The organism is Streptomyces sp. NBC_01433 (assembly GCF_026340105.1).
GTDB lineage: Bacteria > Actinomycetota > Actinomycetes > Streptomycetales > Streptomycetaceae > Streptomyces.
This window is the reverse complement of the sequence record NZ_JAPEPM010000004.1, coordinates 342,002-398,530: the sequence shown is the minus strand read 5'-3', so window position 1 is coordinate 398,530 and position 56,529 is coordinate 342,002. Positions and strand designations below refer to the sequence as shown.

Here is a 56,529-nt window from a genome sequence, read left to right as displayed (position 1 = left end):
CGTGGACATGGTCGGGCGGACTGAGCTGGAGGAGGAACCGGTCGATGCGCAGCAGGTGCTCGAAGAGATGTCCGCTGCGATCCGCGGGGTCCTGTTGCTCATAGTCTTGGCGCTCGGTGTTCCACAGCTCGCCGTCGTCGACGACAGCACGCATGGAGGCGATCACGTCGGCGGAGACGCCACCGGCGGATGTGGGGGGTCGGTGGGCGTGGTGCCCGGCTCGGTGGTCATACTCAGGTCCTTCTGCGTTGAGTGGTGGTGACGGGCCGGATCGTGCAGAGGCCGGGGGCTAGCACCACAAGGAGGTTCAACGCAGTGGAGAAGGGCGCGCACCAGGTACGCCCCGGTCAGGTCAACGAGCGCGGGCCCCGCCCGTGGCTGAGTGCGCACGGGACGGGGCCGATGGTTGAAGGGCGGTGGGATGTCAGCCCAGGTCGCTCACCTGGGCAAGGGCGACAGACTCGCGATTCCCGTCACTGTGCTGGAGCTCCACGACGGCCATGCCCTTGTCGTTGCGGAGGGTGCGGGTGAGGCGGCCACTTCCGCTCCGGGTGGTGACCTGGGTAGGGGAGTTGGGGCAGAACTCCCAGGGGGTGGTGGGGGTCTCGTCGAGCCATTCAGCTGCCGCCAGGGTCACGTGCTCGTAGTGTGCGGCCAAGCCTTCGACCTGCGGGCAGGAGCAGCGGACGTGGACAACGCACGTGCCGGTGGCTGCGTGGCCGAGGCGGACGGGCGGGACTGGGTCCAGACCGAGTACGTGGATGCGGTTGTACTCGACCTGCCGGGCGTGGTCGCGCCGCCGCTCGGCGAGGGTGCTGAGGGCGTTACGGATGGCGATGTCCTGGTCAGGGGCGGGGGCTCCGAGGATGTGGCGCTGGCCGTTGACGTCGCGAACGGTGAACTCATGCGCTGCGTTGTTGGGGTTGGGAGTGCTGAGGACGGCGTAGACAGCCGTGACGAAACCGATGTGGTCGGGCAGGCCGTCAGGGAAGTTGCCCGGCACCGTGAAGAACTGGCCCTCGTGGCCGAACAGGTCCCGGGCGGTGCGCTGAGAGTCAGAGCGGTGACGAGGCCGGTCGGCGGTGAGGAGTGGGAGATCTCCGGCGTTCAGGTCGGGTGTGGTCATGGTCAGCATCCCTTCTCGTGGTGACCCTGCGTCTCCGCGGGGCGAGAGAACGGTGGCGGGGCAACCGGTTAGCAGGGCAAGGAAACTGGGAGGTTCTGCCGTGGCACGTCGGCCTGAACTGTTGGAGCGGGGTGCATAGAGCCGACGGCACCGGGCCTCGGGCACACCGCGAGGGTGCGCCCGAGGCCCGGTGAGTCGTCGTGTAGATCAGGTCAGTCGGAGATCCCGTAGAGATTCCGATGGGCGGCTGCCGGGTCCAGGTGGGTGGCGATCCGGTTCAGGTGGGTGGCGATGTGCTGCGCCTTGTCCTCGGGGTCCTGCTGGTCGTAGTCGCGCTGCTCTGTAGTCCAGTTGTAAGCGAGGACGTGGCGGATGCTGTCGATGACGTCGGCCGGGACCAGTTGCGGCTCTGCCGCTGGCTTCGGGGTCGGCTCGGCGGGCGGAGGGGTGGTGTGCAGGGTCTCGGTGCCGCGTACATCGACGCTCCAGCCGGCGTCGGTGAGGGTGGCGAAGACGGCGCGGGCGGTCTCTTCGCGGTCGTCGCGGCCAGTGGTGGGCAGGCTGATCACGTCGATCTGGACCCAGTCGGGGCGCCAGGGCACCGGAGCGGGGGCGGTGTAGGAGGGGATGTAGGCCTCGCGGGGGGTGTCAGCTCGGGAGAATCCTGCCTCTTGGAGCAGACGGTCAGCCCGGTCGGAGGTGGTGGCGTTGTCCTGGAGGGCATAGACGACGGAGGCCTGCACGTGGATGGTCCAGCCGCGGGGGTCGACGTCGGACGGGGCGGCGATGTATCCCGCGCGCCGCAGGACGGCAAGGGCGGCGCGCACGCGCACGTCGGAGGCGTATGGGAAGACCACAGTGGTGGCGCTGTCCTCGCCGATGGGGTCATCGTAGAAGCTGGGCTCATCGTAGTTGGCGTAGAAGAAGCCCTCGTCACCTACGGGAAGGCTCTGGAGGGTGAAGTCGGGCAGGGCCGAGAGAATTTCGGCGATGGTGTCGGGGTCCGCGCCGGGCGAGCATACCTGCGGCTGGATGGCGTCCACCTGGTAGCTCGGCCCGTCGGGGTCGATGCCGAGGTCGGCGAACCAATTGGAGAGCCACTCGACGATGTCGCCGCCGTTCCAGCTGCCGTCACTGTCCTCGATGTTCTTGCAGCCGCGGAACAGGCTGGCAATGGCTTCGCCTTCGGTGGTGGTCGGGTCGTACTTGAGGTTGTTCTCGGGCACGGTCGTGTCCTCACATGGCGGTGGGTGTTGGGGCGTCGGCGTGCCGCGGGTTGGTCTGCGGCGGGGCGGTTGCCGGGACCGTGACCGGCAGTGTGGTAAGCCCCGCAACATGCGTCGTGGCGGGGGGATCGGCAGGCGACTGGGAATGGCACCGCCCCGCCTCCGGGGGTGCGGGGGCGGGGCGGCGATGGCGGTCGTTGGGTCAGGTGGCGCTCAGGTCGGCTTCACGGGCGTGGGTGGCAGCGCCTTCGATGTAGGCGCTGGCCAGCTCGGCAGTTGCTGTGCGTTCCTCGGCTGTGGTGTCCTCGGCGCGATCGAGGGTCTCGGCTGCCTGACGGAGGTGGTGGGCGCAGTGGCGGTACTGGGAGGCGGCGGACTTGCCTCCCTTGTCGTCCTGCATGGCGGCGCGAGCGTCGGCGATGGGGGCCAGGACGTCCAGGGGAAGGGTGAGGCCGCCCCCGACCAGGAGGTCGGCGATCTCCCATACTTGGGCGCTGGTTGGGCCCTGGCTCCTCCGGTTAGTGCCTTCCGCTGCGATCGACGCGGCGGGTCCTGGGCGGGCGGGGACGAGTCCGGCGCGCTCGGCGAGCTTCCGCTCCGCTCTGCGGTCGGCGCTGTCGAGTTCCGGTCCGTCGTCTGCCGCCTCGTGTAGCTGGCCTGTGCTCCGGGGCTGGGTGTGGCGACTGCCCTTGGTGTCGGTCACGGTGCTGGTCCTTCCTGCGGTCGATGGCGGCCCGGTCGTTCGGGCCGGGCCGACCGTGGTCGGCTGCGGGGCAACGCGCGCAACCTCGGGTCGGTTCAGGGGGTGAGCGGGGCATGCGCGCCGCCCGCGCCGGAGTCCGGCGCGGGCGGTGTGTTCGTTCGGGGATCGGGACGAGAGCTTGTACTGGGTCTGGCAGTAGGGGCTTTCTGATTGGTCAGGCTCGGGGCCTCGTCCATGGCGTGGTGCCGCGTCGGGTGCAGGTGCCTTCCGTGCGCCAGAGCACGATCAAGGCACCGGCGTCTGCGATCTTTCGGCCGTCGCGGTCCCACAGGCGGGCTTCGGGCTCCTGGATTCCGCCGAGCCAGTTGGACGGCGGGGCCTGGCAAACGCAGGTCCGCAATTCCTCGGCCCCTTCCGCGTTGCGGTACAGGGCGGGCAAGACGTTCGAGAGAATCCAGTCGGCGGCTTCGGGGGTCACGGTCAGTTGCTCCAGTCCTGGGGGTGTGTGGGCTGCGCCGTGCCAAGGCCGGTGGGTGCCCGCGGCGCGGCGTTGTTCGGACCGTGACGTGGCACTGGGCTAGCGGAGCAACGTCAGGAAACGGCGACGGGCCCGCCCAGCCGCGGGTTCGGCGGCGGGACGGGCCTGGACGAAGCCGGCTGGGCGGCCTTGTTCAGCCGCTCTGGTTGAGGCGGTGGAGCTCCGGGAAGTCGCTGCGGATCTGTTCGTGGGCCACGGGCGGAACCTGTGGGAAAACCTGTGGGTAGCGGCGGAGCAAGGCGCGTTCGGCGCGGGTGACTGCGTACAGGAGTTTCAGGGCCTCGTCCCTGCTGGTGATGGGCTCGCTGTAGTGGTCGCTGCTCGTGCCGGAAACGATCCAGCCGGTGGTCCCCTGTCCATCGCTACGGGACGGGTAAAACTGGGCTGCCGCCAGGTCGGGGCCGTCTACGCCATCGCGGTCAGAAGCTGCGACGCGGGTTTCGTAGCGGTTGCGGCCCATCTGAACCCGGACGCAGGTCCCGTCGAACAGCGGAGTGCGCTCGGTGGTGTCGGTCATGATTCCTACTTCGGTGAGGGAGGAGGTCGGGGTGGGTGCCGGGCCTCTCCCGACGCGCGGAGGGGGTGCTGTGCGGGGTGCGACCTGGCAGGACGACGTTGACCGGTCCGGACGTAAGCCGGGCAAGGGCTGGCGGGTGGGCTGCATGCAACGAGCCCGCTCCCAACCGACGCGGCAGGGAACGGGCCCGGAAGCGGTGGAGCTGCCGATCAGAGCGACGGCTCACCATTGGGGTAGTAGGGCGGCTCGCTTCTGCGGGCCTGGTCCTGGTGACTGGTGAAGGTATCGGTGCCGTCGACAGGCCACACAGGCATGATCGACCGGATCGCGCACAGACCATCAAGGTCGCTGGACGGTTCGGCGGGCAGGACCAGGATGTACCGCGTGGGAGAGGGAAGGAATCGCGCCAGGTCGGCAAGGGTGCCGATCGCGTACCACACTCCCGCTCCCCCGGCTCGCTGCAACGTGGCGCACGTGACGACGAGTTCGGAATTGGTGGTGTCGTAAAGCTCGACCACCAACTGGTCCGCCGCGCGTGCGGGCCGGATGAGGTAGCTGGTGATCACGCGCTCACGCTCCCGTGCGAAGCGGCCGTACCGGGCGAGCAGTTCACGACGCTCCCGCTCGTACGGAGTCAGCGGACGGTCTGCGGGGTAGTCGAAGCGGCTTCCGAACGGAACCTGCTCGATGACGGGCTCCTGCTGAGCCATGGTTGTCCTTCCAGGAGAGAGTCGGGGCCCGTCGACGCTCGATGCGGTCTCAAGGGGCCCGTGAAGAGGGCCGCCCGGACGGAGAGGGTGGCGCGTGGTGCGCCGACCTACCGGGCGGGGCACTCGGGGTGCCTGGACGCACCGTGCGGGGCGCGGGGCCTAGCCGGGCAAGGCGACCCGGTGACTGCTTGGCTCAGGTGGAAACGGACAGGGCCCGCCCCGGCCGAGGTACGGCTGGCGCGGGCCTGGGAAGGGGCCGTGGTCGGTGGCGGCGCGATGAGGTCAGAGCGGCGGACGGTTCCGGAGGAGGCCGTGGCAGTGATGGTCATGTCGGGCCGGTGCGAGCCGTGCAGGGTGACCGATCCGGAAGCTGAGTGGATCTCCGGGCAGCAGTTGGCACGGACTTCGCTGGCTGGCGTTCGTGCGAGGGACGAGCCTCCTGCCGAACGCGCACGCCGTGGCACGGATGAGGTTGGGGTGCTGACGCGAGCGGGCCCGCCGGGCCGGTGTCGGCGGGGCGGGCCCGGCGGGGTGGCGGCTCGATCAGACGGCGGCCTTTGAGGGAAGGGAGCCGAGTGCGGCGAGTGCGGCCTCAGTGAGCAGGTCCAGTGCGGCGGCTTCAGCGGTGGACACTTCGAGGCGGGCGCGGGCATCGGCAAGAGCCTGACTGACCTGGGCACGGGTGTAGGTCAGCTCTGCCGGGAGGGCCGGGGTGGTGTGGCCGCACTGGTCGGGTACGCCGGCGGTGTGCACCAGGCGGTCCCAGTCCTCGCCGTCGGGCCAGTGCCCGACGGTGATCGTGCCGTCGGCGTACAGGTCGGCGCCCACATACAGAAGGTCAGGCCGGTCGGCCCGTTCGATGCCGATGGTTGAGGCGTCTCCGTCCGGGATGTCCGGTACGTCGATGGCGGTCAGGATACGGCGCGAGTCATCAGTGATCAGGAACTGCATGAAGTTCTCCAGCGGTCGGGCGCGGTCTCGTGCCGCGCCGGTCTGGCCGACGCTGGTCGAGGCTGGGGCTAGCCCGGCAACCGGCTCGACACCCGATGTCGGCTGGAGGGAAACGAAGGCGGCCCGCCCCGGCCGTGGTGACGGCGCAGGGCGGGCCTGGGGGGGGCAGCAGCTCAGCGGGAGGCGCGGGCCTTCGACTGCTGGCGCTCGCGGCGGGCGGCGGCCTCGGCATCTCGTTGCCGCTGAAGCTCCCCGAATGACGCGGTCAGGTCCTTGCGGGGACGGTTAACAGTCATGCCGACGCGGGGCGGCCCATGTACGGCCAGGAGGTCGGACGCAGCCTGGGACGAGTATCCCGCTGCCTCTAGATCGTCCTGCGTGGGGAACACATCCGCGTCCCGGTCCCGCGTCGGATCGATCAGAATGTCCTCCTTCCCGCCCCGCGAGAAGACGTACTTGAAGTTGGCGGGCGGGTTCGGCTCAACCAGACGGCGAAATAGGGAGACCTCCTTGGTGTACGCGTAGAAGGTCAAGCCCTTCGGTGCGCCACGGATGATCTGGAGCCACATGAGGGTGTAGGACTCGTCGAAGAAATCTCCGGCGTCATGAATCCTGATGTGACCCAACTTGCCCTTTTCGGCGTCGGGTTGGTAGCGAGGGTGCCGGAGTTCGGTGGCCATGCGCTCCTGCCACAGGAGCGGGGTGTCCAGCACCATGCGCAGGTTGCGCAGGTGGCGGGCGCGAGCGGCCGGGAAGCGGATGTATCCGGAGTCTGAGCCCAATGCGTAGCAATGTTTCAAGCAGACCGAGGCGGAGGGGCAGACGTTGACCGGTCGCACGGTGGTGGTTCCGTCTGGGCCTTCGTCCTCAAGGCGTACGGTTCCGGCGGGCAGTGTCCAGTTGAAGATGCCCTGCTTCTTCATTCGTTCGTTCTGCGAGAGCAGCCAGTCGGTGGCCATGATGGGGCACTCCACGAGTCCAGGGATGTCGGATGGGGTGGTGTGCGGTGTAGGAGGCAGTCGGTGAGACAGACCGGCCGCGGGCTACGGTGCTGTCTCGGTGCCATGCCAGCGCCCGAGCCCGTCGCGAAGGCCGGACTCCGGATCAAGGGCCCGGTGTCGGCGGGGAGAAGGCGGTGGGGGGTGGGCTGCGCAACGATCTGTACCGGTCCCCGCTGAGATGGAAGGGACGTGCCCGCGGCGCAGTGAGCCGGTCCAGTGCGCCCACATTCGCTCTCCCGACGGCAAGCCGCGCAACCCCGCCGTCCCAGGGCGGTGAGGGTTGCGGCTTGCCGGTGGTCCGGGCATGGGGTAGGGCCCGCGTCCGGCCGGGTCGACGGCTCGGGGCGGGCCCTGGTGGCCTGTGGAGTGGCCACGTCGCAGGGGAGCGGCCCGTGCTAGTGCTCCTCGGCGCGGCTCGGTGCCTGGGTGCGGGCGAAGCGGTAGCGGTCAACGGGCCAGATCCCGACCGTGTCCGCGTGGTGCAGCAACTCGGCCAGGTCGTCGTCGGGCTCACGGGGCAGGAGCAGTGCGCGATCAGGGTGGGTGTCCATGAACCGGGTGAGGTCCTGGAGTTCGCCCAGGGCGGACCAGATGGCGGTGCGCGCCAGCGTCGGACGGACGGCGAGGAGTTCGTTGCGGGCCGTGTCGTGGTGGGTGAACAGCTCGGTGAGTGCCCCCGCCGGCCGAACGCGGTAGTGGACGTCAACCCCACGCTGCCGTCTGTTCCTGGCAGCACCGCTGTCCGGGGATCGCCTGACAGCCGTGGTTGACGGCAAAGGCCCCGGCGCCCCCGGTCAGGAGACCGGTGGCGCCGGGGCGGTGGGCGACAGCTAGGCGGCGGGGGTCAGGCTGCCCTTGGGGGCCTTCTTCGCAGCGAGCGTGTTCTTCCTGAGCTTCTTCGAGCCGGAGACGAGGTCCTTGAAGCCCTGGCCCGCGCGGAAGCGGGGCACCGAGGTTTTCTTGACACGTACGCGCTCGCCCGTCTGGGGGTTCCGGGCGTAGCGGGCCGGACGGTCGACCTTCTCGAACGAGCCGAAGCCGGTGACCGAGACCCGGTCGCCCGCGACCACCGCGCGGACGATCGCGTCGAGTACCGCATCGACCGCGTCCGCGGCCTGCTGGCGGCCGCCCACCTTGTCGGAGATGGCCTCGATCAGATGAGCCTTGTTCATGGAGAGTTCCCGTCGTGGATTGTGTCAACGTGGTTGGAGCAAGGGGGCGTTGGGGGCCCCTCTGATGAGACTGTGCGGCGCGGCATAGTTAGTTCCGCAACCCTGATCAGCGGGCGGCTCAAGCGGCGGGGCCGAAGCGTTCGGGGTGCAGGAGTCGGATAGCGGTGATCAGTGTCTTGTTCTCGTCGGGACGCAGCGGCCCCTGCGCAAGGAGGTAGTCCAGGCCTTCCGGTTCGGATCGGGCGTGCACCTGGTGGGCAGTGCCGGACTGCCATTCGTCGGATTCGGAGACGAGGTAGCTGAAGAGGGCGTCGGCTGTCACATCTTCGAGTAGAGGGCCGTCCTGTTCGTCGTAGTCGCCGTTCTCGGCGGCGACCTCGTCGGGGTCTGACGGGTCGGTCAGCAGCAGGCCGAGTGCCTCACGCAGTTCGTCGTCGAGGCGGAGGGAATAGGCACTTTCTGTGGAGTCGATGAGGTGCACGACGGTCGGGCCGGGTTGCGTTCCTGGGGCCGTGACCTGCCCCGTCCAGGACAAGGCCAAGGGCGCGGGTGCCGTCCCGTCGGTCAGGGTGGCCTCCAGTTGTTCGCGCAGGATGGCGAGGACAGCGTCGTTCCTGCCGCCCTGGTCAGACATGGCAGTGGTGCAGCGGTCGAGGAAGTCGGTGAGGAGTTCTCGGTCGTGGGCGGCCATCTTCGCGCTGCTGGCGAGGGGTGCGTTCAATGCCATGGGGGTCCCTCCAGGGACTCGTGGTGAGTGGCCCGGGACGGGATGGTGGCCCGGGAGGCGCACCGTGCCGTGGCAATCGGCTAGGAGGGCAACTCAGGGCAACTCCCCTACGGACGCGTCTGGGGAGCGCTGCTCCGGCGTGGCCGCGACGGTGACGTGACGGCGGTCGGCGGTCGCTAGGATGCGCGCGGTCTCGTCGGGGTCGGCGTGGTCAGTGGGATCGAACCAGTAGTGGTGCGCGATTCCTGCGGCCAGGGGGTAGATCTGGTCCCAGGGTGGGATGCCGCCTGTGGCTTCGGGAACGGTGTCCGGAAGGTCGAGGAGGATGTTGACCACCACCTGGAACGCTGCGGCGCGGAAGTCGCGGGCGTGCGCTCGGCGTTGGTGGGGAGCCATGCCGGCCAGATGGGGGATGGCGGTGGAGTGGCGCTCCCAGCGTCCGTACAGGCGAGCGGCTTCGGAGGCCCGGATCTCGGTCCTTTCCAGAACCCGTGGCAGCGCGGACAGGAAGCGTGCGACGTCCCGGGGCGTGCCGTGTACGTCCAGGGTCCGGGTGTCGTCGGGTCGCCCAAGGACCTGGACGCGGTAGAGGGCGGCGAAGCGGCGGGTGGCACGGGCGCGCGCGTCACTCTTGGCGGTCTCGCCGGGGAAGGTGAGGCTTCCGTGTGCTCGGGCCGGGTGCGGGATGACGAGCTGTGAATGGGTGGCGTACCGCATACGGCGGCGGGCGGCCTTCTGCTCTTCCACTTCCTTGCGTGCGTCCGCTCGGGCCTCGATCTCCTCGATGATGCTTCGGCTTCCGGCGCTTGTGCTCGCGGTCAGGCGGGCAGGGGGTTGCGGTGCGTGGAGGTGGCGGCCGGGATCGTAGATGTCGGCGAGCTTGGCGAGCTGCTCGCCGATGCCTCGCGCGCCCGCGAGTGGGTTGGTCAACTGCGGCCACACGGTGCGGCTGACCTCGATGTATGCGCGGGGGCCGAGGACGGTGACGTCGGCGTCGAGGATGCCCCGGTCTACAGCCTGCTGGCGCAGCTGCTCGCTTGTTACCGAGCCCGTGTCGCCCATGCGCAGGTTGTAAGGGGCGATGAGGTCGTACAGCGTGAGCAATCCGTGAAGAGCCGACAGGATGAGTACGTGACCGGTGCGGCCGCCTTCTGTGATGGCGTCTGCCGCGCGGCGTAGCGCTTGGTGGTAGCTCCCGGTGTACCTCTGGCCTGCAGGGACCGGCTGTTTGGAAGTGTTCTTACGTCCCCCGCACGACACGATGATCACGCGCGGGCGGTCGGTGGGCGCGCCCATGATGGTTCAGCTCCAGGGAGTCGGTTGCTTGTGCGGAGCTGGCGGTCTGGCTTCGTGCGGAGCACCGTGGAGTCGCTCACTGCTATCCGCGCAACTTCCGCGTCTTTCCGGGGGCTGTGGTGGTGGGGTCGGCTATGCCGAAAGCCCGCCCCCGGTAGGAGGGACGGGCTGACGGGCTGACGGGCGCGGGGAGGATGGATCAGGTCGTCGTGTTCAGTCAAGCGTGGGCCGCGCGGTGACACGCAGGGTGTTGTCGCTCCTTGTGTCGCGGGTCATGGGGTAGCCGAGGGGGCGCAGCGCCTGGCGCGTTCGGTGGCAGATCGCCGCCTCTTCCTCAATGCCGGACGCCGTGCTGTAGCCGTCGTGGGCGAGGGCTACAGCGATGACCGCTCCGTCTGGGTCGGTCAGGAGAGAGACCCCGGAGGTGACGACGATGGCGCTGTTGCCGTCTGGGTCGTCCAGGACGTAGGCGAGCGGAATCCCAGCGGCTTCGAGGACGTCGGTGAGTTCTGCCTCAAGTCCAGTCGCTGCTTCACGAGCATGGTCGTGCATGAAGGCTTGCCTCCCTCCGTGGGGGCACGTGGTGCGCCCCTGGTCGCGGTCGAGCCACCTTAGCCAGAGCGGCGTCATCGGGTCAGCGGGTCAGCGAGGCGAGGACCGGGCGGAGCGGGTTCACTCGCTGGTTGATAGCGGCCGCGGTGACGACGGTGACCGCCAAGGCCGCCGTGATGCCGAGGGCCAGGGCACAACGGTGGGTGGGAATGGTCCGGGGAGAGGGGACGGAGACCCGGTCCCTCTCCGCCAGGCTGACGATTGAGGTCTGAGTGAAGGCGGGCCAGATCATGGCGTGCGGGTCGTATGCTCCGGGGCCGTCGTGGAAGGCGACGGCCTCGAAGGTGATCCCCGCGACTACGGCGGTGAGGCACTCGGTGTAGTGGAGGCGCGCGTCGTACGAGCTGGGGAAGCTGTCGCTGCTGCGGGCGCAGTTGCCCAGGACCTCCTCCCAGCGGGCGAGGTGTTCGAGGGCGTGCGTGCCGTGCAGGTGGATGGTCACCGTGCCGACTTTCATCTGCACCGTATCGAGATGCAGGTGGGGGTGATCGGCGGTGAATTCGGCGAAGGCGATCGCGGCGGGCTGGACGTTCTGGGTGGTGCGGCTGGGCCTGGCGCGGAAGTGCATGTCGGCTCCTTGCAGGGGGTTTAGTGGGTCGGGCTCGGCCGTGTACGACGAGGGGAATGGTGTTGAGCGAATGGGTAAGCGGCGCATTCGTGCTGGGGCCGAGCGGGCCCGGCACGAATGGGGGGCTCAGTCCTGCGGCCCGTGGACGGTCCACAGCTCCGTGTTCAGAGGACGGCCGGAGGGGGACATGACCTCCCCCTCCAGGTGGTACTTGCGGGCGCCGTGTCGCTGGAGCAGTTCCCGCAGGGCTACGGAGGGGTCCGGGGGCGCCTTGGCCGGTGAGGCACCGGGTGGGGCCGTTGGTCGGATGGACTATGCGGAGGCAGCGGGCAAGCGGCACAACCACCGGTTGCCTGGTCGTCCGCAGGGAGTCGCGGGGAGTGCGTCAGCCCCGGTCCGCCTCTGGGAGGGGCAGGCCGGGGCCGCTGGGTGAGGGGGCGCCGGCCGGATCAGCCGATGAGAGCCGGCGCTCCGTCGGGGAACATCGCCTGGTACGCCAGGCGCACCTGGTGTTCGTCGGTGATCTCGCTGTCGCTCGGTTTGACGCCGATTACTGCCGCAGCCTCGCGAGCGACGGCGAACCTGCCTTGCAGGACGGCCAGAGGGGTGCGGGGTGGCCAGTTCGCCGAGGGCCACGATCGCGGCCAGTCCTCGCCGTGCTCGGTAAGGGCTGTGGCGTAGGCGTGGAACTCCCGGAAGAGCAACTCTCCCAGGGTGTCGCGCTCAGTCTGGTTGGACATGCTCACTCCCCCGCGCGGATGTCGGCCCTCGGAGGCGCCGTGGGGTGACGGAGGGCGGGCAGGGACGGGACGGCGTGGGACACGAAGGCCTCCAGAAGAAACTCGGTGCTCAGGGAATCGCCGGGGCCGCTCCTCGTCGCCTGGCCGATGACGCTTCAGGACGGTCAGGGGGCACGGGCCCAGCGGGGGCACGGTGGCTGTGAAGCTGGCAAGCGGCGCAAGGACGCGGTGCTCGGCGGGGTGCGCCCGGCCCGCGCGAGGGGCGCGGGCCGAGCGGGCGGTGCACTGCGGAATGGTCTACGCGACCGGAGTACGGGGCTGGGACAGGAGCCGCCGCACGCTCCGGCCGTCGCTGCGCAGTTGTCCGGTCGCCTGGTGGCAGGCCGCACGCAGGTAGGCCGCGATGAGATAGGCGGTCAGCCGCTCCGGGCGATTCGGGTCCGGGATGTGCGGGAGGTACAGGACGTTGGCCGGGGGGACCAGGCCGAGGCGGACGTACGCCTCGATCAAGGACCAGCGGTCGTCACTGCCCCACATCACCTCGGTCCGCGCGAGTCCGCTCTCCATTTCCGCGTACAGGCCGCTGAGCAGTACGACGGGCAGGTGGGCGATGGCTTCCACTGCACGATCGAGGGCATTGTCGTCCTCGGGGTCGAAGAGGTCATCGGGGAGCCCGAAGTACTCGTTCTCGATGGGGTCTTTGCCTCCGTGCGCGGTGTAGGCCGATCGCCAGTCGGTGACCTTCTCGGCTCCGGCCTGCACCGCGCAGGGGTCCGTGTCCTCACCGGAGATGCGTACCTGGCCCAGCCAGCCCGGCTGCCGGAGCATCCGTACCGGCGGAAGTCCTTCCTCCGGACAACCCTGCCAAGTGGCGCTGGCGACAGCACCCGCGCGCCGCAGCATGCGGCCCACGTACGGAGGCATCCCGGGGGCGGGACGGCGAGTAGCGGTGGTTTTCGTCATGACTTCTTAGCTCCTTCAGGGGCGGCCTCCGGGCGCGGGTGGCGCCTGGGGTGCCGGGAGCGGTCCTGTTCAGGGCCTGGCTCGGTCGGCTGCCGGGATAATCGGTCACCTGTTACCAAGCGGCGCAACTGCTCGGCCCCAGTTGCTGGGGGATGGCGGCGGCCCACCCGGGCACTGAGCAAGCTCGTGTGGCGGGTGGGCCGAGGCCGCGGCGTGCCCTCCGGCTTCGCGAATGGCGGGCGGGTTGCGCATGGCGGCGCCGCGGTGGCTGACCGATCGGCTATACCGGGGCGGTCCAGCGGAATGTGGCGCGGAACTGGGTACACGCGCCCGAGGGAGCGTGGGCGGTGTGGTGCTGGCCACAGTGGCAACGGGCGACCGGCTGCTCGCCCATGGTGTCGCAGTCGGTCAACTGGCACACCGGGCAGCGGCTGGCCGACAGGTGAGCGAGGGCCCGCAGTACGGCCATGGCGTCCTTCTCGTAGGGGCGGATGGCGTCGTCGAGGATCGAGCAGTCCTCTGGCTGCTCGTCGGCGTCCAGGCCCTCGTCGTGCATGAGTTGCGCGCGCTCGTTCTCCCAGTCAGTGATGGACGCGGCCGCCTCAGCCCCCAGGCGCTGAAGCGCGAGATCGGTTCGGGCCAGGACTTCACCGGCCTCGCGGATGGCGGACAAGCTCCAGATGATCACGTCTCCCCAGGTGGCGTGGACCGTGGGCGGGCGGAAGAACTCCACGTCCTCGGATAGCGAGGCGCGGCGTGAGCCGTCGGGAAGGTCGTAGGTGATCAGTGCGTACCGGGCCTCTGCCGCATCGGGCCAGATGAGGAGTGGATCGGCCCAGGTGACCTCCGCGCTCCGAGCGGCGATCAGGAGCTGCTCCAGGTCGTCCCAGGTCAGCGGCGGCGCAAGGTCGAAAAGTTCGTCATACTCGTCGGGCGATGAATCGGGGTGCATGAAGGGCGTGTTGTACGCGGCGAAAGTGTGCAACACCCAGGGGGCGTACGGCATGGCGTCTCCACTCGGTCCGGGAAGCCGCGCTGCGTGCGCGGCGGGTGCGAGCGATCTTGGAGGTGCGGGCGCCTAGGTGGGCAAGCGCAACGGCCCGGAGCCATGGGGGTGATCTGGTTCGCTGTGCACTACCAAGTCCGACGAGCCCCCGGGCCTGGTCCGTGGGGACCGGGCCCGGGGCTGCGGACATAGATCTCAGGTACGGGCTGGTGAAGACCGCGCCGTGCCGGGGATGTCCTACCGGGTTCGCGCTTACTTGAACTTGTTGCGTGGGCCTTCATCCATCGTGACCTGACTCCGGAACCGTGGGACACGGGCGGGTTAGCCCCGCAACTTGCTGTGCAAGGCCGTGATGCGCCGCGCCTTCTCCGACCGTACGAACAGGAAAGCCCAGGTGAGGTTGCGTGCGCGCGTACGTCCCTCAGGGTGGCACCTCATTCCGCCTGCGCAGTCCGCGTAACGGGACGCGGAGGACAGAGGGCGTTGTTCTACCGCCTGATGAGCGTGCCTAGCATGCGTGGCGGGGGCACGCGAACGGCCCGCCTGCGGGTGCAGGCGGGCCGAATCGTCGGGTTGCCGCAGGATCCATCGGGCTACTGAAGGCGCGGGGTCGGGCCCCCTGCCCCGGCTGCCTGGAGGTCCTGGCGCCCGGGGCGGGGGCTGACGCGGATGTCAGCTCTTCCAGATGCTGACGATGGCCTCGACCACGCCGTCGATGAGGTCAGCGATCCAGGATCTATCGCGGCGGCGCTTTCGTGAGCGTCGGGTCACTTGGTGCACCTCGGGTCGTTCGCCACCACGGCGAGCGATCCGTACTTGTTCTCCCCGTGGTAGACGACGTAGACCCTGTTGGGCCCATCACACTTCGAGCCCAGGTTCGAGAAACCGTCGGCCATCCTGATGAGGTCCATCGGCGCGCCGTTCTCCTTGTGGGAGCGCGGAGCGTCCTTGAAGGGCTCCGTGAACTTGTCACCGCACCCGACCAGGACGAGAGCGAGGGTTGCGGCGATGGCAGCACTCAAGGCGATGCGGCGGCGGTTCCTTCGTGGCCCCGGGGTGGGGTTGGGCTTCGTCGTGGTGGGCTCGGTCGTTCGGGCAGCGGCCATCGTTGTGCTCCTCTGTCGATGTGGTGGGATGCTTACTCGGCCGCCGGTCGGCGGCTCGACTCCCTGAGTTGGGCTGAGTGAGCTCACCGTGACGGGCCATGGCGTTAGCGCCGCAACCCGAACCTGACCTGCCTTTTGATGGAGTGGCGTACGCCGGCTGCGCGCGCTTGCCCGGGGCGGTGCCGGGCAGTGCCGGGCCGAGCGAAACGTTCCGGTGGCACGTCATCTGGTCTCGTTTGTAGGGACGTTGGTTGTCGGGTCATGGGCGAGGCGAGCTTGCTATGCCGCAGTGCGGGTTGGCGCCCGCGTCGGCGTCGAGTTCCGCAGGGGGGCTTTCCGATCGAGGCAGGCGTCCCGCGTCCCGGGATTCGTCGCCGGGCGCGCCGCGCCGTCGATGCCGGTCGCCGACCGAGCTACCGGACAGAGCGACTGAAGCGACTGTTCTACGGGGGCGGCTGCGAGGCCCGGCAACAGCGGTCCTCGCACGCAAGTGCCCCCTGTGGTGCACCGGTGTCGGGTGCACCACAGGGGGCGTGGGGGCGGTGAGGCCACCTGTTCTCGGTCTCTAGGCGAAGGGGGCTTCGCGTCGGATTTCCTCCAGGTGGAGGTGGTAGCGGCCCAACTGGCTGGGCTTGGTGTCCGGCTTGAGTTCGAGGAGACCGCCGCAGGTGCAGGCGAGGGCGCTTTCCGGTCCCTCGGGCGGCTCGAGGATCGGGCTGTGGCCGGGGTGGAGGTCGGTCTTCTGCGGGGCGGTCGGGGCTGCGGTCAAGGAGCTGGTCATCAGAGGGCTCGTTTCGTGGGGTAGGAAGTGAGGAACGGGGTGGGTTGGAGGTGCTAGGTGAAGGTTGCGAGGTACCGGTCGGCGACGGCCGGCCCGAGGTGCTGGCGCAGGGCGTCGCCCCGGCGCCAGGTGACGGGCCCGTCGAGTGCGTCAAGCATGCGGGAGGCGGCGATGATGGCGTTGAGGGTGAAGTCCTGCTTGAAGCTGTGGCCGATCCGTCGTTCCAGGGCGGCATAAGTTTCCGGGAGCGGCAGTTCGAGGGCGAAACAAACCCGGGTGGCCAGGATCAGCCAGTCCGGTCCGGCGAGGACGCAGTAGACACAGGAGAGTCGGGGCAGCCCGGTGTCGTAGATGGGGTGGTACTCCAGGCCGTTGGCAGCGATGTCCTGCCAGACCTCCTGCTCGGACAGCTCGTGGATAATGTTCCAGGTCAGTACGAGCCGGTTGGCGCTCGTCGTGCGGGTGTCGAGGGCTAGTCGTGGCTTCCGGGCGCGAAGGGTGGATTCGGCGCCGCGGACGCCCATGACGTTGACCACGATGGCCTGGCGGTTAAGACCGAGTTCCTCCACCCAGGCGGTGATGACTGGGCCCGTGGGGTCGCGTTTCAGTGTGGAGGTGCAGAGTCGCCGCTTGGCGTCCGGCCACTGCCGACGGTTCTCGACCATGCCCAGGAAGCCGCCGCCTGGGGTCACGACGAGGAACGGAATTCCGTAGCGCTCGGCTTGACGGCGGGCCAGTTCTCGAACGCCCGGCCACTCGGCGGATCCGAGATCGCAGTGCATGGCTCGCACCTTGTGCAGGCAGCCCGCGGCCTTGGCCGCGGCCACCGTGCGGTGCATGGCAACAATCGAATCTTTGCCCGCCGAAGTCTGGATGATGATCAAATCCGCTGCCCGTGCCAGGTCGACTTGATGATCGGCCAGGCGGTCGAGGAGCAGGGTGGTGACGTGTGTCCGGTTGCGGTGGGTCGGGTACCGGTTGAACGCCGGCCGGTGCGCCTGGAGCCTCGCGGAGGCGCGCCGGAGCCTGGCTTCCGCTTTGCGGACTTTCTGCTCTGCCTCCTGGAACACATGGTCGGCGGCGAGGAGTGCTGAGTGCCCCGGGGAAGCGCGGTCTGTGCCTCCCATCGCGTAGATGTGGTCGTTCCAGTGGTTGAGCTGCACCTGAGCGGCGTCGTGTTCGTCTTGTGCCTTTCGAACGGCATGCTGGGCCGCGCGCCAGGCGGTTGCGGCGTTGCTGGCACAGCGGATCATCTCGATGGTGCGCAGTGCGTTGTTCGTGTTCACGTAGGTCTCCTCGGTGGTGAATGCGGTTGGTGGCCGAGCGGGGCCGTCCGATGGCCGGGCCTGATCGACCCGGCCGTGGATGGGCGTTGCCGGAGGTGCTAGGAGCTGCGCCCGGGCAGATGGGCCCCGGGAAGGTCGATGACCTGGACGGTGGCGTCGGGATCCCGATCGCCGCGGGTCGCGTCGAAGTGCGCGCGGACAGCGGCTGCGGCGTCGCCCGGGTTGTTGGCGGTGACCTCGTAGGAGGTCAGGGCCGTTTCGTACAGGGCGTTGAAGAGGGCGTCCGCTACGTGTGGGGCCGTCTTGGGCGAGGGGGTCGCGAGAACGTGGATGACCTTCGCTCGCCATCCGTGATCGGCGGTGATGACGGTCCAGGAGTTGGCTTCGTGCTCGTACTTCCAGCGGATGGTCTGGACGAGTTCGGTCACTGGTGCGACATCGCGGTCGGTGTACTCGGTCCAGGGCCAGTGGAACGCCCCGGTTCGGTAGTGGCCGTCCTCGTCTGGGCGAACCTCAGCGCGGCCGGACGGCGTCACGATCACCACGGTGCTGCCTTCGAAGTGGGCCGGTGCGTTCCAGACGCCCGCGCGGTGGGCGGCCTGCGTATCGGCGCAGATCTGTCGCATCACTGCAGGTGTGAAGCGCGGTGCGCAGTATGCGTCCCAGTGCTCAGAGCGGGTCTGGCAGCGGTAGCGGCCCGCCATGCCTTCGAGGGCCACTTCGTTGCGGGTCCACTGGGTGCTGGCGCCGTTGCACCAGTCGCGGATGGCACGCGCGCAGCCGGCGCTGTCGTGCGCCATGTCGGCGAGCGTCGGGTTCTCCAGGGAGAGCTCGCTGTTGTACAGCTCGTTGTCGGCGTGGCCGTCGAATTCTGGGCCGTGCCGGATGGCGAGCCACCCGGTGTGCTCGGCGATGGGGTGGTCCACCGAGGCGTCATCCGTAATGGCGATGTGGAGCTGGTGTTCGGAGAACTCGCCGTCGGGTGTGAAGGAGACGTATCGGGCGGTGCAGCCCCCACCGGTATGCCAGAACTCGGAGGGGATGCCGTAGGCGTCGAGGACGGTTTTGAGGGCGAGGTCGGCCCTGATGTCCTCCGTGGTGCCGGTCTGTGAGGCGAGCATGTGTGTGACGGCTCCGCGGGCTTTGAGGAAACGGGGGTCGACCAGCGCAATACTTGTTGAGGGCATGTCATTCCCTGGGGTGAGTGAGTTTCAGGCGGTGGCGCGGGCGCCCGGCCGCCGAAGGCGTGACTTCGCCGCGAGGAAGCGGGTCGGTGACGATGGGGAAGGTAGAAGGTGCCGGGGTTAGCCCGGCAAGCGCGACGGGGCGCGGATGGGGCCCGGGCATCCACGGCAGAGGTATGGCACGCCCGCGGCACCTGGCGGGACTCGGTCTGCGGGGAGGGCCGGCACTCACGGTCCGGGCCGTGGCTGTGAATGTGCTCCGTGGCCCGTATCGCAGCAGGTCGCATCGCTGTCGAATGGATTTGGCTGGAATCCATCGGCATGATCGAAGGATGTTCGCCAAGTTCCGCAGTCGCCGATCACGCCCCGTCGCCGATCACGCCCCGTCGCCGATCGCGCCCCGTCGCCGATCCCGAGCCGATGCCGGCCACACCAGTTGCTGTGTCTCCCATCGTGGTTGACACCGAGGTCGTCGGCCGGGTAGGTCGCCTGCGGGTAGCGCTTCGGGCTGCCGGGTTCGATGTCGACGAGGTGTCGGTGCCGGAGCCTGCGTTCTTCGACGAGCTGCGTCGCGGGTGCTCCGTCGAGCTGGGCGCCGGTGAACTGGAGGCGATATCAAGCCACGTGGGAGGGATCCCGGCCTCGTATGTACTCGCCGATGCTCCTGACGCCGAGCTACTGCGCCGGATCGGGGCCGAGGGTGCCCGGATGGAGCTGCGGCGGGACGGCTTCGAACTTCACGCGTGCCAGGGCAGCCTGCCGGACGATCCCGACGCCATGCGCACGCTGTCCGTCTACATCCGTGAGGAGATGGCCATCGCTGTTGCGTCGATCGAGGCCGGTGAGACGTCGTCGAGGCGGGAGTCGCCCTCTTCCTGATCTCCTGAGCTGTGGCCTCCGTGCCGGTGGCGGGCGCAGTTCGCGGCTGGCTCCTGGCCCGCGGACGCCCGGCGCTCGCTGCGAGGATCGCGCCCTTTGGTTCCCTGCGGCCCCTGCGGCTTCCCGCCTGGCGGGATGCCTGATCGGATCGTCGGTGCGGGCGGTGGCACGTTCTCCGGCACGGCGCGTATCAGGGGCCCCGGAGCCGCCAGGATCGAGCCTGATGAGCCACCTGGCGCGAAGGGGACACGTGAGCAGTCTGCTGGAGTCCGTACGTGGGCTTGGCCGGGACGTGGCCATGCCGGAGGGGCTGCCGGCCCGGGTCGCGGTGGTGACGGCGACCTACCGGTCATGGTCCAACTTCACGCCCGAAACCAGCGTGGTGGCGAAATTCGCCGTGCTGCGCGCTCGGCTGGGGCCCGAGGGGTACCAGACCGAGGGATTTTCCATATGGGATGCAGAGGCCGAAGGACGCCGCGCGCTCGCCCGCCGGGTCACCGACGCGGACCTCGTCGTCGGTAGCGACCTGCTGGGCTCGCACTTCCGGGCCTGGGACCGCGTCGTCGACGTCGAGCCGATCATGGGCCGGACCGCCGACATCTTCCTCTCGCTGTACGAGCTGCGCGGGGGAGGCTCCGCCAAGGGCTTGGGTCTGTCCGACCTGGTCGGCGAGGCACTCGGACATCAACGGGAGCGTTCGAAGGAGGGGTCTGGGCTCTTCCCCGCCCAGGTGCTGTGGGACGACGCGACGTTGACCCTCACGCTGTGGGAGATGGCCGTGCGGCTCCGGACGGTGTCGGTTTCCGGGCGGCCGGTATTCATCGACGATGCCGCCTTGGCCGAACTCACCGGTCGGAAAGCCCGGTTCACCGCCCGGGCCGACTGGGCGGAGCATGCGGCGGACCTAGTCCTGGATCTGGTCGAGCGCGACAGTGAGTTCATGCTCCGCGAGGGGAGCACGTTGGCACGCGGGGCGCTCTTGTCCCGCGCCGAGTACGCGATTCCGGCTCGGGACGTGCCGGTCACGAACGCCTCAGCGCGCAACCCCGCCATGGCGTGGCTACTGGCAGAAGAGGACTTCGTTTCGGCGGCCCAGGTGCTGGGCCCGAGGGGGCCCGGTACCCAAGCGCTCGACATCGCTGCCTCGTGGTCGGCCCATCGCCTTCTGTGGGCGAACTTCGGGCAGAGCAGTATGCCTGGGCTCGCCGGGCTGTCCCTCTCGGCAGAGCTGGGGCCCGTCCGGTTCCTCGTCCCGCACGGGCAACGGTCTATCAAGGCGCTCGCCCTGGCAGGCTCCAGCGACGGTGATCTGGTGCTGGTACCTGACTCCCGCGCGCTTCGCCGCGTGTTGAAGAGCGGCGCCGATCCGGCGCAAGCGGTCCAGGTGCTCGCGGAGGCCGGCGGGCTGCCCATCCCCCTACAAGCATCGGCCGCGATCGCGGCGCGGGACGCGATCGTCCGGTGGGATGGGGAGCAGGTTCTGGACACCGAGGCGTGGGTTGCCGCCCAGGCTGCCGCCGAGTAGGTCGAGTGGCCCGCAGGGGGCTCGCGCCGTGCTGCGGCGGCGAGCGGTCGGTGCCGGGCGCCTGACTGACCCTTCAGCCATGTGCCCTGCCCGGCCGCGGCGGGTCCGCGACCATGTGGGTAAGGAACAGTTGGTCATCGGGCGCGACGATGGTTGCCCAGACCTCTTCGCCGCTCAGGCGGCGCCCGATGAGGAGCAGGGTGGGGTCGCAGAGGCTGGGGCGACCTTCACCGATCGTTTCTGCGCCCGGTGGCTCCTTCGGGTTCCTCGGGTTCATCGGTTTCCTCATGTGGCGTGGACCGATCGGGCTCGCTTTCGCGTCTGGTGGTCCTCGGCCCATGGTGCGCTGGAAGAAAGCACTAGCTGTCTGGCCACCTGACGTCACCGCGTGCAGCCTCGACCTCGAATCTCCCGCGTGAGCTCGAAGGGCATGCTGCGGTACACGGTGTCGGTTCGGCGTCCTCAGGTACCTCCGTCAGAGTCTGCGTCGAAGTCGGCGAGTTCGAACGCGTCGTACGCGTACGGGTCGTCATCGTCCAGACCCGTGTCGAGGAGATTGTTCTGGCCGGTGAGGTGGGCCAACAGAGCGGCAGGCGTGGCAACCGCGGCGCGGGTGCCGTTGTCGTCCAGAACGAAGGTCGCGTAGCGCCAGTCATCTGGATACATCTCGGCCTCGGCGGGGCTGCGGGGTTCGAAGTGCAGGGTGCAGCCGGCGACCAGCGGCAAGCTGGCCGTTCCGTCGGGGTGGCCCTGCCAGTGCTTCCTGGAGGACAGGAGGTTCTCGTCGATGGTCCGGCACCACCCGTGGTTCGCGGCTCGGATGGCGGCGTCGGATGCGACGGACCGCTCAAGCTGTTGGAGTACCTCCGCGTCGGAGAGCTCGGGTGCCACGTTGCCCTGTTCGGGGCTCGGGGCCTCTGAGGATGCTCCCGCTTTGATGTCCGAGGGGAGGCTGTCTGGAGGAGTGCTGTGGCCGAGGCCGTTGAGGCGGCGGCGAATTCGGAACGTGGGGACGTCGAGCAAGGCGTCAACGAGGGTCCCGCCGGTGATGGCGGCGGCGAAGGCGGCGGCGAGGCGGACGTAGTGACCATAGTGTGCGGGGACGCGTCGGTAGGCCGCGGTGCCGCTTGTGGTCGCCGCGGCGAGTGCGGTCGCCGTCACTGCGGACTCCATGACTGCCAGGGCAAGTTCTCGGGCCAGGCGCTGTGCGGTGGTACCTCGGTCGTCGTAGAGCATGGGCAGGTGCTCCTCCATGGTGTCGGCGCGTCTCCCGGGCTGGGGCCTGGGTGCTGACGCAATGCGTGGGTGGTCGGCGGGCGTCATGCAGCGGCCCGCGGGGGGTCTGCGCGACGGAGTCCGGCGCGGAGGGCGCGCGCGAGGTCGACGGTGGCGTCGGCCTGTTGCCTGGGGCCGTGTGCCGCGTCCATGGTGCGGATGAGGGCGGATCCCACGATGGTGACGTCGGCGATGCGGCTGACCTCCTGAGCCTGGGCCGGGGTCGAGATACCGATGCCGACGCCGACTGGCAAGTCGGTCGCGGCCCGCAGTCGCTGCACGAAGGCGGGAAGCGCGCCGTGCAGGGGGCCTGTCGAGCCGGTGACTCCGGCGACGGCGGGGGCGTAGATCATGCCGCTGGCGGCGGCGCAGATTCGGGCGAGACGGGCGTCGGTTGTCGAGGGGGCGACGACGAACACCGTGTGCAGACCGACGTGTTGGGCAGCGGCGAGCCACGCGTCGGCTTCCTCGATCGGCAGGTCGGGCAGGATCACTCCTGCGGCGCCTGCCTGGGCAAGTTCACGCGCGGCTCGGTCGAGGCCGTACTTGAACAGCGGAGGGAAGTACGCCATCACGAGCACGCTCGCTGGTGACGCGGCCAGGGACCGGATGCTCGCCAGAAGGTGACGGACGCGAAATCCGGCGGCGAGGGCCTGCGCGCCGGCACGCTGGATGACCGGGCCGTCGAGCGTAGGTTCGCTGTATGGCCAGCCGAGTTCAATCACGTCGCTGACCTCGGCGAGGCGGTGCAGGATCCGCAGACTCTGGGTCTGGTTGGGATAGCCCGCGGGCAGGTAGGTGGCCAGGGCCGCCCGGTTGTCAGCACGGGCGCGCGCGAGCACTTGGTCGAATCGCGCGGATGCGCCGGGCGCGGACCCTGCCGGTGGACGGCTTGTGCCGCGCCAAGTCGCGTTCATGAAATGAGGCAACCAGACCGCACAGCCTCGGAACGGGGCTCGGGCCTTCGTGTCTCACCTCTCGGCTCCGCGATCGGGGGTGCTGTTCCGCGTGACGGAACAGCACCCCTGTTAAGCGACGGTGGTCAGTCGGGCATGCAGGGCTGCAGTGCGTGGACAGACCGGGTGATCAGTTCGAATTGCTCGGGCAGCGGGGCACAGATGCCCCAGTCGCCCAGGTCCGCGAGAGCCTCACCGATCAGAAGAGCGAGAGAAGGGGTGTCCATGTCCGGTGACGGCTGCTGGACGGCACTGATGTAGAGCGCGAGCGTGAGCGGGCCGGCCACGTCGTGGAGATAGCAGCTGAGGAGGCGCAGCTGCGTGATCGCCTGCTGCCGGAGCGGTGGGATTCGCCCCCTCATCGGCTTGGCCAGCGGGCTGTCCACGGCGTGCAGGAGAAGTTGGCGGCCGGTGTTCCAGCCGTGGTGCACGGCGCCGGGTTGTTGTAGGTCGGGGTGGCTGTCGGGCGGGAAGATGACATGGGACGGGGGGATGTGGTCGATGCGTGTAATGGCTGACATGTCTTCCTCGGTGTCAGTGCCGCCGGTCGATCCGGCGCGGGCGAGGAGACGGTAGGGAGTGCCTTCGTTAGGCGGGCAACGGATCACGCACGGGTGGGCGCGAGGTCCAGGTCGGCAGGGTCGGGGGTCGTGGGGGTGAAGGTGATGTCGGTGTTCCGCTTGAGAGCGAGAAGGCCGACAGCGGCGAGGACGCCCAGGGCAAGGCACGTGGTCCACATGAGTTCCGGCCCCCCGGCATGGAGGGCGACGGAGCTGATCAGCGGGGCGATGAGAGCGGAAATGCCCATCGTGGAGGCCCAGATACCGGTGTAGCGGCCTCGGGCGTCGTCGGGTGCGAGGCGTTCGACCACCGTCATGACGCTGCTGAAGAACAGCACCTCGCCCAGGGTCCAGGCGGCAGCGGCGAGGCCGTAGCCGACGAGGGTCTGCTGGGCGCCGAGGTTGCCGCCCATGCCCAGGCCCAGGGTGATGGCGCCGGCGGCGCACACCACCAGGGGGGTACGGCGGTCGATCCAGGGCTGCAAGAGCGGCTGGAAGGCGACGACGCCGATCGCGTTGATGAGGCTGATGATCCCGTAGGCGGACGGATTCAGACCATCTCTGTCCATGGCCACGGGCAGTCCGAACAGGACCTGCTGGTAGGAGCAGAGATACAGGAGCGTGAAGCCGCACAGGGCGAGGAACCGTCCGTCGTGGAGCAGGGCCCGGTATCCGGTGGCTGAGGACGCTGCGCGACCGTGGTGTGTCTTCGCCGCAGGCCCTGCTCCGATCTTGCAGATGAGCACGGTGGCCGCGAAGGCGAGGTTGGATGTTGCGGCGATGTAGAACAGCGCGGTGATGTGGTTGTCGGCGAGGGCGGTTCCTACGGCCCCGGCCACTCCTGCGCCGATGTTGGACGCCCAGTAGAGGCGTGCGTACGCCCGTCCGCGGGCCTGCTCGGGCACCAAGTCGGCGACGAGGGCAAGAACTGCCGGGCGGGGAGCGTCGAAGAGGAGTCCGACGGCGAGCGCGGCAGCGGTCAGGGCGATGAGGGTCTGCAAGGCGGGGAGGGTGAGGTACATCGCGGCCACGGCGGTCAGAGCCACCAAGAGGGTGGGGCGTCGCCCGACGTGGTCGGCAAGCCAGCCCGCGACGGCGGGGCCGATGGCCCAGCCCGCGCCGAACGCGGCGCTGACCTGGGCTGCGTCGGCCGCGCTGAAGTGCTGCTGGCGCACCAGATACAGGGAGAGGAAGGGGACCACGACGCAGCCACTGCGGCAGATGGTGAAGCCTGCCACCAGCATCCAGTATGCGGCGGGCACCCGGAGTGGAGCAGGGTAGGACTGGACGGTGCGGTTGTCGCGGGCCACCGCTACTCCTTGGAATGCAAAGTGAAGAGGGGAGTTGGAGGCGCAGGCATGCGCTGCGCGGCCGACCGCGGCAGTGCCGGGTGGGCTCGGTCTGAGGATGCGGGGAACATGAGGGGGTTGGGGCGGACTGGCGCCGGCGGCGCCGCCCTGCGGGAGACGATCTTCATGCGGGTTCCGTGGCGTGGACCATGCCGCACGGGCGCCAGGGGAGCGGTCGGACCGCAGGCAGTGTGCCCGTCGCCGTCGGATCGGTGGTCGGGCGGCTGTGTCCCGTGAGGCGGAACGCAGCAGCAGATCGCGGCGCCAGGTGGTGGGACGTTCGCGACCGGCGGGCCCGTGCAGCGCGCGGCGGGGTGACGGTGGTGCCGCTACTCGGCCGACCCGCGCGAGAGATCGGACCCCACCTGATGGACCTGCTGGAGAAGTGCCGCGCCTATGTGCAGGCTGATGAGGCACGCGATGCTGGGCGCTACCCGTACTACCCGGCCTTTCAGGGCCCTGCCGACGGCGGGAAGGCGATATTGGAAGGCGTCGAGGTCTGCATGCTCGGCAGCAACAACTACCGGGCGCTGAACGTCAGTCCGCAGGTGATCGGTGCCGTACAGGATGCGATCGCCCTGTACGGGACGTCTGCGACCGGCTCGCGGCTACTGAGCGGGAACCTCGACCTGCACGAGGAGCTCGAGGCGGACCTCGCGGACTTCTTCGGCTATGAGGCGGCGCTGGTATTTGCCACCGGCTACATGACCAACCTCGGTGTCGTATCAGCGCTGGTCGGGCGCGGCGACGTGGTGTACCTGGACGACAAGGCGCACGCCTCACTGATCGACGGGTCGCAGCTGGCGACGGCCTCCGGCGCGGTGGTGCGCTGGTTCGGCCATAACAACCCCGATGATCTGGCCCGGCAGCTGGCTGCCACACCGACGCAGTCGGTCCTGGTCGCTACCGACGGGGTGTCCACCGTGGAGGGTGAACTGGCACCGGTGGCCGAGCTGGTCGCGGTCTGCGAGGAGTACGGCGCCACGCTGCTGGTCGACGACGCTCACGGGGTGGGCGTGCTCGGGCGCGGCCGCGGTGTGATCGAGCAGGCCGGGATGCAGGGCCGGGTGCCGTTGATGACCCTGTCATTCAGCACGTCTCTGGCCTCGCAGGGTGGCGCGGTCCTGGCCGACGCCAAGACGATCGACTTCCTGCGGCACACCTCGCGGCCGCAGATCTACTCGGCCGGGCTGAGTCCGGCCGACACTGCGGCTGCGCACGCGGCGCTGCGCGAGATCCGGCGGCGGGCCGGTTCCGAGCCTGACGCGCTGGCGGCGGCGGAGCACTTGCGCCGGGCGCTGGATGCGCTCGGGTACGACGTGGGCGGAAGCTCCAGTCCGGTCATCCCTGTGCGGTTTCCCGACCAGATCGCGATGCTGTCGGCGCAAAGCATCCTGATCGACCACGGGGTCTACACGAACGCCGTGCTCCCGCCCGCCTGCGAGGGTTACCAGTTGAGGATCGCGTGCACGGACGCGCACACCCCCTACGCGCTGGAGGGGGTGATAGGCGTCTTCGCGTCGCTGCGCGAGGACCTGCTCCCCCGTTACCGTCAGGCGGCTTGAAGCTTGTCGGCACCTGCGGACACCGGAATCGTCCGCGGGGGCGGGCAGCACTTCACCCGTGTGCCTCCCGTCCGAGACCGCCCAGGCAGGCGGCTTGCCCCATCCACAAAGGTCCGCGACAGCGCGAGACCCCACAGCCTAAGGAACACCATGGCCCTTCCCAACCTGACCAACGCCGACCGCGACGCGGCCCGCCAAAAGGCCATCCTCGCTCGTCAGGCTCGCAGCGCGGTCCGGGCGAGCCTCAAGGCCGGAACCCTCACACTCGCCCAGGTGCTGATCCGGTCCGATACCGTCGTCGGGCGCATGCCGGTACGACAGCTGCTGACCGCGCTGCCGGGCATTGGGCAGGTGCGCGCCACCCGTTCGATGAATGCACTGGGCATCCCGGAAGGGCGTCGTGTGCAGGGCCTGGGACCCACTCAGCGCAGCAAGCTCCTGCAAGAGTTCCCCTCCCCTATGTAGGCCATCAGCCGGTGAACCCGGCGACGGGTGCTGCTCGGCACGGAGACGCCACGTGGATCAGGGGGCCGGAATCGGCGACGGCGGCGCACATGCCGTCTGCCGTTCACCGGCCAGGCACTCGGTGCACCATCGCTGCCCGGGCTCGCTCAGTCTTTCGGGCACGTCCTGGATACCACCCGGCACGCTGATGCCGTCGTCACTGCAAGCCACGGTGTGGTAATCGCAGTTGCCGTCACACGAATCAGGATCCATCGGCCTGTGCCAGATGATCTCCCCGGAGCCCAGGGACCCTTCAGAATATACGCGTTCCGCGGTCGCGAGCATGGCTACTCCTCGTGGGTCTGATGGCTGGGCAGGGCGCCGGCCAGGGAGTTAGGCTCCAGGGGCCAGCCCTTTTGCGCTGCGGCCGGAAAGGGTGGATGCCATCGTGAGCGCAAGGTCAGGACGGCGTTTCCGGTCGGCACCCTGCCGCTGCGTGGCGAGCCGTGCGTTTCCGGCACCCAGGGACGGGGCGTGATCTTCGGGCGGTCGCCGACCGCCCGTGTCTGAGGCCTGTCCGCGGCACGGAACCCAACGACGCGTCACCCGCCTGCCCGGCGGGGTGGTCAGCTGCCTGAGGGAAGCTTGCCGACGGCGGTCTTCATCTGGCGGTCCACCAGAGCCGGTGCGCCCACAAGCATCACCGCGACGTTGCCCTTGCGGACCGCCATCGTCTTGAGCACCTGCGCTCCGGAGGGCAGTTCCATCGTCGAAGTGTAGGCGAACTGCTCGTCTCCGAGCTGCGGAGTGGCCGACTTGGCGACCTTCACCTCGATGGGGGTGGTGCCCGCCGTCATCGTGTAGGTGGGACATGACGTGTAGGCGCCGAACAACTTGCGCAGCTTGCTGGAGAGCACCGAGGGACGGTCGCTGTGCAGCTCTTCGCCGAGCGTAGCGTCCGTGTCGTAGGTGAAGCTGGTCTCCGCCTTCGCGGCGAACATGGTCTCGTCGCCGCTCTGTCCCAGTTTTTCGAGCGCGGAGCACCCCTGGACCGAGACATCGTCGAACTTCTCGCTGTCGGGCTTCTCCTGGACCTGGACGTATCCGGTGCCGAGGTCTGCCTGCGAGAGCAGCATGGGGCGCAGGGCGCCCACGGCGAGAGGTTTCGGTTCCGCCGCCGGCTTGGCCTGTGGCTTCGCGTCATCTCCTCCCCCGCTGCACCCTGTGATCAGTACGCCGCACAGAGCGGTGGCGAGCATCCACCGTCGTGTCCCGGACATTGAGATGCGCATCACGACTCAACTCCCTCCCCGATTCCCGGGACATGACACTACTGCCTCCGGTCGATCAGCGCCTCCCGCCCCACGGGTGTCGGTGTCCCGGAGCGCCGGGCGGGCCATGTCTCGATCCGCGGGAGGCATCCACCAAACCCACGCACCCCGCGCATGATGAGCAGCCCCTGGGTGCCGACCAGCCGTGCGCCAGGACCAGCGTCACGTCTGCTTCGGCCCGCGGCTCACGCCGGTAGACCTGAGCGCGCTCAAGTATCTGAACAGGCGGTGTCTGGGCGACTCACCGCCGCTCCTGGTGGTTCTCCCCCGGAATAAGTGCCCGGGCTGCGGTGGCGAGGTGAGACTGGAGGAGAGCGGCGCCGAGTTCCCCGCCGGTGAGGATCGCGTTCATGCCTGTCAGGATGAGCCCCGGGGCGCTGATCCGATTCCACAGGACGACGAAGGCCGCCGGGTCCGGGGGCGGCACGGCAGGCAGCTGGCCCCGCGCCTTGCGGCCCGGGCCGATGGCTGCGGTGAGCTCGGCGACGCTCAGGGCAAGGAACCCGTTGCCTTCGGCGGTGACACGGTGGTCCAGAAGTTCCTTCCTCGTCCCGTCGGCGTGCCTGGTTTCCGCCCGGTGGTGGCGCAGGGCCGGGGCTACGGTCAGCGCTTTGATGGTGCGGGCTTCGTGAGCTGTGCGCTCGGCGTCTTCCTGGTCTCCGGAGTCCAGGAAGCGTGCCGCAGCGTCGAGCAGGAAGCCAAACGTGCTCTGCAACCGGTAGGTGAGGACTTCGCGAGCTAGCTCTGTCGGGGTGCTTCGCGGGACGACCGAGCGGCCGGTTGCTTCCAGTTGGGCCAGGGCGTGGGTCCACGATACGTGGGTGAGGCCCCGCTCAGGGCGACCCAATAGATGCCCGGCCGGCTCGACCCGGATATCCGCGAGTGCCTCGTTCACGGAGTTCTGCATGGTGAGCCCTCTTCTGGGATGTGGGTGAGTAGGTGTCATCCTCTCGCTCAAGCGCGCCGAGTGGTGCGGTGGGGTCCCCGGCCGTCGGCGGGACGGGCGGGTGATGGTTGCCCGGAGAGGTCAGCCCACCGTGCTGGCGTGCTGACCCGGCAGCTCGCGCCGGTCGCTCCCGTCCTGCCCTGCCCCCGCACGAGCCGTCGCGTGGCCGAAGCCCTCGTGCACGGGGGATGCATCCCCGGACGAGGTCGGAGGTGGGGCAGGGGACGGCCCGTTGGCTGGGCTCATGGCATTGGGGAGTTCAGCAGTAAAGAACGAACGAGAACACATGGGCGGGTCTCCTTGGGGGTTACGCGGAAAGGCGCGCAGAGCGGATCTCGGCCGCAGCGCCACGCAAACGCGCGACGCATTGCGGGTAGTCGGTGCCGGAAACGAGTAGGTGACCGCTGCGCCGCAGGAGTCCCACACGGTGCTCGGCCGGATAGGGCTGAAGGGTGGCGTACGGGGTGACGTGGGGAAGCGTCGCCGCGTTCGGGGGCAACAACGGGGTGGTACCAGGGCTCTGGAGGTAGCGCACGGCTGTCGCTCCGAGGTGGTTCTCGTTGGTGAGGAAGGTTTGGCCACAGGCGTGGTGGCCGGCCTGGGAGATGAGGTCGATCCCCGTCACCTGCTCGATCAGCGTGCCCAGCAGGGGGTCCGTGAGGTGCGGCGTGACGCTGACGACCCGCGGACCGGTTGATGTGAGTCGCATGCGGATCTGCGCCGGGCCTGACCGATGCCCCAGGGCGGACAGTGCTCGGCTCGCCGTGTCCTCGACGGCGGGCACGCAGACGTCGTCCGCGTCGACCACGATTTCCAGCGGAAGCAGTGCGGGTTCAGCCTGCGGGTCGAAGGTGGCGTGGGAGATCGCCACGACCTTGGGGCCGGATGGGGAGTCGGCGGTGTAGGCCGTCGCTTCGATCCCGTCCAACAGTGGTTCGATCACCGTGCCGGTGCCGGGCCAGGTGGCGGCAGTGGCCGCCGACAGGGCTTCCGCGAGGCCGGGTATGCCGGTCACCCGGCGCGCGGCGTACCGCGTGCGGGGGGAGGCTGGCTTGCATACCAGCGGGAAGCCGACCTGATGCGCTGCTTCCAGGGCCTGGTCGTAGGAGTCCGCGTGGATGGCTCCGCTGTTGTCCACGCCAGCAGCGGTGAGGATTTGGGCCGCGCGGTGGCGCAACATGGTCGCTTCGGTCATCGCGGTGGATGGACCGGGCAGTGCGAATACCTGACGCAGCAGGGCGGCTGCGCGGACATGGGCGCGATGGAGGGTAAGCACGCCTGCGATGGGCTGGGTGGCGGCGAACTTTCTTGCCTCGTCAAGGACTCGGGGAGGGTCGAGGAGGTTGGCGGTCCGGGAGTCGGCAAGGTGGGGGCGCTGCCAGGCCGGGGCATCCGCATCGATGAGGAGCAGCGGCCCGACTGCTGCGAGGCGTTGCAGGGCGTGCTCCCACTCCGCCTGCGGTCCGCTGCCCAGGACGACAAGGTGCCCGGTGGGGCGGTCTTGCCGGTGGGGCGCGTGGGTGTTCACGGGCGGTGCTCCAGAGTCGAGGAAGTGGTGCGCTCGCTGGCGGTGCCAGGGGGTTTGTTCACTCTCGCCGGGTGGTTGGGACAGGGCAATGGCCGCTCTCTCAGATTCCCCGGCTGCGGTCGACATGAGGCTTGTGGTGTCGCACAGCGGGACGTGGACTGGATTTCCGGTCGCGGCTGGCGGGACGCGGTCCACGCGATGGGAGACAACGGCATTGCCGCAGGTCATATGGGGTGTGCGTGGAACGCGGGTCCACGGGGTGACACACCGCGGTCACATATCAGCATCCCGACGGCCGATGGATTCGCCAGGGTCCCCATCCCCGTCCACATGCATCCTGAACTGCGGTTTTCCTACTTCCTGGAAGTCAACTCTTGCTCTACACGGCACGTTTGGGTGCGTACTGGAAGACCCTCTTCCTGGAAGAGGTGGTTCCTCCACAAGATCCCGTTCTCACTGTAGAGATGTGCTTGGCGGGACCCGTGAGGCGGGATCAAGCCCCGCACGCGCTACCAGGAGGGACTGTCAGTGATCCACACCGAGCTTGTCGAGGCCGCCGGTACGGTGGACGACGGCATGACCGCCCACGCCCGGGTCTATCTCGTACTTCAGACCTTGAACGGCATGGGCCCCGGGCTGCACCCGCTTCGGCGCATCATCGACGAGTCCGGCGTCACCAAGTCGACCGTCCACCGCATCCTGCGCGCTGGGGTGGAGGCCAAGCACCTGATCTACCGGGCGCCGGGCCGCTACGGCATCGCTACCGATGTGGCCAACCACCGCCCGGATGCGAGCGTCCACCTCAACTTGCCGCACGACAGTGCCCTTGACCGCGAAACCACGGTGCTGCAGCGGCAAACAGCCCAGGTGGCGATGGCGTTCAGTGCGGTGCTGATCGACGACACCCCGGGCCGGCTGATGCTCGACCACACCTACGGCCGCCGCAGCGACTTCCAGGCTGCGTTCAACCACGCCGACGTCGACACCAAGGTGGCCCTGCGCTACGCCCCGCTCACCGCGGATGCGGCCGGGCTGGCGATCCTCTCGCACCTGGACGGGACTCCCCAGAGCCACCTAATGAGGGAGATACGCTCCGAGGGCTACGTGCTGACCCAGTCGCCGCTGCCGGACTGGAAGATGCTCGGCGTGCCACTCTGGCGCGGCTCGACCGTGTACGGATCGCTCGTGGTCATGGGGCTGCGCCCGCAGATGGAACGCAACCGTCGCGAGTACGCTGCGGCCGCGCTGGCCTGCGCCGCACGACTGAGCGCTCGCTGCGAGTTGGGGAGCGGCGCAATGCGCCTGGCGAGCTGAGGTAGCTGAGGTAACTGGCGTTGTACTTCGCCTACTGGGCCCGTCCCGCCGAGCAGCAGAGGGTCTCCCCGCGCGGTCGAAGCGACTCGGGTGCTTCGGCTTCTCCCGCTGGCTGCTCGTGACTGTACCCGGTTGCTCAGCACTCAACGGTGCCGTGGCAAGAGTCTTCTGGCACGGTTCTCCCCCCGTCCCCTTGTTGCGGACGCCGATCCGCCGCCGGCTGCGGTATTCAGTCGTCCTCTGGTGCGCTCCCGACCCACGCAACGGGCTGTCCTTCATTGTTGATGCCCCAATGCGGATCCACCGTCTCATGCCCCGCGTTGAGGACACAGATATGTCCCCACCGGCCGTGCTTGCCGAAGCAAGCCTGCGGGAGAGGGACGTGGTTGAGGTCCCTGACTGCCTGGTCGTGCCGATCCTGAAGGGCCTGGTACTTCGGGCGAAGTTGTAGCCCGAGCCGGATCTCTTCCAGACGAATCTCCTCGCCCAGGCGACGGATTTCCCGGTCGCCCAGCAGGGTCTGGATGACTGTCTCCGCCTTCTGCCGTGTCGCGCCGTGATCGGGGGCCGCGGGACGAAGGCTCATGTGTTCCTCCATGGTGCTGGTCTCCCTCTGCTCGGATTCTGCGGCAAGCCGCCCGCCGGGTGACCATCACTCTCTTCAGAATTCCTGGTGGTCTCGGAGGGGGCGCGATCAGCCTGCCAGCGTGGCCAGTGCCCGTAGCGGCTGCACGGCTGATGCCGGGAACGGTGCAGCGAGGGCATGTCACAGAGCTACCGGCCGGCTCCGGGCGGGGGTGCCCAGAGACCCGGCCTGGCGCTGCGGATCGCGGGGCACGCTCGGGCGGAGCAGAGATCGCGGCCTCGCGCGGCGTCCGTACGTTGTCGGCCGTGTCTGCGTACAGCCGTCACGGCAGACGGGGCCGCCGCGGTGCCGTGGCGTGCTGCGCCGCGTGGGTCAGGCCGCGTGATGGCCGTGCGAGCCGCAACTTGCAGGCATGAACCGCTCGTCGAGGTCGATGAGCACGAGGGTGAGGCGCATGAAGCCGAGGCGCTTCAGCGACCGCGGGGTCTCCTCGACCAGTCGGCATCCCTGGAGGCCGACGTGCGGGTCGGGGTGACGCAGTTCGCGGACCGCGCCTTCGTGGTGGACCAGGTCGGCGCCGCTGCCCAGGACCCAGTTGGGCATGTCGGTGAGGTAGGCGTCGAGGAGCGAGGGGTGGCGGTAGACGTCGCGGCGGATGGCCTGGAGCCCGTTGTCCTCACTGTGCCGTTCGAGGCTGGACGAGAGCTGCGCGAGGATGGCGAGCTGCCACTTGAGGTGGTCGACGAAGATCGACGGGGCATCCGGGTGGAAGAGGCCGAACCTCAGGAAGTTGCGAGAGGGCATCGCGGTCGGGTGGACGCGCACGTCACGGAACAGGTCGCGGTATGCCTTGTTCGCCATCTTGACGTCCCACCGCTGGTCGATGACGAAGGTGGGCAGCGACAGCGCATCCAGCATGACGGTGTAGTCGCCGAGGAAGGCGGCGACGTCGGGGTCTTGCGATTCGGTGCGGCGGGCGCGCAGGTCGGGTTGCGGTGCGCGGCCGACGGCGTACAGGAACAGGCGGGTGACTTGGTACTCGGACATCTCGAGGGCTTCCGCCAGGTCATACAGCTTCTCGTCGGCCCACTGCGTCACACGGCCCCTCTCCCAGTTCCCGTAGGAGCGGGTGCTGATGGCCAGCCGCTCGGCAACATCGTCCTGGCTCAGCTCAAGGTGATCACGGCGTCCCTTGAGGAAGTGTTGCAGCCGCTTGGCCTGAATCTCTGAGGCCAAGAACTCCGCCGTCTCCCCCCGGCCGGCGTCCGATTGAACGTCGGTGTGCATTGCGGTTCCCCCTTAACGATGCGGCTCTGTTCCCGGCCGCGCTGGCGACCGCTGCTGGGGCACCCCCAGAGACGTACGGTCGCTACCAGCTCCCGCCCGACGCGCCGTGCGCAGTCACAGCGCCTGGTTCGCCATGATGTGCGCGATCGTGGGCTTGCCGGTGCCGCCCGGCGCCAGCAAGCCGATGGCCCCACGTAGCCGCTGAACCCGCTCGTGACGCGGGCGGGTTGCCCGTGCCCAGTACCACTGGCCCAGGCGTGAACGGGTTCCGCGGTACGCAGTTACCGTCCGTGTCCGGCCTTGGTGGTGCGGGGCTCATGCAGGATCTCCAAGCGGGTCGTGGCGCCGGGCCTGGTGGCTCAAGGCGGCAAGACCTGTTCACCGGGCCCGGCACAAGACGCGATACCGCGGGGGTCGCGTCATGGCGTGGGTGGCCGAATCTGCACCCGCCGAAATGGAGCGGTAGACAGATCGCCCACAAACAGCGATCATGCTGCACCCCATCGAAAGTGTCAATGTTTGTAGCCCTCTTGACCGATCACATGCCAGAGTGGCTACAAAATTGATCGATGATGATGTGGGGTACATCGGGGAAGGGGTACCGTGACGCCCGCTGAACACCACAGATTTTAGAAGAGAGCAGGAGACCGCCCTTTTATGGACACTCCCGACAGGCCCGGGGGGCAGGACCTTGCGGTGGTTGTTGCTGCGCTCACGAAGCAGATCGAGGCTTTGGACCGCACTCCCGAAGACTTGATCGATTTCGATCACATCGAGTCGACGACGGGCATCCCGGCCGACGCTGTGGGGCGCCTGTTCGCTGGTGAGGCGGTGACGGCGGACGAACTCAACCATTCGTTCCCCGAACGGCTGAAGTTCCTGCGCCGCACCCGCCTGCGAGATGACGGCAAGCAGTACTCCGGTGAACAGCTCGCGCGGCGTGTGGGTATCGCCAAGCCGACGATGAGCGCCTTGATCCGCGGCGACCGCAAGCCCAACCTGGATGTGAACAGAGAGCTGGAGCGGATTTTTCACGTGTCGCCGGGCTTCTTCACCATGAGTGGAGAAGAAGCGCTGGTCAAAGCACTTGAGCGTGTCAGCGACCAGGTGCTGGTTCTCTCCCAGCTCAAGGGCGTTCAGATCCAGCACATGGCTCTGCGCGGGAGCATCGCGGCCGGCGACGACGAACTGGCTCAGGAGCTTCGGGCGGCCCTCATCAGTGGGCTCGCCCCTCCCCCGCCGGCGTCCGAGCCACAGCCCGAGGACTGCGAGTTGCGCGAGCTCACTGACACGATGCGCGCGCTGCCCGCCGGACGTCGGCACAGCGTCATGAATGTGGTGCGAGGGGTTCTGGGGCTGGCGCACGACGAGGCGCCCGAGGGGGCAAATTCTCCCAAGAGGTGACCGCGCCTGCCCCTCCCCTTACCGTGCCCGCAGTGCCGCTACGTACTGACGTGCCAGCACCCCTAGAAGTCCAGGGATGGAGGGACGTGCGCCTCCGTCGGCCAGGCCTCCGCCCTTCCGCCTGACCGCCTGCAGGCGCAGCTCCTGCACCCTCAGCATGGCGGTGATGAAGGGGCGTGTCTGGCGGGGCACCAGGCTGGCCAGCTGTCGGCTGACGGCCAGGCGCAGGTGCGCCAGTTCAGCCTGCTCCTCGACCAGTTGCTCAAGCCGCGCCCGGACTGCGCCGGTAGGTGTTCGCAGATCTGTGACGGACAGGGCGTGGCGGGCCAGGTCCTTGCTGGGGATGCCGACGTACCCCTGCTCCGCCGCGTCTTCCGCGAGATCGTCGAGGAAGTCGACGCGCTGCATCGCCTCGATGAGGTCGCGGCAGCGGTGCTCGAAGTCGTCAGCGGCCTTGGCGTTCTCTGCTGGATCCAGCAGGCAGGCCAAGAGCATGAAGGCGGGCAGCGAGTACCCGTCGATGTATGCCTGGAGTTCGTCCTCGGTTTCGAAGCCGGCGTAGTCCACTTCGTGCCGGGCTCCCTGGAGGAAGTCCTCGACACGCTGTTGGAGTTGTGGCTGGCGCGATACCGCGTCCCCGAGGACCTGGAGGGTTTGGTCGCTGGGCTGCGCTCCGCTGAGTACGTCTCGCGTGGCGGTTGCCCACTTGCTCAGGGCTCGCTTGCGGACGTCGGTCGCGCCGGTGTCGATGCGCTGGTCCGTCTCGTGCATGAAGGCGACGGCGGCGATGACCGGCGGGTGCAGGTGTGCTGGCAGCAGCAGCCGGACCGTCCAGTACTCCTCGGTCTTGAAGCGCTTGACGAGGGTGCGCTGGTGGCCGTACGCGGCCTGCAAGTTCGGCTCGGTGATTCCGGCCTGGCGCAGCGTGCGGATCCATGCGGGCATTTCGTGTTCCTTGCTGTGCAGGGGTGGTTATTTAGTCAGGAGCGTGCGGGTGGTGCGCAGCAGGACGCGCGGGCTCGTGAGGGCTCGCGGGTGGCGGCGCATGTGGACGACGTCCATGTAGGTGCTGTTGATGCGGGGGTCGATGATGGACGCGCGGGTGACCTGGTCGGCGGCCCAACGCAGGAGCGGGTAGCCGAACGGGTAGGGGCCGGTGACATGCGGCTGTGCGAGGTCGGCGGTGGTCGACAGCTGCCATGCGGCGGTGACGACCGTGGCTGAGCGCCGAAAGTACCGGTATGCGGGCCGGTGCGCGGGAGTCGCGGAGGTGAGGTAGCGGGCGAGGGCTGCCGCCTGGAGCGTGACCATGCTCATTCCCTGTCCGTATATCGGGTTGACGCTGGCGAGTGCGTCGCCGAGCACGACAAGTCCGCCGGGGAAGCGGGGAAGGCTGGTGAAGTGGCGGCGCTGGCTGTCGCGGACGTAGAAGGTGGTGGGGTCACCGTCCATCTCACAGCGCTGGGCGACCTGCTGGAGCGGCTCCACGCACCGCAGCATCCGTGTTCGGAAGGCGTCTGGGTCACCGCTGGGCCGGTAGCCGTCGTATCCGGCTATGACGACGTTCCATCGCTGGCCTTCCACCGCGCTGAGTGCGCCGGGCTCGCACAGGGTGGGAAGGTAGTTACTGGCCGGCCCGGGGGTAGCGTGGGCGATGACAGTCTCGGGGAGCTCGTCGCCGCGGTGGAAGCGGGCGGTTGCGTACCCAAGCGAGATACGCATCCGTTCGGTACGCGGCGCCGGCCAGCCTTCGCGTTCGAGCCACCGGCCGAGGCGGCTGGAGCGCCCCATGGCGTCGACGACAAAGTCGGCCGGCAGCGAGTCCAGCTGCCCGGTTTCGGGATTGCGGTACGGCACGCAGTACACACGCTCGGCCCGAAAGCGTATCCCCTGCGCCTGCCCAGTGAGCAGCCGCACGTTGTCCAGGGCGAGGACGCGCTGGCGTACGTGCTGTTCGATGAACGGGCGGGTCGCGCCGATCATGCGGGCGTGCGGAGTGGGGGCCTTGAGCTGGCCGTCAACATAGAACTGCACCTGATGGCCGACACCCAGGCGTGCGCCGTCGGTCACCATCTGCTCGGTGATTCCAGGGAAGAAGCGTTCCAGCTGATCGTGTCCCATGGACAGCAGTGCGTGGAGCTGTGAGCGCTGTGGTGCTCCGGCCGACGGTTGTGTGCAGGTGCCGTCCGGTTCGAGGATGATGACCTCATCGGCGTGTTCGTGCAGGACGCGGGCCGCGAGTAGTCCGGCGATCGAGCCCCCGAGTACGACTGCCCGCACAAGTACCCCCTTCGAGCCGATGGGCTCATGTCTGGCCTGAGTGGTCCTGAACTCTCCTGGCGGCGCGGCCCTTATGGGTGTGAGCTGGCTGATTCCTCGTACACGAAGTCGCCGGCCGCCGAGCTGCGCATGATCGCGGTGCGCTCGAGCGCAGCATCGACGAGCGGATGCGGCAGCGCTCGGGCGACGCGCACGAGCCGGGCGCGCTCGTCCTGCGCTGCCGTTCCCAATCCCGGCAGCACACCCGCGGCCTGAGCCGACGGGACTTGTTCGCCGTTGGGCCGCGCGGCCCTGGCAGATGCCTGGTGGCGGGCGGCGGCGTCACGCAGGACGGCCGCGGTGACGATCGCCTCCAGTTCGTACTCGGGCAGCGTGCGGTCGGCAAGGTCGTGGACTGCTCGCACGACCTCTGCGCTGGCCCAGGGCTGCACAGTACGGATGCCGTCGAGGATCTCGATGATCCTTCGGGTCAGCATGATGCGTACGACCCCCCAGACGTGGGGCTTCGCGCTGGTGGGGCTGTACATCAGGCCCGTGTCGACATCGCCCACCACGAGCTTCCACAGGGGCTGGAGCGCGGCGGAGTCCCGGCGTTCGCGCAGCCAGGCGGTGAAGGCGGCTCCGGTCATGCCGTAGCAGGTGCCTACGCAGCCCAGGATGCCGAAGTAGGAACCGATCACACCGAGCGTCTGCAGTTCCTGGTGCCCGAACGCGGCCAGGATGATGGCGGGCGCCGAGCACAGGACGTATCCGAACGTCACGAGCATGCTGCCGCCGAACCAGCGCAGGGCGTGGCGGACCTGCGGGCCGGTGCCCTCGGTGCGCCGTGACCTCTGCCAGGTGTTCAGTGTTCCGCAGGCGAGCACGACGAGCAGGATCGCCAGGAACACCAGCGCGTACGGGTCCTCGGCCTGCTGTGTGTTGAATCGCAGAGGATCCGCAGGACCATCGAAGTCGGCGTGCAGGAACACAACGGACATCGCCGTGACGGCCAGCCCGTAGGCGGCGGTCCAGAGCGCGACGGTGCGCCGCACTCGCGCGCGGGGGGTGTCGCGGGCGGGTGTCCACAGCAGCGTGAGGATGTGGGTGTCGGCATAGCAGAGCAGGATGCCGACGTAGATCGGCAGTGTGGCGATGCGGGCCTGGCCGAAGAGATCGCCCAGGAGCCGGTATCCGGCAGGTGAGGCCATCGCGTACACGACGCCACCGACGAAGAACGCGGCCGACATGAGCGCGAGGGGAAGGGTGGGGTCACGCAGGAAGACCAGCGCCTTCCAGCCGGCGATGATCAGGAAGAGGACCGTCATCAGCAGGTAGACGGCGGTCGTCGGGTCACACACCGGCGCTCCTGTGGGTGAAGGTCGACGTAACGAAGTCGGCGCCTCCTCGGAGCAGAATGTGCCGTGTGAGCATCACGGTGGCGAAGATTTCGACACGTCGCTCCTGCTGACTGTCGTAGCGCGAGCGTCTGAAGAAGCTGCTCACCTCGGCGGGTTTCAGGGCCGGGAACAGTTGCCGGGCGAGTTCCTCAGCCATCGGCTCGTGCGCCTCACCGGATCGCTGACATGCTGCGCGCGGTGCGTCGTACAGCAGGTGCCCCAACTCGTGCATGGTTGAGTGCAGTTGGGAAAGCTCGCCGGAACCAGAGTCGACGACGATTGAGTCAAGGTCGGCGCTGGAGCCGCATGCCGCACTCACCGGCAGAGGCTGCGCACGCACGGTGATCGGCCGTCCACGTCTGGCCGCCACAAGTTCGACCAAGTCATCGATGTCGCATACGCCCGACAGCCCTACGTCCTTGCGGATCGCGCGTGCCGTCCGGCGGGTGTCGCGGTAAATGGCGAAGCCGTCGAGAAGGTCCCGCCACCGGCGGGCGGTACGGCGGGCACGGGCATCTACGCAGCCGGGCCTCGCAGCACAGACGCCCCCGTCGAGTCTGACCTCGGATTCTCCCTCGCCCCTGCAGACCGCTCGCTGATGACCGCACACCCTCACCCCGTCCTCCTCGCCCCGGCCCCGCTCATCTCGGGAGTACCTCCACGCTGCGACCCAGATTGGGCAGGAGCGTCCGCCGAACTACGGAGCGGCCGGTCCCCCCCGGCCCACCGTATGCGCGTCACGCTGTGCCCTTAAAGTTCATTTATCTGGTCGCCGCCTCCGATCGAGGCCCCCAAGCGCTTACCAGGTGAACCTAACCCCCGGCCACCGCGTCGTCAACTATAGTTTAAGCACGTCGAGAGAGAGGCAGGGATCGTGGTCCGAGCAAACGAGACACCGGAGAGCGAGCCGCCGGAGCCGGCGCCGCCGGTTCCCGTTCCCGGCCCCGGGGCCAGCTTCGCCGAGCGTCTGAACTACCTGTTCGACCGCGTGAGGCCGCCCGGGGCAGAAGAGTTCAGCAACGCGCACGTTGCCCGAACGATCTCTTCGTATGGCGATAAGAGCATCACAGGTGCGTATATCGGGCAACTCCGCAGAGGCGTCAAGCAGCCCACTCTCAAGCTGATCCCGCTGTTCGCGAAGTTCTTCGGAGTCAAGGCCGCGTTCTTCGTCGAGGACGAGACAACCCGTAGGGTTACTGGGCAGTTCGAGCTGTTGCGCGAACTCAGTCAGGCTGGGGTGAAGCAGGTGGCACTCCGTGCGATCGGGCTCTCTCCGCAGAGTCTCAACGAGGTGATGAAGAAGATCGAGGCCGTACGGGAGCAGGAAGGCCTACCCCCCGCCCCGGACGAAGATCTTCCCTGACCGGCTACTACCCTTCGGCTCCATGGCTTTCGAGAGGAACACGCATGTGGCATGGCCGTCGCGCGCGCCGACCCGTGGACAACGCTACGCGAGTCGAACGGCGCAGCCGGGCCTTCGTTCAGGCACTGGGACTGCCCCCTGTCGACAGCGTCCTCGACCTTGTGCCGTTCATGGAGAAGTTCACCGGCCGCGAGATCCGGCTCATGCCGTTCACGCCGGATCTGTCGGACCCGGACTCCTTGGAGCCGGTGGCGGCGTGCGGTGCCTGGCTGGCCACAGCCACGGCTGACTACCTTTTCTACGACGAGGGAGTCAGCCCGGTGTACACGGACGTCGTCGCCGGCCACGAGTTCGCACACATGCTCAAGCACCGGGACTCGAAGCAGTCCCTGGACGTCTCCAGCCTCGGTGACCTCATCACGGACATCGATCCCGCCACCGCTCAAATGGTCCTCGGCCGCACCCGGTTCACCGAACCGGACGAGTTCGAAGCCGAGATGATCGGCTCCCTCCTGCAGGAGCACATCCGCAAGTCCCGCGCCGCGGCCGCCCGCGCGCCGGAGGCCGACGACCCCATAGCCCGCACGCTGCTGCGCTGACCGGAACAGGGCATCTTGAAAGACATACTTCACCCGCTGTGCCTGGCCATCGCCAGCATCGGGTTCCTCCTCCTGCTCCGCGACCTGCGCAAGGACCGGCGCAATCCCGCCTTGGTGGCCCTGGCCTTCACCTATGGGTTCTCGGCCCTCAGCTACGTCACGTCTATCACGTGGGTGTGGGTACGCATCGACGGGTTCTTCGGCATCACGAACGTCGCCGTGCCGATCGCCCAGGGCTGCGTCGTCCTGGTCCTGGCGCTCCAGGCCAGTGTCCTGGCTCACTGGTCCAGGCCCGTCGAAGCCGCCCGACGACGCACCCGGCACCTGCTCATCGGGGCCGCGCTCATCATCGTCGCGATGGCCGTGCTCTTCACCCTCCTCACCCCCACCGCGCAGCGCCCCACCGACTTCTCGCTCTACTACGCCCATGACCCGTACTTCCAGGCGTACCTGCTGCTCTACATGGGGGCGTACAGCGTTGCCGAGGTGTACCTGGCCTGGTCCTGCTGGAAGTACGCCCGCTCCACGTCGAACCGTTCGATCGCAACGGGCCTGCGGCTCGTCGCGATCGGCGCGACCATCACCCTCGGCTACAGCGGGATCCGCATCGCGGGCGTGTTCGGAGGCATGCTCGACTTCAGCGTGAAGGGCCTGGATCCCTACGCCTGGATCTGTGGTGACATCGGTGCCACCATCACCCAGATCGGGTATTTCCTGCCCACGCTGGCCCTGCGCTTGGCCTCGCTCAGGACGTGGACAAACACCCACCTCGCCTACTGGCGCCTACGGCACCTGTGGGCCGCGCTCACCCAGGCCAACCCCGGCATCACCCTGCTCCAGCCGAACCGGCAGCACGAGGCGATCCTGCAGGGCCGCAGCGTCAACTTCCCCCTGCTGCGGCGCAGCACCGAGATCCGCCACGGCCAGAAACTGCTCCGCCGATACCTGGACCCAGCGGTCCTCGCCGAATCGAAAGCACGGCGCGAGCGTGAAGGGCTCACCGTCGCCGAACTGGCCGCAGCCGTCACCGCCGACCAGATCGGCGCCGCCCTGATGCGCCTCTACGAGGACTCGCCGGTCGACGCCCCGGCCGACTATGCCGACTCGGACCTGCCTCTGCCCGCCTACGACGACGAACTGCACCACCTCGAACGTGTCGCTGGCTTCTTCACCGCGCCCCGCGCAGAGGCGGCCGCGACTGACCCTGCCAGCACCCCATCAGGAGCCCGTACGTGATACTCCGCCGAACCATGCTCACCGCTGCGACGGCCCTTGCCGCAGTCAGCGCCATGGCCGTCCCCGCCAGTGCACGTCACCGCTCCGCCAAGAGCCCGCGGCAGACCGCGCCGCTCCGTTTGGCATCCGCCGACGAGCAGCTCACCGCTCTGCGGGAAGGCAAAATCACCAGCCGCAGTCTGCTGGAACAGCACCTCGAGCACATCGCGAGATCGAACCCTGCCCTGAACGCCGTCATCACGCTCGATGCTGAAAGCGCGCGCGCCGCCGCAGACAAGGCCGACGCACACCTCGCCCGGACCGGCGAGGTCCTCGGAGCCCTCCACGGCCTGCCGATGACGGTGAAGGACGCCCTCGAAGTGGCGGGGATGCGCACGACCTGCGGCTCCCCCGATCTGTCGGACCACGTCCCCGACCGCGATGCCGACGCTGTCGCCCTGCTTCGCGCCGCCGGCGCGATCATCATCGGCCACACCAACGTCCCAACAATGTGCCAGGACCTCCAGACGTCCAACCCGCTCTTCGGTAAAACCCTGAACCCGTTCGACGCCGACCGGACCGCCGGCGGCTCCTCGGGCGGGCCGGCCGCCGCCGTCGCCGCGGGGTTCACGAGCCTGGAGATCGGCTCCGACCTGGCTGGCTCCCTGCGTCTTCCCGCTGCGTACTGCGGGGTCTACGCCCTGCGCACCTCCCGCGGGACCAGCCCGATCGTGCCCACCCGCGGCCACATCCCCCGTCTTCCCGGCTGGTCCACCAGCAGCGACATGATCACGCTCGGCCCGATCGCCCGCACCGTCGACGACCTCGCCCTCCTCCTGGACGTCATCGCCGCGCCTGCCCCCGCCGACCGGGTCGGCTGGAAGATCGACCTGCCTGCCCCGGCCAGGAGCAAGCTGAGCGAGTTCCGCGTCGGCGTCTGGGCCGACCACCCGTACTGCCCCGTCGACGCCGACACACGCGCCCTCCTCCAGCGCGTCACCGAACTCCTCCGCACCGCCGGCGCCGACATCGACGACTCCACCGAGCCCGTCGACTTCGCCGAGAGCGACAAGCTGTTCCAGCGCCTCATGTACGCCACCTCGTCCGCCACCGCGACCAACGCTGCCTTCGCCGCGGACGTCGAAGCAGCGGAGAAGATCCCGGCCGACGACCCGAGCGGGCTGTTCCTTCGCTCCCGGACCATGCGGCACCGCGACTGGTGCGTCGCCGACGAAGCCCGCCAGAAGCTGCGCGCCTCGTGGGACGCGTACTTCTCCGGGCGCGACATCCTCATCACGCCGGCCACGCCCACCGCGGCCGTCCCTGACCAGACGAGCACGCCACCCCCGAAGCGGTACATCACCGTCGACGGGCAGAAGCGCTCGTTCTACGACCAGACCGGCTGGCTCAACCTCACCAGCCCCGTCGGACTGCCCTCCCTTGTGCTCCCCGCCGGCAAGACCGAAACTGGGCTGCCGCTGGCTATTCAGATCATCGGCCCCTACCTCGCCGACCGCACCGTTCTCAGAGTCGCCAAGCAGCTCGCCAAGAGGCTGCCTAGTCCGGCTCGGCCGCCGGTCTTCTCTGCGTAGACCTACTCGACGGCCCCAGCCGATCCAGCCGCCGAGCACCCTCTGGTTCACGCGGCTCCTGCTGAGGAAGGATCGGGCTCGATTCCAGGCTCACCGCTAGCCGGGCCCTCAGCGTGTCCGCGTTCCTGCCACGGCGTCACTTGTCGCCGCATTGGCCCCTGCTCGGGCTGTTCCTCCAAGGGGTACAGCCGGCCCGGTTCCTGGCGAAGTCGTGAGCGGGTGCTGACATGCCCCGCCCTGTAGCCTTTCTGGCGACCAATGTTGGCGGCCGTGAGGAGATGCGATGCGGTCAGCCCAGACTCGTCCATCCCCGCCTACGGAACACCAGGACAAGGGCCGGCACGGGCGACGGCTGTGCGACAGGGCCGCAGCTCCAGTGACAGGATTGCCTCCGACATGTCCCGTCCGCTCGGCGGAAGGGACGATCCGCAGATATGGAGTGCAACATCATGAACCGCAGCGAGCTGGTTGCAGCGCTTTCCGAGCGCGCCGAGGTGACCCGTCAGGACGCCGACGCAGTCCTGACGGCCCTCGCGTCGACCATTGGCGATGTCGTGTCCAAAGGCGACGAGAAGGTCACCATTCCCGGGTTCCTCACCTTCGAGCGCATCCACCGCGCGGGCCGTACGGCCCGCAACCCCCAGACTGGCGAGCCGCTCGAGATCGCACCGGGATACGCCGTGAAGGTCTCGGCGGGATCCAAGCTCAAGGAAGCCGCGAAGGGCAAGTAGCCCGACCTTTCGGCCACGCCACGGCCAATCCAGACGCCGGCCCCGGCTTCGCCAGGCCGCACACGCGCTGCAGCACCCGATGCGGCGTGAAACCCGGGTAAATATGGCGCCGACGGGGTAGAACGGATGCCGGGCGCCCTGCGGCTACAGAGGGCTCCGACTCCAGACCAGCCGGGACACCTCGGCAAGATCGAAGGACAAGCAGTATGGCCAGCGGCATCGTGAAGTGGTTCAACTCGGAAAAGGGCTTCGGCTTCATCGCCCAGGACGGTGGCGGACCGGACGTCTTCGCCCACTACTCCAACATCTCCGGCAGCGGGTACCGCGAGCTGAACGAAAATGACGCGGTCACCTTCGACGTGACCCAGGGCCAGAAGGGCCCCCAAGCCGAGAACATTGTCCGGAGCTGACGGCTTCTACACGCACCGCCCCGCAAGAATCACTGTGTAGAGTGGTACTACCGACGCGGGGTGGAGCAGCTCGGTAGCTCGCTGGGCTCATAACCCAGAGGTCGCAGGTTCAAATCCTGTCCCCGCTACGAGACGAAGGGACCCGGCTCAGCCGGGTCCCTTCATTGCTTCTTGCTACGGTTCCCCGGACTCCGCGCTGCGCCCGACCCGTTGGCGCAGCGCGGCCGCGCTGGGTGCAGCCCGCCGGCCAGCGAGAAGGACCACGGCAGTGTGTCGTCCGGGGCAAGGGGTCCCACGGTGGCGGCCGCCGGGGCGGTGCGGGCCACACCATCGGCAGCGGCCCGGTGCGGAAGTCAACTGCCGGTCACCCCCTGGTTCGCGCGGGCCGCTGCTGCAGGGTGGCGCCCGTCCGAGCCGACCGTGCCAAGAGCTCGGGCCCCGCCTGCGCACGAGAACTGGCCGCCCCCTTCGGTCATCTCCGGTCAATTCCGGCCATCCGGCGATCCGCCGTCCGCGCGATGCTGTACTGGATCTTCCGGTCCGCCGTGGGAAGGGAATTGACGCCATGAACACCATCACCGGTCAGCCCGTGGACGGACTGGATGTGGAGCTTGCCGACACGATCAGCGCCAGTGCCTTGATGTCTGTCATCGGTGCGGACGGGACAACGGCGGAGGTCGCCGTGGAGGGCGCGGCCGATGGCCGGGAGCCGCTCGTGCGTCTCCGTCTGGGCGCGGTGTCGGCCTCGGTCACCCGGGCGAGCTTCGTGCGGGTCCTCGCGACCGAGCTGGGGCTGGGGCCGCGCGAGATGCAGCCGCGTCGCCTGGCCGATGTCGAAGACCAGCTTGAGGAAGAGCTCGCTCGCCGAGAGCCAGTCCTCATGATCCATGGCGCCGACCGGATGCTCACCGAGTCCTTGCAATACCTCTACAGCATCTAGCGCCGGGCTACCTCCCGCAACACACGACTGAGCGTCGTCCTCACCGCGGGCCCGCGCCTGAACCAGATCCTCGCGCGGCCCGCCCTCGCCAGCCTGAACAACTGCATCTTCATCCGTCACCGCCTCCCTGCGTGACAGGCCAGGGTCCGGCAGTGGTCCGCGCGTACGAAAGCCCATGCTGCCCACAGGGCAACCGCTGGTCACGTAGACGACCGGTCGGAGCGGGATATGGTCGCCTCAGCCCCTTGAGGACCATGCAGCTCACGGGTCTCGCGGAGCGAGGCAAAGGGGAAGTCAGGCCGCGCAAGCGGGTCGATGGAAAGGGGCATATGGCGTGGGCGGCTCCGGGCATGAAGCCGTGGACGTGGTTCTCCCCCGTCGTGCGGCGGGAGACGATCCCCGGCGGGAGTTGCTCAAACGGCGTGCCCAGGACGAGGAACGCCAGCTGCTACAGACCAGCGACGCTCCCGCCCTCGCTGCCCTCGGCTCCCAAGAGTTGCTGCGGGCGCTGACGCGGGCCTGCGCGGAGCGGGCGTTCAGCCTGGCCCTGTGTACTGAGGTCGCGCGGCGGGCCGCAGACGGGCGGCTGAACACGCGCGAGATCCGCCTGCTCCTGCTGGAGGCGGAAGCCGACGCGGTGGCGCGGGGCGTGCGGCGGGCCGTATGGGCCTCCCTGGTGCGGGCACCGGAGAAGGCGACTGCGGTACTGACCTCGCACGATCAGGCCAGCGACGGCGAGGCGTTGCTGGTGCGCGCCGGTCGGCGAGAAGTGGTGCACGAGGGCCAGGCATGCTGGAGCACCTCCGAGGGCGTGGTGCACGGCCAGGTGGTGCGCGCTGATCAGAAGAAGTCGGTCCTGCACCTGGCGGCCCTGAGTCTGCTGGGGCACCTCAGCGGGGTGGTGCCGGTGCCGCAGGAACCGGTGCCGGATGCGGGATGGGAGCCGGTCAACGGGTCTGCGGGACTGCCGGAGCAGCGGGCGGGCACTGGGCAGACGGATACGTCGGTCGCGTCTGCCTTCCACGACCAGCTCAAGAGGATGTGTGCCCTGCCGGTCGCGGCCCCGGCGGTGGTGGCCGAGGTGGCGGCGCGGGCCAGAGCCGGCACGCTGCAGCCGCGGGATGTGTACGTGGTGCTGTTCGACGCGTTGGCCGAGCAGTGGGCTCCGGCGCGGCAGGCCGTCATCGGGTGCGCGGCGCTGCCCGGGGTGGCGCGCAGCGTGCTCGGGCTGCACGCGGCCGCCGGCAAGCAGCCCGCTCCGCAGTACGCGTACCAGACGGAAGGCGTTTTCCAGCCGCCCCGTTTCTCCTGCACGGTGTCCTACAACCCCGGGGACGGGCCTCGGGTTTGGGGTTGCGAGGCGAAGCGAACGAAACACCAGGCCCGCGACAGTGCGGCCCTGGGGATGCTCGCGAAGCTCACCGGCCTGGAGGCGCCCGAGGCCGAGCTGGCGAGCGGGCCTGTCCCGGTGCACCAGCTGCCACCGGGCAAGAACCCCGTCAGCGCCCTGCACGAACTGGCGCAGATCGAGGTGATCACCGACCTCGACTTCCAGCTCTCGAACACCGTGAGCGGCAAGCAGCCGTTGTTCTCGTGTGTGGCATCGTGCACCGAGGCCGGACAGGTTCTGACGGCCACGGCCCAGGGGGTCGGCAAGAGCAGCGCCCGGGAGAAGGCCGCGGCGGAGTTGCTGCGTCAGCTCGCCGATGACGGTATGCCGTCCTCCCCCACCCCTGTGGCTCCGGCAGCGCGGGCGGGATCGGTGATCCCGGAGTACAAGCCGGGCAAGAACCCGGCCTCCGCCGTGCACGAACTGGTGCAGAAGGAAATCATCTCCGAACTCGACTTCGCCTATGAAGAGGTGGGCAAGCCGTTCTTCGCGTGTACGGCCTCCTGCCGTCGCGCCGAGGAGATGATCGAGGGGGCGGGCCGCGGCCGGAGCAAGAAGGATGCCCGTGAGAACGCCTGCCGCGACCTGCTGGCCCAGCTCAGCCTGATCACGGCCCCGCCGGCGGAGAGCGCCGCCGAGGCGGAGGACACCGAGCAGGCGCCGCTGCCCGCATGGCCGGTCCTGACCGGCCCCGAGGCGGCCGAGGTGACCGGCGCGGTGGTGAGGATGCTGGGCCAGGGCGCGGCGCTGACCGCGGACCTTGGGCACGACGGGGCCCGCATGCTGCTGTTCCGACCTGACGGGGCACCGCTGCCTGAGCCGTGCCACGCCGCGCTGGCAGGCACGATGGATCTGATCCTGCCCGGCGGAGCCGGGGTTGCGGTGCGCCGGTTGCCGACCGAGGTGTGGCAGGTGCCCTGGCGGCTGCTCGTCAATGCCCTCGCCGTAGTGGACCGGGCCGGGGGGCAGGTGCATCCCACCGCGAGGGTGTGGTGGCAGGTGGTGCGGCTGGGCCTGGAGGCGGTTGCGGACGAGCAGGTCTATCCGGGCACGGACGCGGCGGGCCGCGACATGTGGCGGCTCGGTCCGCTGACGACTGGGCAGAAGGAGCGGGCCCGGCTCCTGGCGGGAGCGCTGCCGACGCACGCCCACTGCGTCCCCCTGCCATTCCCGAAGCCCCCCTACCGGCTGTGGGCGCCGCGCGTCGTGCTGCGCCAGGCCCTGGACGCGCTGGCGGATGCGCTGGTGCGCTCGCCAGGGGCGACGGCCGTTCACGGCCCCGGCCCCTATGCCACCGCCGTGCCCCGGCCCCAGGGCACGGCGCTGCGGGACTGGGCGGATGGTGTCGAGCAGCTCGCCGAGACCGGTGGCCCCGCATTGGTGCTGAGCATCAAGCCGCCGCCGGCGAACTCGCCCGCCGACACCGAGCTGCTGTGGGCCGTGCTGCGGCTGAAGACCGGCGGCGCCGACGGCCAGCCGCGCGTGCTGGACGCCGCCGTCGCCCTTCCGGAGACCGGTGCCGACCCCGGCCTGCTGGAGCACGTACGCCGCACTGTGCGGTCCGGGGCCCGGGCCTGGCCGCCGTTGCAGCGGCTTCTGGAGAGCGATGTTCCTGGCCGGTGCACGGTCCGGGCGGTGGAGGCCGCGCTGCTGCTGGGCGAGATGGGCGCCGAACTGGACCGCCTGGGCATCGAGATCTCCTGGCCCAACCGGTGGCCGCAGGCTCTCGGTGTACGGACCCTGATCGGCTCCCGCTCCGCGCCCGCCGCAGCGGACCGCGACCGCGCGCCACACCGGTTCGCCCTCGACAACGTCCTCGACTTTCGCTGGCAGTTGACGATCGACGGCGAGAACCTCACCGACGCGGAGATGGACGCCATCGCCAGCAGCGGGCACGCCTCCCTGGTCCAGGTCCGCCAACGCTGGCTGCTGGTCACCGACCAGACCGCGCAACGCGCCACCCACCGGCAGCTCGACCCGCTCCCAGCCACCGAAGCACTCACGGCAGCCCTGTCCGGCAGCATCCACATCGACGGAGTGCTGCACCCTTGCGAGCCCGCCGACGCCCTGGCCGACCTGGTGGAGTTCCTGCGGGTGGGCACACACCAGCCCGTCCCCGTACCTTCCGCGCTGCGGGGAGAACTGCGGGACTACCAAGTCAGGGGCCTGGCCTGGCTGGCGAACACCACGAGAATGGGCTTCGGCGCCCTGTACGCCGACGACATGGGCACCGGCAAGTCCCTGGCCGCGCTCGCCCTGCACCTGCACCGCCGCGAATCTGCCCCCCGCGCCGCTCCCACGCTCATCATCTGCCCCGCCTCGATGATCACTGGATGGGAGCGGGAGATCGGCCGCTTCGCGCCCGCCACTGCGGTGCGCCGCTACCACGGCGCCGAGCGCACCCTGGAGGACCTCGCCGACGACACGGTGGTGATCACCACCTATCAGACGCTGCTGCGCGACGGCGAGATCCTGGCCGCGCAGCCCTTCGACCTCGTCGTCGCGGACGAGGCACAGCAGGTCAAGAACCACCTCTCGGCGACCGCCCGCGTCCTGCGCGGCCTGACCTGTCACGCACGGGTGGCACTGACCGGGACCCCGCTGGAGAACCAGCTCGAAGACATCTGGGCACTCATGGACTGGCTGAACCCCGGCCTGTTCGGCACCCTGCGCCTGTTCAACGAGCGTTACGGCATCCCTGTCGAGCAGGACCCCGTGCACTCGGCGGCCACCGCCCGCCTGGCCCGCCTGCTGGGGCCGTTCATGCTGCGCCGCAAAAAGAGCGATGCCCACATCCTCCAGGAACTCCCCGAGAAGGTCACCACCCATCGTTTCGTCCGGCTCAGCAGTGAACAGGTCGCCCTGTACGAGGCGGTGGCTCGCGACACCATGGAACGGATCCGCTCCAGCGAGGCCATCCAGCGCCGCGGGCTCGTGCTGACCCTGCTGCAGCAGCTGCGGCAGATCTGCAACACCCCCGCCCACTACCTGCGGGAAAGCCCCTCCCCGGAGGGATATGACCCGGAGGCTGCCGCAGCCCGCTCAGGCAAGCTCGCCGCGCTCGACGAACTGCTCGCCCAGATCCGCGAGAGCGGCGAGTCGGCTCTGCTGTTCACCAACTACGCGGCCATGGGCCGGCTCCTGGTCACCCATCTCGCCGCCCGGGGCATCGCCAGTCCACTGTTCTTCCACGGCCAGATCCCGCCAGGCCGGGCACGTCAGCGCCTCGTCGATGCCTTCCAGAACCGGCACAGCCCCGTCATGGTCCTCACCATCAAGGCCGCCGGCACCGGCCTGACCCTCACCGAGGCCTCGCACGTCGTCCTCTTCGACCGCCCGTGGAACCCCGCCGTCGAGCTCCAGGCCATCGACCGCGCGCACCGGATCGGCCAGACCAAGAGCCTCCAAGTCCACTACCTCACAAGCGAGTTCAGCATCGAGGACCGGATCGATGCCCTGCTCCAGCACAAGCGTGCACTGGCCGAGGCGGTCTTGTCCGGCGGGGAGACGGCACTGACGGAACTGACCAACGCCGAGCTCGCCGACCTGATCACCCTGGGAGCTCGCGCATGACCACCAACTCGTCCGACGCATGGGCTGAGGCCTTCGAAGACGCGCACCGACAGGCCACCGCCAGCCACACCGTCCTGCTCCAGGGCTACGCCGCCCGCCTCTCGGGGGCCCTTGGCCCCCTGGACGTCGCCGAGGGGCGGGCCAGCGCACTCGTCACACCCCGCCACGAGGAACCCTGTCAGGCCCACCTCCACGTCGCCGTCCTCTCCGACGCCGAGCGGGACGCGTTCACCGACGCGCTATCCACCAGCCGCTACCGCGCGACCGTCGAACGCGGCCATCTTCCACCCGCCCTGCTGTCCCCCGACGCCGTCGGCGATGTCGCGCTGGCCCCCGGATCCGACCAGATCTCCTTTACCTGCGCCTGCCGGCAGGCTCCCTGCCAGCACACCGCGGCCCTCGGCCATGCCCTCACACAGCACCTGCGCGCCCAGCCCGCGGACTGGCTCATCCTGCGTGGCCTGCCCCCCGGCCGCCTGATCCCGGCCCTGAGCCCACGCGACAACGCCGCTGCGCCATCGGCACCTTCGCCCCCTGCAAAACCCTCCTCCGCCACGGCTGGAAGATCCCCTGCCGTGGTGGTCAGCCGGGCCTACCTCAACGCGCACCACGCCTACCAGGCGGAGTCCGCGCCTCTCCCCCGTACGGAGGCCGCCAAGGACGAGACAGTCCGACCGCTGTTGCACCGTCCCGGCCTCGCCCCGCCGCCCCAGGGGCCCAGCCTGGCCCAGCTGCGCGACCTCACCACCGAGGCCGCTCGCCAGGCGTCCGCGCTCCTGGCCGACGGCACCTTTCTGGAGGGCGATCCCGTCACCGACGCCGTCCGTCGCATCGCCGCACTCCCCGCGGCCCAGCGCACCGACGACTCCGCTTACCGGCTCGGCCTCGAACCCGCCACCCTGCGACGGCTACTGACCGCCTACAGCCACGGCGGCCCATCCGCCGTACACACCGCCCTCCACCCACAGCCGATCCCGCCCGAGGCGCTGAGCACCGCCATCACGGCCATCACCCCCCTTCGCCCGTCCTCCCGTACTCCCCTGGCCACGGACAACAGCCAGATCACCGACACGGCGCTCGGCATCGCACTGCGCTACGGACCCGACGCCCGCTGGTACCCCTTCGGCGCGGATGAGCATGACTGGGAATGCCTCGCAGCGTCCCGCGATGACGCGGCCACCGCCTACCGCGCTGCCCTCGCGGCGAAACGCTCGCGCGCCCGCGCCTCAGCCCGCTACTGATCAAGATTCTGCTCTTGAGTCCCTTCAGTCCCTTCGGGGCCCCATTCATCCGTGGTCCGCTGCGTGGGTACCGCGCTTCCGGGGCGCGTGGGCCGAGCCGATTCCGCCGCATGCGCGGGTTGTCGGGCCACTCCAGAGATTTCAGTAGCGCAGGGAAGATTTCAGCGGATGCTGCCGTGCCGCACGACAGATTTCAGTACGTGGCCCGACAGGGAGGAGAATCACGTCATGCCTGCTGCCGCTACAGTCCTCCCGGACCAAGACGAGTTCACCCGACGTCTGCAAGCTCTGGACGGTGAACCACATAAGGTCAAGGAGTTCTATCCCAAGCTCGTGAGGAAGGCCGGAACACGGGTGACTGGCGCCGGCTTCGTCATGGCGCTGCATCTCGCAGTCTCGGAACTGCCGCCGGTCATCGCTGGCACGCTCCTGCGAGAGCTGGACGCGTACGTCCGCGTCATCATCGATGATCCGGTCGTCCAGCGTGATGCGCTGAAAGCACTTGCGGACTTGACTAAATCCTAGGTGTCGCTGACCGCCGTACCTTTCGCCGACCATCACGTGGGTGGCGCCGCCGACGCGGGGTGGAGCAGCTCAGCAGCTCGCTGGGCTCATAACCCAGTAACCCAGAGGTCGCCCGCCACTTGAGGAAGGGACCAGGCATGAGCCGGGTCCCTTCCATGTCTCTGTCGGCCGGGGTTGTCTGCGCCCCCGTCCATGTATCGGGCCTCGGGAGTTCCCCAGGTGCCGAGAGCCGCGGTCACTCGTACGTCAGCAGGTCCCAGGGCTGGCAGTCCAGCTCACGGCAGATGGTGCCGAAGGTTGCGAACTTCATGCCGTCGATGTGGCCGTTCTTGATTCGCGAGACATTGTTCGGATGGATGCCGATCCGTTCCGCGAGCCCGGCCACGCCCAGTCCCCGCCGAGCCAGGAGTTCAGCACGGTGGACTCGTACCTCCGGTTCCGCGGTGGCATCGGCCACGGTCTCCTCCGGCTGAGCCTCCGTCATACGATGCCCTGCATCTCGTTGTACGCCGACCGGCCCTTGCGGTAAGTGCGGGCGAAGGAACCAACGAGGACCGAAAGGCCCAGGACCACGATCGAGCCCGAGGTCAGTGACCCGGCGAGGCTGATCGCCGTCGACGGCCCACGCGGGATCCGGCAAGAGCACCTTCGCCGCCCGGCTCGCGGCGGTGCTCGACGACGCACCCGTACTGCACCTGGACGATCTGGCCACCCACGAGAAGTTCTTCGACTGCGGTGTGCCCATCGACCGTCGCGTCCCCCGTGCGCCAGCTGCTCCGGCGGCAGCGCGTCATCGCCTCGTGGGCCCGGCCGGCATCGGCCAGGCTGCGTACAGAAGCTGCGAAGGCCAGCTTTTGATTGGCCGTCATGTCGCTCTCTGAGCAGCCTTGTTGGGGTACAAGCGCGCATTCGCGGCTGACTGCTGGGACCACGGAGGCTGGAGGGGGTGGGCGGCGGCACGGCCAATAGCCCCAGCGGCGGCGAGGACCTCCGCCGAAGGGCGCGCGGTCAGCCGCTCAAGCCCAACGCCCCGTGTCGTGCCCGGCCTGCGGGCAACCCCGCTTCAGCACGTACGGGGCTCGGAGCAGCCTCGGTACGTGCGCCATCCTCGCCTGACGCACTCAGCGCGAATCAGTTTGGGCGTATCGGTAGTCCAGAATGTCCGGACGCCCCTTCTCGGGGAGGAGCATCAGGGTTTCGCCCTGGAAGACGTCGACCGTCACCGGGCGCGGCGACTTGTCGTATACCGAGCCGACCTTTCCCGGGGTGATCTGCAGGCCGGGCTGCAGGACGAGGCTTTCCTCGTTGTGCGCAAGGGGGGCGATCGCGAGAACTCCGTCGCGGGTGCGTAGGGTGTACACCTTCTTGTTGACCGGGGTCGCGGGGAAGAAGCTCACCTTGGCCTGCGGGCCCAGGCTTTTGCCGCGCTCCTTGTGGGTCTTGAGGATGCTCTTCGCGTTCTTGCCCGTTCGGGCCAGGGCGGCTCCCTGCTTGGTGCCGCCGGTGGCGAAGAGGTCCTCGACGGCCGCGGGGACGTCGTCCGGCGAGAGGGGACCCACGGCGTTGGCCGCCGGGGCGGTTCGCGCTACGCCGTCGGCGGTCTTCACCGGAGGCAGCGCCTTGGCAGGGAACAGCGAGACGACCTTCTTCCACGCGTTGGCGGTGGCGGGCGACTTCTCGAACACCATCACCGCGTGGTCCTTTCCGGTCCTGGCCTGGGCAGCGAACCAGTCGCCCCCGGCCGGCAGGTAGAAGGTGCGGTCGGTGAAGGTGAACGGCTTGCCGTAGTTCTTCTGCTCCTTCTCGCTCAGCGTCCTGAGCTGTTCGAACTCGGCCTTGCTGCGCGCATACAGCTGCCCGGCTTCCACGGTGGCCAGAAGCTTGGCGTCACGGGTCGCGTTCGCACGGTTGTTCACATTCTGGTAGGTGTCGAGAATCTTGTTGGCCTCACTGAGGCTCACGACGCTGCGCGGGGCAGGGCTCGCGGTGGCGGAGGGCTGATGGGAAGCGGGTGCGTGATTGCTCGTCGAGGGAGCGCTGCTCGCGCAGGCGGCCAGGCCCAGGGCGGCAGTCAGTCCGATGGCGGCGGCCGCGGCCCGCGCCGCGTAGGGGCGGGGTTCGGCAGTGTGGGACATGCGGATTCTCCTCGGTGACGACGGTGGCTCTGAGCAGCTTGCGGCCGCCAGGAACGCTCCCGACGTCGGAGCAGCGGGCATTCCCGCACGGTGGGAGACGGGCTGAAGTCTGCTCCCCCGAGGCGGACTTCACGCTCCCTTGCGCCCCTTCGCCCGTCCTGTCCTGCGCTTCCGAGATCAGCGCGGCCGCGGCGGGAACGGGTTGTGCTGAGATCCCGGTGGCATGCCGTAGCCGTGCTGCTCGGCCGGCGGCTGGGGCGGGAAGGGATAGGCGGCGGGCGGGGTGTTCCTACGCGTGGCGAAGCCCTCGGCGACGAGGGTGCACAGGTTCAGGTATGCCTCGCGGGTCTTGGGCCGCATCAGGTCCAGGTCCACCTCGGCACCGGCCGCCAGGTGCTCGTCGAAGGGCACCGAGACGACGCCGCGGCACCGGGCGGAGAAGTGAGCGACGATGTCCTCCACCTTGATCATCCGGCCCTTCTCGCGTACTCCGGAAACGACTGTCAGACCCCTGCTGACCAGGTCGGTGTATCCGTGCGCGTTGAGCCAGTCCAGGGTGGTGCTGGCGCTGGAAGCGCCGTCCACCGACGGGGTCGCGACAACGATCAGCTGATCGGCCAGGTCGAGGACTCCGCGCATCGCGCTGTAGAGCAGACCGGTACCGGAGTCGGTGAGGATGATCGGGTACTGGCGTCCCAGCACGTCGATGGCGCGGCGGTAGTCGTCGTCGTTGAAAGTGGTGGAGATGGCAGGGTCGACGTCGTTGGCGAGGATCTCAAGGCCCGAGGGAGCCTGCGAGGTGAAGGCGCGGATGTCCATGTAGGTGTTCAGGGTGGGGATCGCCTGAACGAGGTCGCGGATGGTCGCGCCTGTTTCGCGCCGCACCCGCCGTCCGAGTGTGCCGGCGTCCGGGTTGGCGTCGATGGCCAGGACCTTGTCCTGGCGCTCGCTGGCGAGCGTGGCACCAAGCGCCGTGGTGACGGTGGTCTTTCCGACGCCGCCCTTAAGACTGATCACGGCGATCCGGTAGCAGGAGTGGACCGGCGTGCGGATGAGTCCCAGCTTGCGCTGCAGCTCGGTGTCCTCGCGCCCACCGCCGATACGGAAGCGTGAGGGGCGGGTTCCGGGGCGGGCGCTGCGCGGCTTGGGCGGGCCCCCGCGCAGGAGCCGTTCGGAGGACAGCTCGGTCGCGGCGCTATGCCCCAGCTGCGTCTGCGCCGGGCCTGCAGACGCCTGGTGTGCCGGTGCGTACGGGGCTGCGGGGGCCAGTTGCGCGGGTGGCGTCTGCGCGACGGTGGGAACGGCGGTGGGCGCGGTGTACTGCGGCGGCCAGGCGGTGGCCGCTGGCGCGGGGCCACCGGTCGGGAACGCGGGCGCCGCGGGGGCGGGAGGGGAGGGGTGGGCGACTGCTGGAGGGTATCCGTGTCCGGCCGGCGCAGGCGGCGGCCCTTGCTGCGGGTAGGCGGACCCCGGAGGCGGAGTTGCGTAGTTCGCGGGCGGGGGCTGCGGGGTCTGCGTCGGCTCCGGGGGCACAGCGTGCTGGACGGGCTGGCCGATCCACGCCGCGGGCACCGCGGGGGCCGGGGCATGCTGCGGCGGGAGCGGGTCCGGCACCGGAGTCGGCGGTGCGGGGGCGGGACCGGGCTGGGGGACGGCCTGGCCGTACCAGGACGCTGCCGTGTAGGCGACGGCGAAGGTCCCGTGGTCGGGCGCCGCGTCGCCGCCGCTGGCCGGCTGGCTCTGCGCGCTCGGGGCCCAGCCCGCGTCTCCCCCAGCTGGCTGGCTGTGCATGCTTCCTCCTGATCTGAGCCACCCACCCGGTGGGCGGTGCTGTTCGCTGTGTCGGGCCTGGGTTTGATGCGGGACCAGGAGGTGCCCGGTGCTGCGGTTCCGGCGCCTTGGTCGGCCCCCTTGACCGCGGTTGCTCGCCCGCGCCCGCCTGCTGCGAGGTCTCTCCTTCTGGGGGCGGTTCGGTGTCTTCGCATCCAGCGTGC

General features: G+C 69.0%; 55 protein-coding genes, 1 tRNA gene and 1 pseudogene (1 of these 57 running past the window's edge). 17 read left to right on the top strand and 40 right to left on the bottom strand.

The annotated features are described in order from the left end of the window. The 22 genes and pseudogenes from OG413_RS41365 to OG413_RS41260 form a co-directional block, all read right to left on the bottom strand. Positions 1–154, bottom strand: the 5' end (the start) of a protein-coding gene (locus OG413_RS41365) for a hypothetical protein (RefSeq protein ID WP_266814887.1). It extends 452 nt beyond the left edge of the window; the window shows 154 of its 606 coding nt (coding positions 1–154); it begins with the start codon at positions 152–154; its stop codon lies off the left edge, out of view. Positions 155–424: 270 nt separating this feature from the next. Then, positions 425–1,126, bottom strand: a complete 702-nt coding sequence (locus OG413_RS41360; RefSeq protein ID WP_266814885.1) for a hypothetical protein — start codon at positions 1,124–1,126, stop codon at positions 425–427. A 212-nt stretch (positions 1,127–1,338) separates the two neighbouring features. Continuing rightward, positions 1,339–2,352 (bottom strand): hypothetical protein, encoded by a 1,014-nt coding sequence (locus OG413_RS41355; RefSeq protein ID WP_266814884.1) that lies wholly within the window; start codon positions 2,350–2,352, stop codon positions 1,339–1,341. Between the two features lie 202 nt (positions 2,353–2,554). Further along, the gene (locus tag OG413_RS41350) at positions 2,555–3,055 is read right to left on the bottom strand and encodes a hypothetical protein (RefSeq protein WP_266814882.1); all 501 of its coding nucleotides are present in this window, start codon (positions 3,053–3,055) and stop codon (positions 2,555–2,557) included. Positions 3,056–3,269: 214 nt separating this feature from the next. Beyond that, positions 3,270–3,533 carry a hypothetical protein gene (locus tag OG413_RS41345; RefSeq protein WP_266814880.1) on the bottom strand — a complete coding sequence of 88 codons (264 nt, stop codon included), beginning with the start codon at positions 3,531–3,533 and terminating at the stop codon, positions 3,270–3,272. 193 nt (positions 3,534–3,726) lie between these two features. After that, positions 3,727–4,110, bottom strand: a complete 384-nt coding sequence (locus OG413_RS41340; RefSeq protein ID WP_266814879.1) for a hypothetical protein — start codon at positions 4,108–4,110, stop codon at positions 3,727–3,729. Positions 4,111–4,319: 209 nt separating this feature from the next. Continuing rightward, complete coding sequence (locus OG413_RS41335; protein WP_266814877.1) at positions 4,320–4,820, bottom strand: hypothetical protein; 501 nt, start codon at positions 4,818–4,820, stop codon at positions 4,320–4,322. A gap of 543 nt (positions 4,821–5,363) precedes the next feature. Continuing rightward, entirely contained in the window at positions 5,364–5,771 is a 408-nt protein-coding gene (locus tag OG413_RS41330) for a hypothetical protein (RefSeq protein ID WP_266814875.1), read from the bottom strand. Between the two features lie 173 nt (positions 5,772–5,944). Next, the gene (locus OG413_RS41325; protein WP_266814873.1) at positions 5,945–6,730 is read right to left on the bottom strand and encodes a hypothetical protein; all 786 of its coding nucleotides are present in this window, start codon (positions 6,728–6,730) and stop codon (positions 5,945–5,947) included. 437 nt (positions 6,731–7,167) lie between these two features. Further along, a complete protein-coding gene (locus OG413_RS41320) occupies positions 7,168–7,548 on the bottom strand; it encodes a hypothetical protein (RefSeq protein WP_266814871.1) in 381 nt (126 codons plus the stop codon). A 69-nt stretch (positions 7,549–7,617) separates the two neighbouring features. Beyond that, positions 7,618–7,944: pseudogene (locus OG413_RS41315) on the bottom strand (HU family DNA-binding protein); the annotation flags it as partial. A 118-nt stretch (positions 7,945–8,062) separates the two neighbouring features. Further along, positions 8,063–8,671 carry a hypothetical protein gene (locus tag OG413_RS41310; protein WP_266814869.1) on the bottom strand — a complete coding sequence of 203 codons (609 nt, stop codon included), beginning with the start codon at positions 8,669–8,671 and terminating at the stop codon, positions 8,063–8,065. 93 nt (positions 8,672–8,764) lie between these two features. After that, entirely contained in the window at positions 8,765–9,967 is a 1,203-nt protein-coding gene (locus tag OG413_RS41305; protein ID WP_323138028.1) for a DUF6884 domain-containing protein, read from the bottom strand. 213 nt (positions 9,968–10,180) lie between these two features. Continuing rightward, positions 10,181–10,519, bottom strand: coding sequence for a hypothetical protein (locus OG413_RS41300; RefSeq protein WP_266814865.1), 339 nt, complete (start codon positions 10,517–10,519; stop codon positions 10,181–10,183). A gap of 82 nt (positions 10,520–10,601) precedes the next feature. After that, positions 10,602–11,147, bottom strand: coding sequence for a hypothetical protein (locus OG413_RS41295; protein ID WP_266814863.1), 546 nt, complete (start codon positions 11,145–11,147; stop codon positions 10,602–10,604). Between the two features lie 449 nt (positions 11,148–11,596). Continuing rightward, positions 11,597–11,887 carry a hypothetical protein gene (locus OG413_RS41290; RefSeq protein ID WP_266814861.1) on the bottom strand — a complete coding sequence of 97 codons (291 nt, stop codon included), beginning with the start codon at positions 11,885–11,887 and terminating at the stop codon, positions 11,597–11,599. A gap of 297 nt (positions 11,888–12,184) precedes the next feature. After that, on the bottom strand, positions 12,185–12,850 hold the full coding sequence (locus OG413_RS41285; RefSeq protein WP_266814859.1) for a hypothetical protein: 666 nt from the start codon (positions 12,848–12,850) through the stop codon (positions 12,185–12,187). A gap of 280 nt (positions 12,851–13,130) precedes the next feature. Next, on the bottom strand, positions 13,131–13,856 hold the full coding sequence (locus OG413_RS41280; RefSeq protein ID WP_266814857.1) for a hypothetical protein: 726 nt from the start codon (positions 13,854–13,856) through the stop codon (positions 13,131–13,133). Positions 13,857–14,623: 767 nt separating this feature from the next. After that, positions 14,624–14,962: a hypothetical protein gene (locus tag OG413_RS41275; protein WP_266814855.1), complete on the bottom strand. Its 339-nt coding sequence runs from the start codon at positions 14,960–14,962 to the stop codon at positions 14,624–14,626. A 565-nt stretch (positions 14,963–15,527) separates the two neighbouring features. Next, the gene (locus OG413_RS41270) at positions 15,528–15,743 is read right to left on the bottom strand and encodes a hypothetical protein (RefSeq protein ID WP_266814854.1); all 216 of its coding nucleotides are present in this window, start codon (positions 15,741–15,743) and stop codon (positions 15,528–15,530) included. Positions 15,744–15,796: 53 nt separating this feature from the next. Beyond that, the gene (locus OG413_RS41265; protein WP_266814852.1) at positions 15,797–17,029 is read right to left on the bottom strand and encodes a phosphoadenosine phosphosulfate reductase family protein; all 1,233 of its coding nucleotides are present in this window, start codon (positions 17,027–17,029) and stop codon (positions 15,797–15,799) included. A 98-nt stretch (positions 17,030–17,127) separates the two neighbouring features. Continuing rightward, a complete protein-coding gene (locus OG413_RS41260) occupies positions 17,128–18,216 on the bottom strand; it encodes a hypothetical protein (protein WP_266814850.1) in 1,089 nt (362 codons plus the stop codon). 258 nt (positions 18,217–18,474) lie between these two features. On the opposite strand from OG413_RS41260, the gene OG413_RS41255 reads away from it, so the two are divergent. Both OG413_RS41255 and OG413_RS41250 read left to right on the top strand, forming a co-directional pair. Further along, positions 18,475–19,092, top strand: coding sequence for a hypothetical protein (locus OG413_RS41255; protein ID WP_266814848.1), 618 nt, complete (start codon positions 18,475–18,477; stop codon positions 19,090–19,092). Positions 19,093–19,342: 250 nt separating this feature from the next. Beyond that, positions 19,343–20,617 (top strand): hypothetical protein, encoded by a 1,275-nt coding sequence (locus tag OG413_RS41250; RefSeq protein ID WP_266814846.1) that lies wholly within the window; start codon positions 19,343–19,345, stop codon positions 20,615–20,617. 73 nt (positions 20,618–20,690) lie between these two features. On the opposite strand, the gene OG413_RS41245 is transcribed toward OG413_RS41250, so the two are convergent. The 5 genes from OG413_RS41245 to OG413_RS41225 form a co-directional block, all read right to left on the bottom strand. Continuing rightward, complete coding sequence (locus OG413_RS41245) at positions 20,691–20,894, bottom strand: hypothetical protein (RefSeq protein ID WP_266814845.1); 204 nt, start codon at positions 20,892–20,894, stop codon at positions 20,691–20,693. A gap of 185 nt (positions 20,895–21,079) precedes the next feature. Next, positions 21,080–21,853 (bottom strand): hypothetical protein, encoded by a 774-nt coding sequence (locus OG413_RS41240; protein ID WP_266814843.1) that lies wholly within the window; start codon positions 21,851–21,853, stop codon positions 21,080–21,082. An 83-nt stretch (positions 21,854–21,936) separates the two neighbouring features. Continuing rightward, positions 21,937–22,734, bottom strand: a complete 798-nt coding sequence (gene trpA, locus OG413_RS41235) for a tryptophan synthase subunit alpha (RefSeq protein ID WP_266814842.1) — start codon at positions 22,732–22,734, stop codon at positions 21,937–21,939. 200 nt (positions 22,735–22,934) lie between these two features. Next, entirely contained in the window at positions 22,935–23,369 is a 435-nt protein-coding gene (locus tag OG413_RS41230; RefSeq protein WP_266814841.1) for a hypothetical protein, read from the bottom strand. A gap of 83 nt (positions 23,370–23,452) precedes the next feature. Beyond that, a complete protein-coding gene (locus tag OG413_RS41225) occupies positions 23,453–24,718 on the bottom strand; it encodes an MFS transporter (protein WP_266814839.1) in 1,266 nt (421 codons plus the stop codon). Between the two features lie 407 nt (positions 24,719–25,125). On the opposite strand from OG413_RS41225, the gene OG413_RS41220 reads away from it, so the two are divergent. Both OG413_RS41220 and mihF read left to right on the top strand, forming a co-directional pair. After that, entirely contained in the window at positions 25,126–26,322 is a 1,197-nt protein-coding gene (locus OG413_RS41220) for a pyridoxal phosphate-dependent aminotransferase family protein (protein ID WP_266814837.1), read from the top strand. Between the two features lie 150 nt (positions 26,323–26,472). Further along, entirely contained in the window at positions 26,473–26,787 is a 315-nt protein-coding gene (gene mihF, locus OG413_RS41215; RefSeq protein WP_266814835.1) for an integration host factor, actinobacterial type, read from the top strand. Positions 26,788–27,392: 605 nt separating this feature from the next. Here the strand turns inward: mihF and OG413_RS41210 are convergent. The 3 genes from OG413_RS41210 to OG413_RS41200 all read right to left on the bottom strand — a co-directional run bounded on the left by OG413_RS41210 (position 27,393) and on the right by OG413_RS41200 (position 30,571). Then, positions 27,393–28,058, bottom strand: a complete 666-nt coding sequence (locus tag OG413_RS41210) for a hypothetical protein (protein ID WP_266814992.1) — start codon at positions 28,056–28,058, stop codon at positions 27,393–27,395. Positions 28,059–28,338: 280 nt separating this feature from the next. Further along, positions 28,339–29,004 carry a hypothetical protein gene (locus OG413_RS41205; protein ID WP_266814833.1) on the bottom strand — a complete coding sequence of 222 codons (666 nt, stop codon included), beginning with the start codon at positions 29,002–29,004 and terminating at the stop codon, positions 28,339–28,341. A gap of 346 nt (positions 29,005–29,350) precedes the next feature. Then, complete coding sequence (locus OG413_RS41200) at positions 29,351–30,571, bottom strand: hypothetical protein (RefSeq protein ID WP_266814831.1); 1,221 nt, start codon at positions 30,569–30,571, stop codon at positions 29,351–29,353. 528 nt (positions 30,572–31,099) lie between these two features. Here OG413_RS41200 and OG413_RS41195 point away from each other — a divergent pair. Then, on the top strand, positions 31,100–31,885 hold the full coding sequence (locus OG413_RS41195) for a helix-turn-helix domain-containing protein (protein ID WP_266814829.1): 786 nt from the start codon (positions 31,100–31,102) through the stop codon (positions 31,883–31,885). A gap of 229 nt (positions 31,886–32,114) precedes the next feature. Here the strand turns inward: OG413_RS41195 and OG413_RS41190 are convergent, their stop codons facing one another. Continuing rightward, entirely contained in the window at positions 32,115–32,483 is a 369-nt protein-coding gene (locus tag OG413_RS41190; RefSeq protein WP_266814827.1) for a hypothetical protein, read from the bottom strand. A gap of 360 nt (positions 32,484–32,843) precedes the next feature. Next, complete coding sequence (locus OG413_RS41185; protein ID WP_266814826.1) at positions 32,844–33,707, bottom strand: helix-turn-helix domain-containing protein; 864 nt, start codon at positions 33,705–33,707, stop codon at positions 32,844–32,846. Between the two features lie 708 nt (positions 33,708–34,415). Between OG413_RS41185 and OG413_RS41180 the strand changes: the two genes are divergently transcribed. Further along, positions 34,416–35,162 carry a helix-turn-helix transcriptional regulator gene (locus OG413_RS41180; protein WP_266814824.1) on the top strand — a complete coding sequence of 249 codons (747 nt, stop codon included), beginning with the start codon at positions 34,416–34,418 and terminating at the stop codon, positions 35,160–35,162. A gap of 18 nt (positions 35,163–35,180) precedes the next feature. On the opposite strand, the gene OG413_RS41175 is transcribed toward OG413_RS41180, so the two are convergent. The 4 genes from OG413_RS41175 to OG413_RS41160 all read right to left on the bottom strand — a co-directional run bounded on the left by OG413_RS41175 (position 35,181) and on the right by OG413_RS41160 (position 39,203). Then, complete coding sequence (locus tag OG413_RS41175) at positions 35,181–36,107, bottom strand: squalene/phytoene synthase family protein (protein WP_266814823.1); 927 nt, start codon at positions 36,105–36,107, stop codon at positions 35,181–35,183. A 27-nt stretch (positions 36,108–36,134) separates the two neighbouring features. After that, entirely contained in the window at positions 36,135–37,442 is a 1,308-nt protein-coding gene (locus tag OG413_RS41170; protein ID WP_266814822.1) for an NAD(P)/FAD-dependent oxidoreductase, read from the bottom strand. 71 nt (positions 37,443–37,513) lie between these two features. Beyond that, on the bottom strand, positions 37,514–38,782 hold the full coding sequence (locus tag OG413_RS41165) for an MAB_1171c family putative transporter (RefSeq protein ID WP_266814821.1): 1,269 nt from the start codon (positions 38,780–38,782) through the stop codon (positions 37,514–37,516). Continuing rightward, positions 38,775–39,203, bottom strand: coding sequence for a hypothetical protein (locus OG413_RS41160; protein ID WP_266814820.1), 429 nt, complete (start codon positions 39,201–39,203; stop codon positions 38,775–38,777). The genes OG413_RS41165 and OG413_RS41160 overlap by 8 nt, the downstream gene beginning before the upstream one ends. A gap of 492 nt (positions 39,204–39,695) precedes the next feature. Here OG413_RS41160 and OG413_RS41155 point away from each other — a divergent pair, with 492 nt between their 5' ends. From OG413_RS41155 to OG413_RS41105, 11 genes are all read left to right on the top strand, one after another. Beyond that, on the top strand, positions 39,696–40,184 hold the full coding sequence (locus OG413_RS41155) for a hypothetical protein (protein WP_266814819.1): 489 nt from the start codon (positions 39,696–39,698) through the stop codon (positions 40,182–40,184). 44 nt (positions 40,185–40,228) lie between these two features. Beyond that, positions 40,229–40,783, top strand: a complete 555-nt coding sequence (locus OG413_RS41150) for a hypothetical protein (RefSeq protein ID WP_266814818.1) — start codon at positions 40,229–40,231, stop codon at positions 40,781–40,783. A 15-nt stretch (positions 40,784–40,798) separates the two neighbouring features. Then, positions 40,799–42,019: an MAB_1171c family putative transporter gene (locus OG413_RS41145; protein ID WP_266814817.1), complete on the top strand. Its 1,221-nt coding sequence runs from the start codon at positions 40,799–40,801 to the stop codon at positions 42,017–42,019. Next, positions 42,016–43,590, top strand: a complete 1,575-nt coding sequence (locus OG413_RS41140; RefSeq protein WP_266814816.1) for an amidase — start codon at positions 42,016–42,018, stop codon at positions 43,588–43,590. Before OG413_RS41145 ends, OG413_RS41140 begins: the two co-directional genes overlap by 4 nt. Positions 43,591–44,039: 449 nt before the next feature. Further along, a complete protein-coding gene (locus tag OG413_RS41135; protein WP_266814815.1) occupies positions 44,040–44,321 on the top strand; it encodes an HU family DNA-binding protein in 282 nt (93 codons plus the stop codon). Between the two features lie 206 nt (positions 44,322–44,527). After that, a complete protein-coding gene (locus OG413_RS41130) occupies positions 44,528–44,731 on the top strand; it encodes a cold-shock protein (RefSeq protein WP_266814814.1) in 204 nt (67 codons plus the stop codon). Between the two features lie 54 nt (positions 44,732–44,785). Then, positions 44,786–44,859 (top strand) — tRNA-Met (locus OG413_RS41125). Positions 44,860–45,296: 437 nt separating this feature from the next. After that, positions 45,297–45,671 carry a hypothetical protein gene (locus OG413_RS41120; protein WP_266814813.1) on the top strand — a complete coding sequence of 125 codons (375 nt, stop codon included), beginning with the start codon at positions 45,297–45,299 and terminating at the stop codon, positions 45,669–45,671. A 364-nt stretch (positions 45,672–46,035) separates the two neighbouring features. Next, on the top strand, positions 46,036–50,634 hold the full coding sequence (locus OG413_RS41115) for an SNF2-related protein (protein ID WP_266814812.1): 4,599 nt from the start codon (positions 46,036–46,038) through the stop codon (positions 50,632–50,634). Next, a complete protein-coding gene (locus OG413_RS41110) occupies positions 50,631–51,875 on the top strand; it encodes a hypothetical protein (protein WP_266814811.1) in 1,245 nt (414 codons plus the stop codon). Before OG413_RS41115 ends, OG413_RS41110 begins: the two co-directional genes overlap by 4 nt. Before the next feature lie 228 nt (positions 51,876–52,103). Next, the gene (locus tag OG413_RS41105; protein WP_266814810.1) at positions 52,104–52,400 is read left to right on the top strand and encodes a hypothetical protein; all 297 of its coding nucleotides are present in this window, start codon (positions 52,104–52,106) and stop codon (positions 52,398–52,400) included. A gap of 235 nt (positions 52,401–52,635) precedes the next feature. Here the strand turns inward: OG413_RS41105 and OG413_RS41100 are convergent, their stop codons facing one another. From OG413_RS41100 to OG413_RS41085, 4 genes are all read right to left on the bottom strand, one after another. Beyond that, positions 52,636–52,884, bottom strand: a complete 249-nt coding sequence (locus tag OG413_RS41100; RefSeq protein ID WP_266814809.1) for a helix-turn-helix transcriptional regulator — start codon at positions 52,882–52,884, stop codon at positions 52,636–52,638. A gap of 103 nt (positions 52,885–52,987) precedes the next feature. After that, a complete protein-coding gene (locus OG413_RS41095) occupies positions 52,988–53,269 on the bottom strand; it encodes a hypothetical protein (RefSeq protein ID WP_266814996.1) in 282 nt (93 codons plus the stop codon). 252 nt (positions 53,270–53,521) lie between these two features. Next, a complete protein-coding gene (locus tag OG413_RS41090) occupies positions 53,522–54,535 on the bottom strand; it encodes a hypothetical protein (protein ID WP_266814808.1) in 1,014 nt (337 codons plus the stop codon). A gap of 177 nt (positions 54,536–54,712) precedes the next feature. Then, entirely contained in the window at positions 54,713–56,326 is a 1,614-nt protein-coding gene (locus OG413_RS41085) for an AAA family ATPase (RefSeq protein ID WP_266814807.1), read from the bottom strand. Positions 56,327–56,529 lie beyond the last annotated feature (203 nt).

Excerpts from the sequence above, each read along its gene's own strand:
- OG413_RS41360 (WP_266814885.1), bottom strand. The coding sequence starts at position 1,126 with ATGACCACACCCGACCTGAACGCCGGAGATCTCCCACTCCTCACCGCC.
- OG413_RS41340 (WP_266814879.1), bottom strand. The coding sequence starts at position 4,110 with ATGACCGACACCACCGAGCGCACTCCGCTGTTCGACGGGACCTGCGTC.
- OG413_RS41335 (WP_266814877.1), bottom strand. The coding sequence starts at position 4,820 with ATGGCTCAGCAGGAGCCCGTCATCGAGCAGGTTCCGTTCGGAAGCCGC.
- OG413_RS41330 (WP_266814875.1), bottom strand. The coding sequence starts at position 5,771 with ATGCAGTTCCTGATCACTGATGACTCGCGCCGTATCCTGACCGCCATC.
- OG413_RS41325 (WP_266814873.1), bottom strand. The coding sequence starts at position 6,730 with ATGGCCACCGACTGGCTGCTCTCGCAGAACGAACGAATGAAGAAGCAG.
- OG413_RS41310 (WP_266814869.1), bottom strand. The coding sequence starts at position 8,671 with ATGGCATTGAACGCACCCCTCGCCAGCAGCGCGAAGATGGCCGCCCAC.
- OG413_RS41305 (WP_323138028.1), bottom strand. The coding sequence starts at position 9,967 with ATGGGCGCGCCCACCGACCGCCCGCGCGTGATCATCGTGTCGTGCGGG.
- OG413_RS41300 (WP_266814865.1), bottom strand. The coding sequence starts at position 10,519 with ATGCACGACCATGCTCGTGAAGCAGCGACTGGACTTGAGGCAGAACTC.
- OG413_RS41295 (WP_266814863.1), bottom strand. The coding sequence starts at position 11,147 with ATGCACTTCCGCGCCAGGCCCAGCCGCACCACCCAGAACGTCCAGCCC.
- OG413_RS41290 (WP_266814861.1), bottom strand. The coding sequence starts at position 11,887 with ATGTCCAACCAGACTGAGCGCGACACCCTGGGAGAGTTGCTCTTCCGG.
- OG413_RS41285 (WP_266814859.1), bottom strand. The coding sequence starts at position 12,850 with ATGACGAAAACCACCGCTACTCGCCGTCCCGCCCCCGGGATGCCTCCG.
- OG413_RS41280 (WP_266814857.1), bottom strand. The coding sequence starts at position 13,856 with ATGCCGTACGCCCCCTGGGTGTTGCACACTTTCGCCGCGTACAACACG.
- OG413_RS41275 (WP_266814855.1), bottom strand. The coding sequence starts at position 14,962 with ATGGCCGCTGCCCGAACGACCGAGCCCACCACGACGAAGCCCAACCCC.
- OG413_RS41270 (WP_266814854.1), bottom strand. The coding sequence starts at position 15,743 with ATGACCAGCTCCTTGACCGCAGCCCCGACCGCCCCGCAGAAGACCGAC.
- OG413_RS41260 (WP_266814850.1), bottom strand. The coding sequence starts at position 18,216 with ATGCCCTCAACAAGTATTGCGCTGGTCGACCCCCGTTTCCTCAAAGCC.
- OG413_RS41245 (WP_266814845.1), bottom strand. The coding sequence starts at position 20,894 with ATGAACCCGAGGAACCCGAAGGAGCCACCGGGCGCAGAAACGATCGGT.
- OG413_RS41240 (WP_266814843.1), bottom strand. The coding sequence starts at position 21,853 with ATGCTCTACGACGACCGAGGTACCACCGCACAGCGCCTGGCCCGAGAA.
- OG413_RS41230 (WP_266814841.1), bottom strand. The coding sequence starts at position 23,369 with ATGTCAGCCATTACACGCATCGACCACATCCCCCCGTCCCATGTCATC.
- OG413_RS41220 (WP_266814837.1), top strand. The coding sequence starts at position 25,126 with ATGGACCTGCTGGAGAAGTGCCGCGCCTATGTGCAGGCTGATGAGGCA.
- mihF (WP_266814835.1), top strand. The coding sequence starts at position 26,473 with ATGGCCCTTCCCAACCTGACCAACGCCGACCGCGACGCGGCCCGCCAA.
- OG413_RS41210 (WP_266814992.1), bottom strand. The coding sequence starts at position 28,058 with ATGCGCATCTCAATGTCCGGGACACGACGGTGGATGCTCGCCACCGCT.
- OG413_RS41205 (WP_266814833.1), bottom strand. The coding sequence starts at position 29,004 with ATGCAGAACTCCGTGAACGAGGCACTCGCGGATATCCGGGTCGAGCCG.
- OG413_RS41190 (WP_266814827.1), bottom strand. The coding sequence starts at position 32,483 with ATGGAGGAACACATGAGCCTTCGTCCCGCGGCCCCCGATCACGGCGCG.
- OG413_RS41180 (WP_266814824.1), top strand. The coding sequence starts at position 34,416 with ATGGACACTCCCGACAGGCCCGGGGGGCAGGACCTTGCGGTGGTTGTT.
- OG413_RS41175 (WP_266814823.1), bottom strand. The coding sequence starts at position 36,107 with ATGCCCGCATGGATCCGCACGCTGCGCCAGGCCGGAATCACCGAGCCG.
- OG413_RS41150 (WP_266814818.1), top strand. The coding sequence starts at position 40,229 with ATGTGGCATGGCCGTCGCGCGCGCCGACCCGTGGACAACGCTACGCGA.
- OG413_RS41135 (WP_266814815.1), top strand. The coding sequence starts at position 44,040 with ATGAACCGCAGCGAGCTGGTTGCAGCGCTTTCCGAGCGCGCCGAGGTG.
- OG413_RS41130 (WP_266814814.1), top strand. The coding sequence starts at position 44,528 with ATGGCCAGCGGCATCGTGAAGTGGTTCAACTCGGAAAAGGGCTTCGGC.
- OG413_RS41120 (WP_266814813.1), top strand. The coding sequence starts at position 45,297 with ATGAACACCATCACCGGTCAGCCCGTGGACGGACTGGATGTGGAGCTT.
- OG413_RS41110 (WP_266814811.1), top strand. The coding sequence starts at position 50,631 with ATGACCACCAACTCGTCCGACGCATGGGCTGAGGCCTTCGAAGACGCG.
- OG413_RS41105 (WP_266814810.1), top strand. The coding sequence starts at position 52,104 with ATGCCTGCTGCCGCTACAGTCCTCCCGGACCAAGACGAGTTCACCCGA.
- OG413_RS41100 (WP_266814809.1), bottom strand. The coding sequence starts at position 52,884 with ATGACGGAGGCTCAGCCGGAGGAGACCGTGGCCGATGCCACCGCGGAA.
- OG413_RS41095 (WP_266814996.1), bottom strand. The coding sequence starts at position 53,269 with ATGACGGCCAATCAAAAGCTGGCCTTCGCAGCTTCTGTACGCAGCCTG.
- OG413_RS41090 (WP_266814808.1), bottom strand. The coding sequence starts at position 54,535 with ATGTCCCACACTGCCGAACCCCGCCCCTACGCGGCGCGGGCCGCGGCC.
- OG413_RS41085 (WP_266814807.1), bottom strand. The coding sequence starts at position 56,326 with ATGCACAGCCAGCCAGCTGGGGGAGACGCGGGCTGGGCCCCGAGCGCG.